Source organism: Sphingomonas cynarae (genome assembly GCF_039537815.1).
Classification (GTDB): domain Bacteria; phylum Pseudomonadota; class Alphaproteobacteria; order Sphingomonadales; family Sphingomonadaceae; genus Sphingomonas; species Sphingomonas cynarae.
Genome location: NZ_BAABBF010000003.1, coordinates 227,341 through 282,749 on the forward strand (window position 1 = coordinate 227,341; position 55,409 = coordinate 282,749).

General features: G+C 67.0%; 57 protein-coding genes and 1 tRNA gene (2 of these 58 only partly in view). 29 read left to right on the forward strand and 29 right to left on the reverse strand.

What is annotated here, in order from left to right; genetic code table 11:
- The 5 genes in view from ABD719_RS07690 to ABD719_RS07710 are tightly spaced (at most 40 nt apart) and all read left to right on the forward strand, a layout consistent with a single transcriptional unit that may run on beyond the window.
- Positions 1-288: the 3' end of an alpha/beta hydrolase gene (locus ABD719_RS07690; protein ID WP_344692775.1), read on the forward strand. Its footprint begins 447 nt before the window's first position; only the last 288 of its 735 coding nucleotides appear in the window; the start codon falls outside the window, past its left edge; it ends in the stop codon at positions 286-288.
- A 28-nt stretch (positions 289-316) separates the two neighbouring features.
- Positions 317-751, forward strand: coding sequence for a VOC family protein (locus tag ABD719_RS07695; protein ID WP_344692776.1), 435 nt, complete (start codon positions 317-319; stop codon positions 749-751).
- 1 nt (position 752) lies between these two features.
- A complete protein-coding gene (gloB, locus tag ABD719_RS07700; protein ID WP_344692777.1) occupies positions 753-1,496 on the forward strand; it encodes a hydroxyacylglutathione hydrolase in 744 nt (247 codons plus the stop codon).
- Positions 1,497-1,536: 40 nt separating this feature from the next.
- Entirely contained in the window at positions 1,537-1,944 is a 408-nt protein-coding gene (locus ABD719_RS07705; protein WP_344692778.1) for a hypothetical protein, read from the forward strand.
- The gene (locus ABD719_RS07710; protein ID WP_344692779.1) at positions 1,944-2,330 is read left to right on the forward strand and encodes a hypothetical protein; all 387 of its coding nucleotides are present in this window, start codon (positions 1,944-1,946) and stop codon (positions 2,328-2,330) included. The genes ABD719_RS07705 and ABD719_RS07710 overlap by 1 nt, the downstream gene beginning before the upstream one ends.
- A gap of 80 nt (positions 2,331-2,410) precedes the next feature.
- On the opposite strand, the gene hslU is transcribed toward ABD719_RS07710, so the two are convergent.
- The 3 genes from hslU to phaR form a co-directional block, all read right to left on the reverse strand.
- Entirely contained in the window at positions 2,411-3,709 is a 1,299-nt protein-coding gene (gene hslU / locus ABD719_RS07715; RefSeq protein ID WP_344692780.1) for an ATP-dependent protease ATPase subunit HslU, read from the reverse strand.
- Between the two features lie 67 nt (positions 3,710-3,776).
- Positions 3,777-4,322, reverse strand: a complete 546-nt coding sequence (gene hslV, locus ABD719_RS07720) for an ATP-dependent protease subunit HslV (RefSeq protein WP_344692781.1) — start codon at positions 4,320-4,322, stop codon at positions 3,777-3,779.
- An 89-nt stretch (positions 4,323-4,411) separates the two neighbouring features.
- On the reverse strand, positions 4,412-4,981 hold the full coding sequence (gene phaR, locus ABD719_RS07725; protein WP_344692782.1) for a polyhydroxyalkanoate synthesis repressor PhaR: 570 nt from the start codon (positions 4,979-4,981) through the stop codon (positions 4,412-4,414).
- A gap of 14 nt (positions 4,982-4,995) precedes the next feature.
- On the opposite strand from phaR, the gene ABD719_RS07730 reads away from it, so the two are divergent.
- The 3 genes from ABD719_RS07730 to ABD719_RS07740 all read left to right on the forward strand — a co-directional run bounded on the left by ABD719_RS07730 (position 4,996) and on the right by ABD719_RS07740 (position 10,725).
- Positions 4,996-6,069: an alpha/beta hydrolase gene (locus ABD719_RS07730; protein ID WP_344692783.1), complete on the forward strand. Its 1,074-nt coding sequence runs from the start codon at positions 4,996-4,998 to the stop codon at positions 6,067-6,069.
- A gap of 38 nt (positions 6,070-6,107) precedes the next feature.
- Complete coding sequence (locus ABD719_RS07735; RefSeq protein WP_344692784.1) at positions 6,108-7,292, forward strand: acetyl-CoA C-acetyltransferase; 1,185 nt, start codon at positions 6,108-6,110, stop codon at positions 7,290-7,292.
- 163 nt (positions 7,293-7,455) lie between these two features.
- The gene (locus ABD719_RS07740; protein WP_344692786.1) at positions 7,456-10,725 is read left to right on the forward strand and encodes a TonB-dependent receptor domain-containing protein; all 3,270 of its coding nucleotides are present in this window, start codon (positions 7,456-7,458) and stop codon (positions 10,723-10,725) included.
- Positions 10,726-10,806: 81 nt separating this feature from the next.
- On the opposite strand, the gene ABD719_RS07745 is transcribed toward ABD719_RS07740, so the two are convergent.
- The 4 genes from ABD719_RS07745 to ABD719_RS07760 all read right to left on the reverse strand — a co-directional run bounded on the left by ABD719_RS07745 (position 10,807) and on the right by ABD719_RS07760 (position 13,554).
- Positions 10,807-11,835 carry an alanine racemase gene (locus tag ABD719_RS07745; RefSeq protein ID WP_344693080.1) on the reverse strand — a complete coding sequence of 343 codons (1,029 nt, stop codon included), beginning with the start codon at positions 11,833-11,835 and terminating at the stop codon, positions 10,807-10,809.
- Between the two features lie 63 nt (positions 11,836-11,898).
- Positions 11,899-12,402: a pantetheine-phosphate adenylyltransferase gene (gene coaD / locus ABD719_RS07750; protein ID WP_192124039.1), complete on the reverse strand. Its 504-nt coding sequence runs from the start codon at positions 12,400-12,402 to the stop codon at positions 11,899-11,901.
- Entirely contained in the window at positions 12,399-13,298 is a 900-nt protein-coding gene (locus tag ABD719_RS07755) for a polyprenyl synthetase family protein (protein WP_344692787.1), read from the reverse strand. Before ABD719_RS07755 ends, coaD begins: the two co-directional genes overlap by 4 nt.
- Positions 13,299-13,302: 4 nt before the next feature.
- Positions 13,303-13,554, reverse strand: a complete 252-nt coding sequence (locus ABD719_RS07760; RefSeq protein WP_192124042.1) for an exodeoxyribonuclease VII small subunit — start codon at positions 13,552-13,554, stop codon at positions 13,303-13,305.
- Positions 13,555-13,875: 321 nt separating this feature from the next.
- Here ABD719_RS07760 and mqo point away from each other — a divergent pair, with 321 nt between their 5' ends.
- Positions 13,876-15,591, forward strand: a complete 1,716-nt coding sequence (gene mqo / locus ABD719_RS07765; RefSeq protein ID WP_344692788.1) for a malate dehydrogenase (quinone) — start codon at positions 13,876-13,878, stop codon at positions 15,589-15,591.
- A gap of 178 nt (positions 15,592-15,769) precedes the next feature.
- Here the strand turns inward: mqo and ABD719_RS07770 are convergent, their stop codons facing one another.
- The 3 genes from ABD719_RS07770 to ABD719_RS07780 form a co-directional block, all read right to left on the reverse strand.
- Positions 15,770-17,059, reverse strand: a complete 1,290-nt coding sequence (locus ABD719_RS07770; RefSeq protein WP_344692789.1) for an adenylosuccinate synthase — start codon at positions 17,057-17,059, stop codon at positions 15,770-15,772.
- Between the two features lie 146 nt (positions 17,060-17,205).
- Complete coding sequence (locus ABD719_RS07775) at positions 17,206-18,363, reverse strand: ATP phosphoribosyltransferase regulatory subunit (RefSeq protein WP_344692790.1); 1,158 nt, start codon at positions 18,361-18,363, stop codon at positions 17,206-17,208.
- Positions 18,364-18,598: 235 nt separating this feature from the next.
- Entirely contained in the window at positions 18,599-19,903 is a 1,305-nt protein-coding gene (locus ABD719_RS07780; RefSeq protein WP_344692791.1) for a hemolysin family protein, read from the reverse strand.
- Positions 19,904-20,062: 159 nt separating this feature from the next.
- Here ABD719_RS07780 and ABD719_RS07785 point away from each other — a divergent pair, with 159 nt between their 5' ends.
- Positions 20,063-20,737 (forward strand): YiaD family glycine zipper/OmpA-like lipoprotein, encoded by a 675-nt coding sequence (locus ABD719_RS07785; RefSeq protein ID WP_344692792.1) that lies wholly within the window; start codon positions 20,063-20,065, stop codon positions 20,735-20,737.
- Positions 20,738-20,780: 43 nt separating this feature from the next.
- Here ABD719_RS07785 and ABD719_RS07790 read toward each other — a convergent pair whose 3' ends face one another.
- Both ABD719_RS07790 and ABD719_RS07795 read right to left on the reverse strand, forming a co-directional pair.
- Positions 20,781-21,209 (reverse strand): nucleoside deaminase, encoded by a 429-nt coding sequence (locus ABD719_RS07790; RefSeq protein ID WP_344693081.1) that lies wholly within the window; start codon positions 21,207-21,209, stop codon positions 20,781-20,783.
- Positions 21,210-21,269: 60 nt separating this feature from the next.
- A complete protein-coding gene (locus ABD719_RS07795) occupies positions 21,270-21,488 on the reverse strand; it encodes a hypothetical protein (RefSeq protein WP_192124053.1) in 219 nt (72 codons plus the stop codon).
- A 152-nt stretch (positions 21,489-21,640) separates the two neighbouring features.
- Between ABD719_RS07795 and rpmB the strand changes: the two genes are divergently transcribed.
- Complete coding sequence (gene rpmB, locus ABD719_RS07800; protein ID WP_192124348.1) at positions 21,641-21,940, forward strand: 50S ribosomal protein L28; 300 nt, start codon at positions 21,641-21,643, stop codon at positions 21,938-21,940.
- 65 nt (positions 21,941-22,005) lie between these two features.
- Here rpmB and ABD719_RS07805 read toward each other — a convergent pair whose 3' ends face one another.
- On the reverse strand, positions 22,006-22,989 hold the full coding sequence (locus ABD719_RS07805) for an esterase-like activity of phytase family protein (protein WP_344692793.1): 984 nt from the start codon (positions 22,987-22,989) through the stop codon (positions 22,006-22,008).
- A gap of 149 nt (positions 22,990-23,138) precedes the next feature.
- Between ABD719_RS07805 and ABD719_RS07810 the strand changes: the two genes are divergently transcribed.
- Entirely contained in the window at positions 23,139-23,471 is a 333-nt protein-coding gene (locus tag ABD719_RS07810) for a glycine zipper 2TM domain-containing protein (protein ID WP_344692794.1), read from the forward strand.
- 228 nt (positions 23,472-23,699) lie between these two features.
- Positions 23,700-24,173 carry a hypothetical protein gene (locus ABD719_RS07815; protein WP_344692795.1) on the forward strand — a complete coding sequence of 158 codons (474 nt, stop codon included), beginning with the start codon at positions 23,700-23,702 and terminating at the stop codon, positions 24,171-24,173.
- A 27-nt stretch (positions 24,174-24,200) separates the two neighbouring features.
- Here ABD719_RS07815 and phbB read toward each other — a convergent pair whose 3' ends face one another.
- From phbB to ABD719_RS07835, 4 genes are read right to left on the reverse strand one after another with little or no spacing between them, the layout of a single operon-like run.
- On the reverse strand, positions 24,201-24,923 hold the full coding sequence (phbB, locus tag ABD719_RS07820; protein ID WP_192124060.1) for an acetoacetyl-CoA reductase: 723 nt from the start codon (positions 24,921-24,923) through the stop codon (positions 24,201-24,203).
- 31 nt (positions 24,924-24,954) lie between these two features.
- A complete protein-coding gene (hemH, locus tag ABD719_RS07825; protein WP_344692796.1) occupies positions 24,955-25,977 on the reverse strand; it encodes a ferrochelatase in 1,023 nt (340 codons plus the stop codon).
- Complete coding sequence (locus ABD719_RS07830) at positions 25,974-28,181, reverse strand: xanthine dehydrogenase family protein molybdopterin-binding subunit (protein WP_344692797.1); 2,208 nt, start codon at positions 28,179-28,181, stop codon at positions 25,974-25,976. Before ABD719_RS07830 ends, hemH begins: the two co-directional genes overlap by 4 nt.
- Positions 28,182-28,213: 32 nt before the next feature.
- Complete coding sequence (locus tag ABD719_RS07835; RefSeq protein ID WP_344692798.1) at positions 28,214-29,917, reverse strand: class I adenylate-forming enzyme family protein; 1,704 nt, start codon at positions 29,915-29,917, stop codon at positions 28,214-28,216.
- Positions 29,918-29,982: 65 nt separating this feature from the next.
- Between ABD719_RS07835 and lgt the strand changes: the two genes are divergently transcribed.
- From lgt to ABD719_RS07870, 7 genes are read left to right on the forward strand one after another with little or no spacing between them, the layout of a single operon-like run.
- Positions 29,983-30,861, forward strand: a complete 879-nt coding sequence (gene lgt / locus ABD719_RS07840; protein WP_344692799.1) for a prolipoprotein diacylglyceryl transferase — start codon at positions 29,983-29,985, stop codon at positions 30,859-30,861.
- Entirely contained in the window at positions 30,762-31,919 is a 1,158-nt protein-coding gene (locus ABD719_RS07845; protein ID WP_425567129.1) for a class I SAM-dependent methyltransferase, read from the forward strand. The genes lgt and ABD719_RS07845 overlap by 100 nt, the downstream gene beginning before the upstream one ends.
- Positions 31,916-32,422: a GNAT family N-acetyltransferase gene (locus ABD719_RS07850; RefSeq protein WP_344692800.1), complete on the forward strand. Its 507-nt coding sequence runs from the start codon at positions 31,916-31,918 to the stop codon at positions 32,420-32,422. Before ABD719_RS07845 ends, ABD719_RS07850 begins: the two co-directional genes overlap by 4 nt.
- On the forward strand, positions 32,419-33,192 hold the full coding sequence (gene pgeF / locus ABD719_RS07855; protein WP_344692801.1) for a peptidoglycan editing factor PgeF: 774 nt from the start codon (positions 32,419-32,421) through the stop codon (positions 33,190-33,192). Before ABD719_RS07850 ends, pgeF begins: the two co-directional genes overlap by 4 nt.
- Positions 33,193-33,217: 25 nt before the next feature.
- Positions 33,218-34,540: a cystathionine gamma-synthase family protein gene (locus ABD719_RS07860; protein ID WP_344692802.1), complete on the forward strand. Its 1,323-nt coding sequence runs from the start codon at positions 33,218-33,220 to the stop codon at positions 34,538-34,540.
- Positions 34,540-35,055 carry a phosphoribosyltransferase gene (locus ABD719_RS07865; protein WP_344692803.1) on the forward strand — a complete coding sequence of 172 codons (516 nt, stop codon included), beginning with the start codon at positions 34,540-34,542 and terminating at the stop codon, positions 35,053-35,055. Before ABD719_RS07860 ends, ABD719_RS07865 begins: the two co-directional genes overlap by 1 nt.
- On the forward strand, positions 35,052-35,585 hold the full coding sequence (locus tag ABD719_RS07870) for a hypothetical protein (RefSeq protein WP_344692804.1): 534 nt from the start codon (positions 35,052-35,054) through the stop codon (positions 35,583-35,585). The genes ABD719_RS07865 and ABD719_RS07870 overlap by 4 nt, the downstream gene beginning before the upstream one ends.
- Before the next feature lie 5 nt (positions 35,586-35,590).
- Here the strand turns inward: ABD719_RS07870 and ABD719_RS07875 are convergent, their stop codons facing one another.
- Complete coding sequence (locus ABD719_RS07875) at positions 35,591-37,327, reverse strand: bifunctional metallophosphatase/5'-nucleotidase (protein ID WP_344692805.1); 1,737 nt, start codon at positions 37,325-37,327, stop codon at positions 35,591-35,593.
- Positions 37,327-38,610: a UDP-N-acetylglucosamine 1-carboxyvinyltransferase gene (gene murA / locus ABD719_RS07880; protein ID WP_344692806.1), complete on the reverse strand. Its 1,284-nt coding sequence runs from the start codon at positions 38,608-38,610 to the stop codon at positions 37,327-37,329. Before murA ends, ABD719_RS07875 begins: the two co-directional genes overlap by 1 nt.
- Before the next feature lie 184 nt (positions 38,611-38,794).
- Between murA and ABD719_RS07885 the strand changes: the two genes are divergently transcribed.
- On the forward strand, positions 38,795-39,493 hold the full coding sequence (locus ABD719_RS07885; protein WP_344693083.1) for a Crp/Fnr family transcriptional regulator: 699 nt from the start codon (positions 38,795-38,797) through the stop codon (positions 39,491-39,493).
- Between the two features lie 9 nt (positions 39,494-39,502).
- On the opposite strand, the gene ABD719_RS07890 is transcribed toward ABD719_RS07885, so the two are convergent.
- Both ABD719_RS07890 and dapF read right to left on the reverse strand, forming a co-directional pair.
- On the reverse strand, positions 39,503-40,315 hold the full coding sequence (locus ABD719_RS07890) for an oxygenase MpaB family protein (protein ID WP_344692807.1): 813 nt from the start codon (positions 40,313-40,315) through the stop codon (positions 39,503-39,505).
- 32 nt (positions 40,316-40,347) lie between these two features.
- Positions 40,348-41,295: a diaminopimelate epimerase gene (dapF, locus tag ABD719_RS07895; RefSeq protein WP_344692808.1), complete on the reverse strand. Its 948-nt coding sequence runs from the start codon at positions 41,293-41,295 to the stop codon at positions 40,348-40,350.
- Positions 41,296-41,455: 160 nt separating this feature from the next.
- On the opposite strand from dapF, the gene ABD719_RS07900 reads away from it, so the two are divergent.
- Positions 41,456-42,013 (forward strand): helix-turn-helix domain-containing protein, encoded by a 558-nt coding sequence (locus ABD719_RS07900; protein ID WP_344692809.1) that lies wholly within the window; start codon positions 41,456-41,458, stop codon positions 42,011-42,013.
- Positions 42,014-42,023: 10 nt separating this feature from the next.
- Here ABD719_RS07900 and ABD719_RS07905 read toward each other — a convergent pair.
- The 6 genes from ABD719_RS07905 to ABD719_RS07930 all read right to left on the reverse strand — a co-directional run bounded on the left by ABD719_RS07905 (position 42,024) and on the right by ABD719_RS07930 (position 46,220).
- Positions 42,024-42,098 (reverse strand) — tRNA-Val (locus tag ABD719_RS07905).
- A gap of 54 nt (positions 42,099-42,152) precedes the next feature.
- Positions 42,153-43,061, reverse strand: coding sequence for a winged helix DNA-binding protein (locus ABD719_RS07910; protein ID WP_344692810.1), 909 nt, complete (start codon positions 43,059-43,061; stop codon positions 42,153-42,155).
- A 47-nt stretch (positions 43,062-43,108) separates the two neighbouring features.
- A complete protein-coding gene (locus ABD719_RS07915; RefSeq protein WP_344692811.1) occupies positions 43,109-44,563 on the reverse strand; it encodes an NAD(P)(+) transhydrogenase (Re/Si-specific) subunit beta in 1,455 nt (484 codons plus the stop codon).
- Positions 44,564-44,590: 27 nt separating this feature from the next.
- A complete protein-coding gene (locus tag ABD719_RS07920) occupies positions 44,591-44,881 on the reverse strand; it encodes an NAD(P) transhydrogenase subunit alpha part 2 (RefSeq protein WP_344692813.1) in 291 nt (96 codons plus the stop codon).
- 76 nt (positions 44,882-44,957) lie between these two features.
- Positions 44,958-46,079, reverse strand: a complete 1,122-nt coding sequence (locus tag ABD719_RS07925) for an NAD(P) transhydrogenase subunit alpha (protein ID WP_344692814.1) — start codon at positions 46,077-46,079, stop codon at positions 44,958-44,960.
- A gap of 6 nt (positions 46,080-46,085) precedes the next feature.
- Positions 46,086-46,220 (reverse strand): aa3-type cytochrome c oxidase subunit IV, encoded by a 135-nt coding sequence (locus ABD719_RS07930; RefSeq protein ID WP_344692815.1) that lies wholly within the window; start codon positions 46,218-46,220, stop codon positions 46,086-46,088.
- A 143-nt stretch (positions 46,221-46,363) separates the two neighbouring features.
- Between ABD719_RS07930 and ABD719_RS07935 the strand changes: the two genes are divergently transcribed.
- The 5 genes from ABD719_RS07935 to msrA all read left to right on the forward strand — a co-directional run bounded on the left by ABD719_RS07935 (position 46,364) and on the right by msrA (position 51,969).
- Positions 46,364-47,770, forward strand: coding sequence for a sigma-54-dependent transcriptional regulator (locus ABD719_RS07935; RefSeq protein WP_344692816.1), 1,407 nt, complete (start codon positions 46,364-46,366; stop codon positions 47,768-47,770).
- A 214-nt stretch (positions 47,771-47,984) separates the two neighbouring features.
- The gene (gene pabB, locus ABD719_RS07940) at positions 47,985-49,739 is read left to right on the forward strand and encodes an aminodeoxychorismate synthase component I (RefSeq protein ID WP_344692817.1); all 1,755 of its coding nucleotides are present in this window, start codon (positions 47,985-47,987) and stop codon (positions 49,737-49,739) included.
- A gap of 37 nt (positions 49,740-49,776) precedes the next feature.
- Positions 49,777-50,976 carry a pyridoxal phosphate-dependent aminotransferase gene (locus ABD719_RS07945; RefSeq protein WP_344692818.1) on the forward strand — a complete coding sequence of 400 codons (1,200 nt, stop codon included), beginning with the start codon at positions 49,777-49,779 and terminating at the stop codon, positions 50,974-50,976.
- A gap of 191 nt (positions 50,977-51,167) precedes the next feature.
- Positions 51,168-51,311, forward strand: a complete 144-nt coding sequence (locus tag ABD719_RS07950) for a hypothetical protein (protein ID WP_344692819.1) — start codon at positions 51,168-51,170, stop codon at positions 51,309-51,311.
- A 1-nt stretch (position 51,312) separates the two neighbouring features.
- Positions 51,313-51,969, forward strand: coding sequence for a peptide-methionine (S)-S-oxide reductase MsrA (gene msrA, locus ABD719_RS07955; protein WP_425567130.1), 657 nt, complete (start codon positions 51,313-51,315; stop codon positions 51,967-51,969).
- Between the two features lie 15 nt (positions 51,970-51,984).
- Here msrA and ABD719_RS07960 read toward each other — a convergent pair whose 3' ends face one another.
- Complete coding sequence (locus tag ABD719_RS07960; protein ID WP_344692820.1) at positions 51,985-52,374, reverse strand: response regulator; 390 nt, start codon at positions 52,372-52,374, stop codon at positions 51,985-51,987.
- On the reverse strand, positions 52,371-53,918 hold the full coding sequence (locus ABD719_RS07965) for a sensor histidine kinase (RefSeq protein WP_344692821.1): 1,548 nt from the start codon (positions 53,916-53,918) through the stop codon (positions 52,371-52,373). The genes ABD719_RS07960 and ABD719_RS07965 overlap by 4 nt, the downstream gene beginning before the upstream one ends.
- Positions 53,919-54,207: 289 nt before the next feature.
- Between ABD719_RS07965 and crtY the strand changes: the two genes are divergently transcribed.
- Positions 54,208-55,368: a lycopene beta-cyclase CrtY gene (gene crtY / locus ABD719_RS07970; RefSeq protein WP_344692822.1), complete on the forward strand. Its 1,161-nt coding sequence runs from the start codon at positions 54,208-54,210 to the stop codon at positions 55,366-55,368.
- Positions 55,365-55,409 carry the 5' portion of a phytoene desaturase gene (locus ABD719_RS07975; protein WP_344692823.1) on the forward strand. The gene runs 1,431 nt beyond the window's last position, so 45 of the gene's 1,476 nt are visible here — the first part of the coding sequence; it begins with the start codon at positions 55,365-55,367; the stop codon falls past the right edge of the window. The genes crtY and ABD719_RS07975 overlap by 4 nt, the downstream gene beginning before the upstream one ends.

Here is a 55,409-nt window from a genome sequence, read left to right on the forward strand (position 1 = left end):
CCCGAACCCACCATCTACACCCGCCCCTTCTGGGCATCGGGTGAGGCGAGCCGGCTGATGTTCGGCACGATCGCCTTCGACGGTCCGGTGCGGCTGTTGCAGGGGCAGGCGGACCCGGACGTGCCGTGGAACCGCACCGTCCACCTCGCGGGGCTGTTCGGGTCGGCGGATGTCCGCACCATATTGATCAAGGACGGCGACCACCGCCTGTCGCGTGACGCCGATCTGGCGCTGCTGATCGCGACGGTGGCCGAAGTGACGGATACGTCGGGGCGGTCGGAGGGTTGATGCGGCAAGACCGATAGACGGAGCCTCCATGCATTACCTGCACACCATGATTCGCGTCACCGATCCCGATGCGACGATCGCCTTCTTCGAACTCCTCGGGCTGAAGGAAGTCCGCCGACTGGAGAACGAGGCGGGGCGGTTCACGCTGATCTTCCTTGCTTGCCCCGACGACATGAATGCGCCGGGCGAGCGTGCGAAGGCCGAAGTCGAATTGACGTACAACTGGGACCCGCAGGAGTATGACGGCGGCCGCAATTTCGGCCACCTCGCCTACCGCGTCGACGATATCTATGCGACGTGCCAGCGTATTCTCGACGCCGGCCACATCGTCCACCGCCCCCCGCGCGACGGACACATGGCGTTCGTGAAGACGCCGGACGGCATCTCGATCGAACTATTGCAGGACGGCACGCTGGAGCCGGCTGAACCTTGGGCATCGATGCCCAACACCGGCAGCTGGTAGGATGGCGACGCCCGCCCCGCCGCTGGAGATCGTCGCGGTCCCGGTGCTTGCCGACAATTATGCGTGGCTGATCTTCGACCCGAAGACGGCCGATGCCGCAGTGGTCGACCCGGGCGAAGCGGCCCCGGTGCTGGCCGCTGCCAAAGAGCGCGGCTGGCACATCTCGCAGGTGTGGACCACGCACTGGCATCCCGACCATACCGGCGGCAATGCCGACATGAAGGCGGCGGGCGCGACGATCACCGGCCCGACGGCGGAACGGGACCGCATCCCCACGCTCGACACGTTCGTAGGGGCAGGCGACGTGGTGCGGTTGGGCAGCCATACCGCGCAGGTGCTGTCGGTGCCCGGCCATACCGCCGGCCATGTCGCGTTCCATTTCGCCGACGATGCGCTGGTCTTCACCGGCGACACGCTGTTCGCGATGGGGTGCGGCAGACTGTTCGAGGGTACGCCGGCGCAGATGTGGGCGAACATGCAGACCTATGTCGCGATGCCGGACGAGACGAAGGTATATGGCGGGCACGAATACACCCAGTCGAACGCCCGTTTCGCCGCGCATGTCGAACCGGACAATGCGCTGATCGCCGACCGCCGCATGGTGATCGACCGGTTACGCGCGCTGGGCCAGCCGACGCTGCCGACCACGATCGCACAGGAACGCGAGACCAACCCCTTCATGCGTGCCGGTTCCGCCGAACGGCTGGGCGAGTTGCGGGCGCAGAAGGACAATTTTCGCAGCTGACCCCAAGCCGTCGACAGGAGACCGACCGATGCGTTGCCTCATGATCCTGGCTCTCGCCGCAACTACCGCCGGGTGCGCCGCGACCGGTAGCGGCCCGGCCGATCCACCGGCGGGCGAGCGGACCTCCTATAATAACGGCCGCTCGCTCGACCAGGCACTGGCGGGATATGTTGCGGGCGACAAGGTGAGTTGCCTGCCACAAACCCGCACGCCGCAAAGCGACAGCTATGGCCAGACGGTGGTGTATCGGGTCGGCCGCAACCTGCTCTACCGGAACGACATGGGGCCTGGGTGCGAGGGACTGGGGCGTGGCGACATCATGATCGCCAGCACGCCGATCGGCCGGTTCTGCCGGGGCGACATCGTGCAACTGATCGACCGGACATCGCGCTTCCCGACCGGCAGTTGCGCATTCGGTGACTTCATCCCCTATCGAAAGGCGAAATGATGCGCGCGTTACTCCCTCTCGCCTTGCTGGCGATCGCGATCCCCGCCGTGGCGGCGGCACCGCCAGCCAAAGAGAAAGAACGCGACTTCCTCGCCGGACGCGTGGCGGGCAAACCGGTGCGCTGCATCGACCCGCGTTCCAATCAGGGGCCGACCGTCATCGATGAGAAGACGATCCTCTACAACGTCACCGGTCGCCGCGTGTACCGCACCGGTCCGGTCGGCGCCTGCCCGTCGCTGCGCCCGCTGACGACGCTGATCGTGGAGATCCGGTCGGGGCAATTGTGCCAGAACGATATGTTCCGGGTGCTGCAGCCCGGCACCACGATCGCATCCGCTTATTGCCGGTTCCAGCCGTTCGTGCCGTACGACCGGCCTAAAAGGTAGCCACTCGCAGTAGAACTTCCCCCCTTACTTCTCCGGCCTTCCGGGAAAGTAAGGGCAGGCAAAGCGGGGGTATGTCCCCCTTACAGCACGAACCTACTGAGATCGGTGTTACGGGCGATGCTGGCGAGCTGGCGGTCGACATAGGCGGCGTCGATCGTCAGGGTTTCACCCTGGCGGTGTTCGGCATCGAAGCTGACTTCCTCCAGCAGCTTCTCCATCACCGTCTGCAAACGACGTGCGCCGATATTCTCGATCTCGCCGTTCACCTCCGCCGCGATCCGCGCGACGGCGGCGATGCCGTCGTCGGTGAAATCGATCGTGACGCCTTCGGTCGCCAGCAGCGCACGATATTGCGCGGGCAGCGACGCCTTGGTGTCGGACAGGATCGCGACGAAATCCGCCTCGGTCAGGCCTTTCAGCTCGACCCGGATCGGCAGGCGGCCCTGCAGCTCCGGCAACAGGTCCGACGGCTTGGCGACGTGGAACGCACCCGATGCGATGAACAGGATATGGTCAGTCTTCATCGGCCCGTATTTGGTCGCGACGGTGGTGCCCTCGATTAGCGGCAAGAGGTCGCGCTGCACGCCTTCGCGGCTGACCGAGCCGCCGCCCCGATGTTCGGACATCGCGATCTTGTCGATCTCGTCGAGGAAGACGATGCCGTTCGCCTCCGCATCGGCCAGCGCGGCACGGCTGACCTCGTCCTGATCGAGGCGCTTGTCCGCCTCCTCCTCGACCAGCTTCTCCCACGCCGCCGGGACCAGCAGCTTGCGGCGCTTGAGTTGCTGCCCGCCGCCGAACGACTTCATCATCTCCGACAGGTTGATCATCTGCGGGCCGGCACCCGGCACCTCGAACGGCGTTGCGGGCGCCTGTTCCAATTCGATCTCGATTTCGGTCTGGTTGAGATGGCCGTCGCGGAACCGCTGGCGGAAACTCTCCCGCGTCGCCGCGCTCGAATCCTTGCCGACCAGCGCGTCGAGCAGGCGACCCATCGCCGCCTCCTCCGCCTTGTCCTTCACCGCGAGACGGCGGCGTTCCTTCTCCAGCCGGATCGCCTCCTCGACCAGATCGCGGGCGATCTGCTCGACGTCGCGGCCGACATAGCCAACCTCGGTGAACTTGGTCGCCTCCACCTTCACGAAGGGGGCGTCGGCGAGCTTCGCCAGCCGGCGGCTGATCTCGGTCTTGCCGCAGCCAGTGGGCCCGATCATCAGGATGTTCTTGGGCGTCACCTCGTCCCGCAGATCGGCGGACAGTTGCTGGCGACGCCAGCGGTTGCGCAGGGCGACAGCGACCGCGCGCTTGGCGTCGGCCTGACCGATGATGTGCGCGTCGAGCGCGGCGACGATCGCCTTGGGGGTAAGGGACTGGGTCATGATATGATCTCTCTCCCCTTCGATATGCCGGAGGGGTCGGGGGAAAAGTCGAAGGCGGCGCGGTGGCCTAGGCGGCGCTGTCGAGCGTCTCGATCGTCAGCCGGTCGTTGGTGTAGACGCATAGGTCCGCAGCGATGGCCATCGCCTTGCGACACAGCGTCTCGGCATCCGTTTCATAATCGACCAGCGCGCGGGCGGCGGCGAGCGCGTAATTGCCACCCGATCCGATCGCGGCCACACCGTTCTCCGGCTCCAGCACGTCGCCATTGCCGGTCAGTATCAACGTCACGTCCTTGTCGGCGACGATCATCATCGCTTCCAGATTGCGGAGATACTTGTCGGTGCGCCAGTCCTTGGCCAGTTCGACCGCCGCACGGAGCAACTGGCCCTGATGCTGCTCGAGCTTGCGCTCCAGCCGTTCGAACAGGGTGAAGGCATCGGCAGTAGCGCCGGCGAAACCGCCGATCACCTTTCCCTCCGCCCCCAGCCGGCGCACCTTGCGCGCATTGGGCTTCATCACCGTCTGGCCCATCGAGACCTGGCCATCACCGATCACGACAACCTTGCCGCCGCGTCGGACCGAAAGGATCGTCGTGCCATGCCAAGCCGGCATGGAGTTATTGTCGCTGCTCATGGCCGCGCATATGGGGGCCCGGCGGGCGGCGTCAACGAGGGGACGAGGCCTCCGCCGATGCCGCGCGGTCAGCCCAGCCGGTCGACCTTCGACTGCAGCTGCGCCAGTTCCGCCTTCAGCGCGGCGATCTCGTCATCCTTGCTGGCCGTCGTGGTGGCCGGTGCCGCGGGTGCGAACGGATTGGGGACGGCGCCACCGACCGGCGGAAACGCGCTGGCCGCCGCGCCCAGCATCTCCAGATTGCGCTTCGCCATCTCCGCGAACGGGGTCTGGGCGAAGGCGCCCGCGACCGCCGAGCGGAACTCCTCCTGATTGCGGCGGAAGCTGTTCATCGAATCCTCGAGATAGCCCGGCACCATCGCCTGCATCGAATCGCCGTACATCGAGATCAGCTGGCGCAGGAAACTGACCGGCAGCATCGCCTGACCCCGGCTTTCCTCGTCCATGATGATCTGGGTCAGGACGCTATGGGTGATGTCCTCGTCGGTCTTGGCGTCGACCACCTTGAAGTCGCGTCCCTCCCGCGTCATCGCCGCCAGATGGTCCAGCGTGATGTAGGACGATGTTTCGGTATTATAGAGCCGGCGGTTCGCGTACTTCTTGATGATGACGCTGCCCGTGGTGTTCTGCTTCTTCATGGCTCTCCCCTTCCATGTCCTTTGAACAGCCTACACCCCGTGATGATGCGCCGCAACACGCACCGCGGCCCCTGCCGCTGTTCCTGTCTATGCTGCGCAGCGAAACCGCAGCATCGCCGGACAGACAGGCAGCGGCGCTGGCGGGACTGGCTCGGTATCAGGCGGCGACGCGGCCACCCCCGCCCCCGCCGTTGCCGCACGAGCGCCGGCATGGGCGCGCCCGCCTGACCGGTACCGGTGGCGGCGGAAGCGGAGACCGGCGTCCGATGGTGCTGATCCCCTCGCTCATCAATCCGCCGACCATCCTCGACCTGTCGGCGGAGGCGTCGCTGCTGCGCTGGCTGGGCGCGCAGGGTCATGCCGCCTGGCTGTTCGACTGGGGCACGCCGGATGCGGGCGACCGCGCGATGGACATCGCCGACCATGTCGAATGGCTGCTGCTGCCGCTGCTCCGCACGCTGGACGCGCCGCCGGTACTGGTCGGCTACTGTCTGGGCGGCACGATCGCTGCCGCGGCGGCAACGCTGATGCCGGTCGCCGGGCTGGCGACGATCGCCGCGCCGTGGAACTTCGCCGGCTATGGCGAGGCGAGGGCCGACATCGCGAGACACTGGGCAGGTGCGAAGGCAGGATGCGAGGCGATGGGGCTGGTGCCGATGGAATTGCTCCAGACGGGGTTCTGGATGCTCGATCCCGCCCGCACCGTCGCCAAGTACGAAGCCTTCGCGACGATGGCGGATGCGGCGGTGCCAGCCTTCCTCCAAATGGAAGACTGGGCCAATGCCGGGCCGCCGCTGACGCTGGCCGCCGGGCGCGACCTGTTCGAGACGATGATCGCCGCCGACCGCCCCGGGCGCGGGGAATGGCGGGTGGCCGGCCGCACCATCGACCTGCACCGCCTAGCCTGCCCCATGGTCGAGTTCGTCTCGCTCACCGACCGCATCGTCCCCGCCGCCACCGCCGCCGGCCTGCCCGACCGGCGCGACGTGGCGGCGGGCCATGTCGGCATGATCGTCGGCAGCAAGGCGAAAGCCGGATTGTGGACACCGCTTGCCGACTGGATTGCGCGGCTGCCCCGCTCTACATAACCCGAAACGCCCCGAGCAACCGTCTGAGAGGATCGTCCATGAACGCCCATCCCACCGACATCGTCATCGTCGCCGCCAAGCGCACCCCCGTCGGCAGTTTCCTCGGCGCCTTCGCCGCGACGCCCGCGCACGAACTGGGCCGGATCGCGATCGCCGCGGCGCTGGAGCAGGCGAACATCCCCGCCGCCGACGTGTCGGAGGTCATCATGGGCCAGGTGCTGACCGCGGCGCAGGGGCAGAACCCCGCGCGTCAGGCGTCGATGGCGGCCGGCGTGCCCAAGGAAGTGCCGGCATGGGGCGTCAACCAGGTGTGCGGCTCGGGCCTGCGCGCAGTGGCGCTGGCGGCGCAGGCCGTGGCGACGGGCGATGCCACCATCGTCGTTGCGGGCGGGCAGGAATCGATGTCGCTGTCCGCACACGCGCAGAACATGCGCGGGGGCACCAAGATGGGTGCGGTCAGCCTGATCGATACGATGGTGCATGACGGGCTGACCGACGTGTTCAACGGTTATCACATGGGCATCACCGCCGAGAATCTGGCCGAGCAATATCAGGTGACCCGCGCCGAGCAGGACGCCTTCTCGGTCGGCTCGCAGAACAAGGCGGAGGCTGCACGCGGATCGGGCCGGTTCAGGGACGAGATCGCGCCGGTGACCATCAAGGGCCGCAAGGGCGACACCGTGGTCGCCGATGACGAATATATCCGTGCCGGCGCGACCATCGACGGCGTGTCGGGCGTGCGCCCCGCCTTCAAGAAGGACGGTACCGTCACCGCCGCCAACGCATCGGGTCTGAACGACGGCGCCGCCGCGATCGTCGTGACCAGCCGTACCGAGGCGGAGAAGCGCGGCCTGCCCGTGCTCGCCACGATCCGCAGCTGGGCCTCCGCCGGGGTCGACCCGTCGGTGATGGGCATCGGCCCCGTCCCCGCCACCCGCCGTGCCTTGGAAAAGGCGGGCTGGACGATCGCCGACCTCGACCTGATCGAGGCCAACGAAGCCTTTGCCGCGCAGGCGCTGTCGGTCGGCAAGGAACTGGGCTGGGATGCCGACAAGGTGAACGTCAACGGCGGCGCGATCGCCATCGGCCACCCGATCGGCGCCAGCGGCGCCCGCGTGCTGACCACGCTGATCTACGAAATGGGCAAGCGCGACGCCAAGAAGGGGCTGGCGACGCTGTGCATCGGCGGCGGCATGGGGATCGCGATGTGCCTGGAGCGGTGACGCAGCCAAAATATGACATATTTACTTACTATTTGTTACAAGATGGCAACACTCGTTAGGAAAACATTTGTAGTCATTGATTGAAATCAAACTCTGATTGCGCGGGAACTTCAGAACCTTTCTCATTCATGAATGACGTTTGTGTCATTCATCGGGGGTTCAGATGAAGGCTTACCTATTTTTGAGTGCAACCGCGTTGGTAGGGTCGGGGATCGGCGTTGCACCTGTATACGGCCAGACGGCAACGCCGACCCAAGCAGCGGCATCGCAAATAGAATCGCCCATCTCCCCGGCCGCTGCTATTGATGAGCCAGATGCTGCCGACGATCAGGAAATAACCGTTACCGGCAGTCGTATTCGCGTCCGGAATACCATTGATGCCGCCATTCCGATTGCGACCGTTACCGCGACCGAGTTGCTGGGTGCCCGTGGCGACATATCCTTGGGAGACGCGATAAATCAGCTTCCTCAGCTCCGATCCACTTTCAGTCAGGCAAATTCCACCGCATTTATCGGTACAGCTGGAATCAACCAGCTTGACCTTCGCGGATTGGGAACAGCTCGCACGCTGACGTTGCTCAATGGGCGTCGGATCGTCAGCGCTTCGCCGGGAAGCTATGCTCCCGATATCAATACGCTGCCCTTTGCCCTGATCCAGCAGGTCGACTTGATCACTGGCGGTCAATCCGCGATCTACGGATCGGATGCGATCGCAGGCGTCGTGAACTTCATCACCCGGCGGGATTACGAAGGCACATCGCTGCGTATGCAGGGTGGCGTCTCGAAATATGGCGATCGTGGCAACCAGCTTGTCAGCGGCCTGACCGGCGCGAACTTCTTCGAAGGACGCATGAATCTTACGGTGGCGGCGGAATACAGCCATGCCGATCCATTCTATTTTGCGGACCGGGATTACCTCGGTACTTATGGTGGCAATGCCGGGTTCATCACGTCGCAGATCACGACAGCACCCAATCGCAATTTCGATGGTATTCCCAATGCGGTTTTTGTGCCTCGCGGCATCGTGTTCGGCAACAGGTCACTCGGTGGTACAGTCGTAACGTCATGCCCGACCGCCACCACCGCTGCGAACGCAGCGCAGCGCGCGGCGATCTGCACGGGTCAGAATACGCCTACGGGTGGCGCCCTGGCCTACAACTTCCTGTTCCAGAATGATGGATCCCTTTTACGCGATTCGCCCACAACGACGGGATTGACCGACAATCGGGCAATTGGCGGCGGCGTATTGTTCGGCGGTACCGCAACCGGCCGTGAAGGCGCACAATTGTCTCCCGAACTCGATCGGTTCAACGCCAATATCCTGTTGAGCGGAACCATCTCTTCGGCATTCAAGCCTTTTGCCGAGTTTGGGTTTACCCAGGTCAAGGCATATCAGCAATCGACCCAGCCAAGCTTTACCGGTGGTACACTGTCCGGAACGGCAAGCGTCAACAATCCGTTCCTGACCCCGGCGGCACGTGTAACACTATCGACGATACTGCCAGTGAATGCGACCACGTTTACGTTCAATCGGTTCAACAACGATCTCGGGACGCGTGCGGAAGCCCATACCCGCCGTACGTATCGTGGAGTCATCGGTATCGGTGGTGATATTTGGGATACGGCAAATTTGCGGTACGAAATCGCAGGCAATTACGGCCGGACGGAGAACCATTATCGTACGGGCGGCAACGTGCTGGTCGCCAATTATAATCGCGCATTTAACGCCGTCGTCGCGCCGGCAAGCTTTACTGGTTCGAACTTCGTGCTCAATTCGCAGAATCAGCGCGTGGTGTGCGCCGTCAACGCGAATACCAGCGCAACCGATGACGATGCCAACTGCGTCCCGCTCAATCTGTTCGGTGAGAACAGGGCGGACCCGCGGGCGATCCGTTACTCGCTTTATACCTCGACGCGTGACCAATGGGCCGAGCAGATCAACGCCACGGCGTTCGTGTCGGGTGACACGTCCGGACTGTTCAAACTGCCTGGTGGACCGATCGGGTTCTCGTTGGGTGGCGAATATCGGCGTGAAGACGCCTTTTCCGGACAAGATCCGGTAACGGCGTCCGGTGCGACCTTTCTTAACGCTGCGGCAATCTTCAGTCCGCCCGCCATTGAAATCAAGGAAGCTTACGGCGAAATTCGCCTTCCACTCTTGGCAAATCTGCCCCTCATCCACGAGTTGACGGTCGAAGGCGCCGGGCGTGTTTCCGACTATGGCGGTACAACCGGCTCGGTATGGGCGTGGAATGCCAGTGGCATCTGGGCGCCAGCACCTGATATCCGATTTCGGGCGAACTATTCGCGGTCGGTTCGCGCGCCCAACCTCGGTGATCAATTCGCGACGGCAGGGGTGACTTTCGTAAACGGCCTGTCCGATCCGTGCGATCAGCCTGGCGGCACCAATTCGGGCAATAACGTCACCACCAATCCGAACCGGGCTCGCAATTGCGCTGCGGCAGGCATTCCAACGACGATTACATTTACCGATCCTGCATCCGGTGCGTCACTCACCCGTCCATGGACGAACCAGCCGACCTCGGGAGTTGCCGGCGTCAACCGGGGCAACCCGGATCTTGTTCCTGAAATCGGTAACAGCTTCACAGTGGGAACGATATTCACGCCACGTATAATACCCGGCTTCCAACTAAAAGTAGATTACTACAATATTCGTGTAAAGCGGGTGATCTCTGGCCTTAATGGTCAGACAATCATCAATCGTTGCTATGATGATCCAGTCGGAATTGACAATAATTTTTGTTCAGCAGTGTTTCGTAGAACGAGCAGCAACGCCGTTGAGAACCTGACTTTCAATGGTCAGAGCAACCGACAGATCGATCAATCGCAATTCGCCATCCCACTCGCGGGAGATTCGGTATCATTCATCAATCAGCCGTTTAACTTTGCCAAGCTGTCTACCCGTGGCATTGACGTCGACACAAACTATACCAAAAAGTTTGGTGATGGTTTAAGCATCAATGCTCACCTGATAGTTAGCTATGTCAAGGAACGCCTTAGCTATAGTTTCATAACCGACCCCAGTCGTTATGACCGGCTCGATCAGCAGTTAGGCGACCCCCGCTGGCAGGGACAATTTTCCCTCAGTGGAACCGCCGGGGTCCTCGACGTAAATTACAATGCACGTTACGTGGGCAAGCAGATCGTGTCCGGCCTGAGTTACGACACCTTCTTTAGTGTCCAAGGCCGCCCTGCGACCAATCCCGACGCTCGTCCCTTTGTTTTTTATGATCCCGTCGTCTATCATAATTTTCGGATCGGGATCAACGCGACGAAGGACCACCGATTCTACTTTGGCGTCGACAATGTCGGCAATGAGTTGCCACCTCTTGACTTAACCGGGGTAGGCTCTGACGCGATATATCCAAATATTGGCAGGTTCTTCTACGCAGGTGTAGAAGCAAAGTTTTAAACTATATCGTTATATGAGGTCACTTCGGTGACCTCATATAACTATCGACGTATGTTCATCTGACATAATAATCATCGATACTTAACACCAGAGGCGTTGGCATCGCTGACCAAGACCGGTGATTAATTCATATTGTGAGATAGACGTGGCCGCCGCTACTGTCGGCAAATAGTAGTCGATGCTAATCCAGTGATCGGCATGCAGTTCGGCCTCAGCCTCCATGGCGAACGCCAGAAGGTCCATTGACACCCGCCCTAGCAGGGGTAGCCGCCAGTGGCCGAAGCTCGCCGAACCGATCCCCGAAAAAGCCCGCCGATACCCATCCGCATACCCAAGATTGACGATCGCCACCTCGGTGTCCTCAGTCGCCACCCATGTCGCGTTGTACCCGACGCTCTCTCCCGCCCGCACCGTCCGCCGTTGCAGGACCTGCGCCTCGGGGAATACCACCTGCCGGATCGCCCCCGCCATGTCGTCCCGCGGCACGCCCCCGTACAGCGCCAGGCCCGGCCGGGTCAGGTCGAAGGCATAGTCCTCCCTCAATCCGATGCCGGCCGAGTTGGCGAGGCTCATCCGCCGTGCCGCCGTCCTGCCCGTCAGCGCGGCGAAGCGGGTGCGCTGCATCTCGTTCATCGGGCTGTCCTTGTCCGCGCAGGCGAGGTGGCTCATCAGCGTATCGATGGCCAGACCATCGATCAGGCCAGCGGCGATGTCGTCGGCCGAGATGCCGAGCCGGTTCATGCCGGTGTCGACCATCACGTCGCACATGCCGCCGCCCGCCTCCCGCCAGCGCGCGATCTGTGCGGGCGTGTTGAGGACCGGGCGCGCGAAGCCGGCAAGCGCGGCGGGCATGTCTTCGGCGCGGACGCCGTGCAGCACCGATACCGACAGGCCAAGGGCGGCGAGTGCCTGCGCCTCCGCCCAGGTGGCGACGAAGAAGTCGCGGCAGCCGGCCGTCGCCAGCCGCGTCGCCACGCCCGTCGCGCCGAGGCCGTAGCCATCCGCCTTCACCGCCGCGCCGCACGCGGCGCGACCGCTCATCCGGTTCAGGGTCTGCCAGTTGGCGACGAGGGCCGCGCCGTCGAGGCGCAGGCGGCAGGGGGCGGGAATGTCGATCACCGGCCGCGCCTTAGGCGCACCGGCCCCGCCCGTCGAGAGAGGGGGGCCGGCGGATCAGCTACCCTTGCGACCGATCATGGCCACCCGCGCGACCAGATCGGCGCACACCGCCGGCGTGACGAATTTCGAGACGTCGCCGCCGTACAGGGCGATTTCCTTCACCAGGCGCGAGGCGATCGGCTGCAACGCGACGTCGGCCATCAGGAACACCGTCTCGACGCTGCGGTTGATCTGCTGGTTCATCCCCGCCATCTGATATTCATATTCGAAATCGGCGACCGCGCGCAGGCCGCGGACGATCACCTTCGCGCCTTCACGCACCGCGAAATCCATCAGCAGCGAATCGAACGCGACGACGGTGATGTCGCCGGGCACACCCGCCACCTCGCGCCGCACCGTCTCCATCCGCTCGTCGAGGGTGAACATCGGCGATTTGGACGGATTGGTGGTGACCCCGATCACCAGCCGGTCGACCAGCGTCGCGCCGCGCCGGATGATGTCCATATGCCCCAGCGTGACGGGATCGAACGTGCCGGGATAAACGCCGATCCGGCTCACCGGTCACGCTCCACGACATAGGTGGCGACCGCGCGCAGCAGGTCCGCCTCCGCCCCGAACCCGTGCAGATGCCGTACCGCCTGATCGACCAGCATCGTGCATTGTGCCCGGGCGCGGTCGACGCCCATCAGCGTGAGGAAGGTCTCCTTGCCCGCGCCCTCATCCTTGCGCAGCCGCTTGCCGGCGACCGCCTCGTCCCCCTCGGCATCGAGCAGGTCGTCGGCGATCTGGAACGCCAGCCCCAGATCATGCGCATAGCCGCGCAGCCCGGTACGCCCCTCCGGGGGCAGGCGACCGAGGATCGCCCCCGCCTCCACCGCGGCGCAGATCAGCGCCCCGGTCTTCATCTGTTGCAGCCGGGTGACCGTCGCCAGATCGAACCGTGCGTCCTCGGCGGCCAGATCCATCATCTGCCCGCCCGCCATGCCCGAAGGGCCGGACGCGCGGGCGAGGTCGAGCACCAGTTCGGCGCGGACGAACGGATCGGGATGCGTCGCGGGATCGGCCAGCACCTCGAACGCCAGCGCATGGAGGCAGTCGCCCGCCAGGATCGCGGTCGCTTCGCCATACACCTTGTGTGCGGTCGGCTTGCCCCGGCGCAGATCGTCATCGTCCATCGCGGGCAGATCGTCATGGATCAGCGAATAGACGTGGATCGCCTCGATCGCGGTGCCGACCAGCGCGGCGCAATCGCGGTCCACCCCCAGCAGCCCGGCGGTCGCCATGGTGAGCAGCGGGCGCAGGCGCTTGCCGCCACCGATCGCGGCATGGCGCATACAGGCGTACAGATCGGCGCGGGGATCGTCCGGCACCGCCAGCAGCGTGTCGAACCGGCGATCGACCTCGATCGCGACCTCGGCGATCGCCTCGGCCAAGGTGGGGGGCAGGATCGTCATCGATTCAGCCGGCGGCAAAGGGGCGGGTGCCCTGCGGCTTGCCCTCGGCATCCAGCCGGATCGCCTCGATCCGGGCCTGTGCCGCGTCAAGCCGTTCGGCGCAGCGGGCGCGCAGCCGGTCGCCGCGTTCGTACAGGCGGATCGATTCGTCGAGCGTCGCATCGCCGCTTTCCAGCCGGCCGACGATCCGTTCCAGTTCCTTCAGCGCATCCTCGAATGAGAGATCCGCGACGGCGGTTTCGGTGGGCGTATCCATCCCGCCGCTATGCGACACGGGCGATGGGGTGGCAAGGATCGGTACGCGACCTTGAACGGCCTTGATAAAGACCATATGTTGGGAACCAATGATGGACAGGCCCGGATCGGGCCATGGTCCCAATATCGCGTCATGACCGCGACAATATCATCGGAGTTTCTGGGTGAGGGTTTCGGGCAGCGATTGCGCCCGACCGGCAGCCATGTCGGCCGGTGCATTTCGTTTTGCTGGCCGAAGCGGTTATCCAGCAATGTCCCCTCCGTGCCCCGATCGACCGGCGGGACAGCTTACGGATCGGGCCACGACGAAAAGGGCATATCGGTGCAGAACCAGACCAACGATCATGACGATCACTCCATCGCAGACGGGGCGGCTCCGGCCGACCATGGCGTCACCCGTCGCGGCGTGATCGGCGCGGCGATCGCGGCGGGCGGCACGGCGATGCTGCCGGGTTCGGCGGACGGCCAGGCGACCGAGCGGTCGGTCGACGTGCTGCTGATCGGTGGCGGCATCATGAGCGCGACGCTGGCGGTGCTGCTGCGCGAGCTGGAGCCGAACTGGACGATCGAGATGGTCGAGCGGCTGGACAAGGTGGCGGACGAAAGCTCCAACGGCTGGAACAATGCCGGCACCGGCCATTCCGCGCTGTGCGAACTGAATTACACGCCGGTCAACATCGCGGACGGCAAGGTCGAGATCAAGAAGGCGATCGAGATCAACGAGCAGTTCCAGGTCACCCGCCAGTTCCTGAGCCATCAGGTCAACGCCGGCATCCTGGCCAATCCCCGGTCCTTCATCAATTCCACCCCGCACATGAACTTGGTCTGGGGCGATGAGAATGTCGCCTTCCTGCGCAAGCGGTTCGAGGCGCTGGGCGCCAGCCCGCTGTTTTCCGGCATGGAATTTTCCACCGACCCCGCGCAGATCGCCCGCTGGGTGCCGCTGATGATGGAAGGGCGCGATCCGAAGATGAAGGTGGCGGCGACGCGTTCGCCGCTGGGCACCGATTGCGAATGGGGTGAGGTGACGCGACAGTATATCGCGTCGCTGACCAAGCGGCCCGGCTTCACGCTCAACACCGGGCACGAGGTTCGCTCGCTGGAGCGGGACGGCGGCGGCTGGCGGGTCACCGCACGCGACATGAAGACCGACGACAAGCAGGTTATCAGGGCGCGTTTTGTTTTCGCGGGCGCCGGCGGCGGCGCGCTGCCGATTCTGCAGAAATCGGGCATTCCGGAAGCGGCGGATTATGCCGGCTTCCCGGTCGGCGGGTCGTTCCTCGTCGCGGAAAAGCCCGCGATCACCCACCGGCATCTCGCCAAGGTATATGGCAAGGCGGCGACCGGATCGCCGCCGATGTCCGTGCCGCATCTCGATACGCGCTATCTGGATGGCAAGCAGATGCTGCTGTTCGGCCCGTTCGCAACTTTTTCGACCAAGTTCCTGAAGGAAGGGTCGTATTTCGATCTGCCCAAGTCAGTCACGCTCGACAATTTCCGGCCGATGATCGCAGTCGGCTGGGACGATTTCGATCTGGTCGAATATCTCGCCGGCCAGCTCATCATGTCGCAGGACGACCGGATCGAGGCGTTGCAGGAATATTTCCCCGGTGCGCAGGGCAGCGACTGGCGTCTGTGGCAGGCGGGCCAGCGGGTGCAGATCATCAAGCGCGATCCCGACAAGGGCGGGGTGCTGAAACTGGGAACGGAGATCGTCGCCTCCAAGGATGGCTCGATCGCCGCGTTGCTGGGGGCGTCGCCGGGCGCGTCGACCGCGCCATCGATCATGCTCGACCTGCTGAAGAAGGTGTTCGGCAACCGGCTGGCGACGCCGCAATGGCAGTCGCGCATCCGGGAAATCGTACCCAGCTATGGCGTGGCGCTGAACGATCATCCCGAGCGGCTGGCCCATCACTGGGCCTCTACCGCGGAAACGCTGGAACTGACCGTGCCGTCACCCGCCGTCCATGTTTCCACCACGCCCCGGCCCGCAGCTACCCGTGTGAAGGTGGATCGCAGCCCCGATCTGGCGCTGTAGAACGGGCTGACCTCGACCTGACCCATCCCGTCATTGCGGGCGTAGCGAAGCAATCCCGGGCGTCGCGCACCGGTCCCGGAATTGTTTTGCTACACTCCGCACGGCGGATGGGTGGGTTTCCCGCCATCGTTCGACGAATATGGCTGTCGCCCCCTCTGCCGCGAGGGGGCGAACAGGATCAGTCCGAAAAGGGATCGCGGACCAGGATCGTGTCGGCGCGTTCCGGGCTGGTCGACACCAGCGCGACGGGGCAGCGGATCAGTTCCTCGATGCGGCGGATGTACTTGATCGCCTGTGCGGGCAAATCTGCCCAACTGCGGGCGCCGGCAGTTGTGCCGTGCCAGCCCTCCATCGTCTCGTACACCGGCTCGACCCCCGCCTGATCGGCGGCGTGGGCGGGGAAGTAATCCAGCGTTTCGCCGCGCAGGCGATAGCCTGTGCAGATCTTCACCTCGTCCATCCCGTCGAGCACATCGATCTTGGTCAGCGCGATACCGGTGATGCCGCCGACCGCCGCCGACTGGCGCACCAGCACCGCATCGAACCAGCCACAGCGACGCTTGCGGCCCGTGACGGTGCCGAATTCATGGCCGCGCACGCCCAGTTGCTCGCCGGTTTCGTCTTCGAGTTCGGTCGGAAACGGGCCGGAGCCGACGCGAGTGGTGTACGCCTTGGCGATGCCGAGCACGAAGCCCACACCCGATGGCCCGAGGCCGGAACCGCCCGCCGCCGCGCCCGCGATGGTGTTCGACGAGGTGACGAAGGGATAGGTGCCGTGATCGACATCGAGCAGCACGCCCTGCGCGCCTTCGAACAGGATGCGCTTGCCGGCGCTGCGCGCCTCGTTCAGGTCGCGCCAGACGGGTTTGGCGAAGGGCAGGACGAAGCCGGCGATCTCGCGCAGTTCGGCCAGCAACCGCTCGCGGTCGATCGGCGGTTCGCCGAAACCGGCGCGCAGCGCATCATGGTGCGCGGTCAACCGGTCGAGTTGCGGCCCCAGATCGTCCAGATGGGCAAGGTCGCACACCCGGATCGCGCGGCGGCCGACCTTGTCCTCGTAAGCCGGGCCGATGCCGCGGCGGGTGGTGCCGATCTTGCCCGCGCCCGACGCATCCTCGCGCAGGCCGTCGAGATCGCGGTGGAAGGGAAGGATCAGCGCACAATTGTCGGCGATGCGCAGCGTATCGGGGGTGGCGTGGACACCCTGTTCGCCGAGCCGCGCGATCTCCGCCTTGAGCGCCCAGGGATCGAGGACCACGCCGTTGCCGATTACCGAGGGGGTGCCGCGCACGATCCCGGAGGGCAGCAGCGACAATTTATAGACCTTGTCGCCCACCACCAGCGTGTGGCCGGCATTGTGCCCGCCCTGGAAGCGCACGACCATGTCGGCACGCTCCGCCAGCCAGTCGACGATCTTGCCCTTGCCCTCGTCGCCCCATTGCGCGCCGATGACCGCTACGTTCGCCATGTACAGGTTTCCCCCTGCCGGGGTCGATCCGTGCGCCCTTCGACAGGACTCGGCACACGAATGGTTCAGAGATGCGAGGGCGCGCCTAAAGCGCCATGCTGCCGGGGTCAACCGCCAAGCGGCAGCACGCCACCATGGCCGGGCGATCAGCCAGAGGCGGTCACCACCTGCGCCTCGCCCGCCACCCAACGATGCGTGCAAAGCTGCGCCTCGGGCGTGTCGCCCGGCTCCAGCGCGGCCACCGTCACCCATCCGTCCGCCCGCATCGCCGCACCGTCCGCCGGCGGGGTGCCATAGGGGAGGAACAGCCGCCGCCGGTCATGCCGAACCCCTGCCCCACCCAGCGCATCGGCATAGAGCGAGAAACCGGTGGCCGGCTCCTCGGTGCCGTCGGGATGGACGATGACATAGGTGCCGCCACGCCCCAGTTCGCGCGCCGCGCCGCCCGCGAACAGCGAAAAGCCCAGCCACGACTGATATTCGAAACCATGCCGTTCGGTCGGGTCCAGCGTCATCGCCACCCGGCCCGCCAGCGACGCGGCGATCGCGGCCAGCCCGTCGAGGCGGGTTGCCAGCACACCGTCACGGTCGAAGGCACGCAGCCGCGTCATCGCGGTGTCGAACGGCCCTGCCGCCTCGACCAGCGGCAGATAGGCAGAGGCGATCGCCGCGACGCCGCCGGCATCCTTGGCATCCAGCCGGTCCCGCAAGGCACCGATCGCGTCGGCGGCGACCGGCAACGGCCCGGCCGCCAGCGTATCGACCAGATCGGGCAGCGTGAAATCGATCGACGCGTCGGTGATCCCGGCCGCCGCCAGCGCATCGACCGCGACGCCCACGACTTCGCGCGCGGCGGCGATCGAATCGAGACCGACCAGTTCCGCGCCCAGCTGCCGCCGTTCGCGCGCGGGCGCGAGTTGCGAGGCACGCAACGTCAGCACCGATCCGGCATAGGACAGCCGCACCGGGCGCGGATGGTGCCCCATACGCGTCGCCGCGATCCGGGCGACCTGCGCGGTAAGATCGGGCCGAATCGCCAGCGTCGCCTGCCCGACCGGGTCGACGAAACGGACCGCGCCGGTCAGCGCGCCGGCGCCTTCGTCCGGCCACCCCTGCCGACCGCTCAAGACAGGTTTGAGCCGGGCCGCCAGTTCGTCGGCAAACTCGGCCAGCGGCGGATCGACACGTTCGTACCCGTGCAGCCGTGCCGCCTCCAGCACCCGTGCCTCGATACCGGCGGCGGCATCGGCGTGGGGCGGCAGGCGATCGTGAAATCCTTCGGGGAGCAGGCCGGGCTTCGTCATCCGCGCGCTGTTAGCGGGTGCAGGCGGGGCCGGCCACCGGCAAATCCGTGGACGACGCGATAGCAAGGGAAACGCGAATGTCCGCGTGCTCGCACACAGGATGCGGGAGGGGTCGCGAACGGTAAAGTCACACTAAGGTCGCATCCTACAGGGGTAGTGTGTGACGTTGGGACGAACATCCTGGCCATGGGCCGATCGATAGCCCGGCGGGGCCATGTAGGACAGCGGCGGGCGATCAGACCGCGCTGACCAGCAGCTTGTCGATCCGGCGGCCGTCGAGGTCGACCACCTCGAACCGCCAGCCCTGTTCGATGAAGCTTTCGCCCTCGGCGGGCAGATGGCGGAACGCGGCGAGGGCGAGGCCGGCGACGGTGGCGTAGTCGCGATCCTCGGGCAGATCGATTCCGATCCGTTCGGCCAGCCCGTCCGCCGGGGCGGTGCCGGCGACCAGCAGCGATCCGTCGTCACGCTCGACGATATCGGGCGCCTCGTCGGGATCGGCATCGGAGAAGAACGCGCCGCCGATCGCGGCGAGCAGGTCGGCGGGGGTCACGATTCCCTCGAAATGACCGTATTCGTCATGGATCAGCGCCATCGGCACTTCGGCCTGCCGCAGTGCGAGCAGCGCATCGGGGGCGTCGATCCGGTCGATCACCACCGGCACCTTGCGCATCAGCGCATTGAGGTCGATCGCTTCGCCGCGCAGCAGGGCGGCGACGATGTCGCGCGCCTGCACCACGCCCGCGACGGTATCGATCGAACCGTCGCCCACCGGCAGACGGGTATGCTGGGTGGTGATGAGCTTTTCACGGATCGTCGCTTCGTCCGCGCGGCAGTCCAGCCAGTCCACCTCGGTCCGCGGCGTCATGATCTCGCGCACCGGCCGGTCGGCGAGGCGGACGACGCCGGAGATGATCGAGCGTTCATGTTCCTCGATCACGCCGGATTTCGATGCCTCGGCGACGATCAGGTGAAGTTCCTCGGCGGTCACCTGCTCCTCGTTGTTGCGGTCGAGCCGCAGCAGGCGGAAGATCAGCGCACTGGTCGAATCGAGCAGCCACACTAGCGGGGCGGTGATCCACGCCAGCCAGCGCATCGGAATCGCGACCAGCGCCGCCACCGTTTCGGGCGCACGCAGCGCGAACTGCTTGGGCACCAGTTCGCCGATGATGAGCGAGGCATAGGTGGTGAGCGTGATGACCAGCACGAAGCCGAGCGTCGCCGCCGTATCCGCCGGCACGCCCAGCGCCTGCAACCGTGCCGCCGTGGGTGTGCCGAGGCTGGCGCCCGAATAGGCACCCGCGAGAATACCGATCAGGGTGATCCCGATCTGCACGCAGGACAGGAACTTGCCGGGGTCCGCGGCCAGCAGCAGCGCGGCACGCGCGCCGGACCGGCCGCTGCGCGCCATCGCCTCCAGCCGCGCCTTGCGCGACGATACGACCGCAAGCTCACTCATCGCGAAGACGCCATTCAACGCGACGAGCGCCAGAATGATGACGACGTCGAGCCAGGGAAAGGGGGGGAGCGGTGGTGCCATCGCCGGTGGGAACGCTCTTCGCCGATAAATGCTCATCGCACAACCGATGATCGTACGAACCCCGGTGTCGAGTCCTGCGTCAGCCGCCGTTCAGTGCGCAACCGGAACAATGGCCGTATCGTCCGGGTTCAACCCGGCATCATCGCAGGGGATGCCATCATGAAGACCAATCCGTTCCTTCTCGCCGGCCTTGCCGCCTCGCTCGCGATCGGCGGTTGCACCACCGACCCCGATACCGGCGAGCGCCGCATCTCGAAGGCCGCGATCGGCGGCATCGGCGGGGCGCTGGGCGGTTATCTGCTCGGCGATCTCGTCGGCGGGCGGCGCGACCGGACCGAAAAGCTGCTGGGCGCAGGAATCGGCGGCCTCGCCGGGGCAGGCATCGGCGTCTACATGGACAAGCAGGAGCGCGAGTTGCGTGCCCGCACCGCCGGCACCGACGTGCAGGTGATCCGCCGTGGTGACGATCTGGTGCTCAACATTCCGTCGGGCATCACCTTCGCCTATGATTCGGCGTCGGTGCAGCCGCAGTTCCAGCGGACGCTGGATCAGGTCGCGCAGACGCTGGCAGAATATAACCAGACCTATATCGACGTGTACGGGCATACCGACGCCACGGGCAGCGACGCCTATAACCAGGGCCTGTCGGAACGCCGCGCGACGGCGGTGGCGGATTATCTGGCGGGTCGCGGCGTGCAGACCGCCCGCATCGGTACCCGCGGCTATGGCAAGACGCAGCCGATCGCCTCCAACGACACCGATGCCGGCCGCGCCGCGAATCGGCGAGTGGAAATCAAGATCGTACCGATCTCGCAGAACGACCTGCGGGGGTAATCGACCCCCGAACGTCCGGCCCCTCCCCGATCAGGAGGGGCCGTCAGCGCCGGGCGGCGAAGAAATCGCGCAACAGCGCCGCCGCCTCACGCTCGCCGATCCCGGCATAGACTTCCGGGCGGTGATGGCAGGTCGGTTGGCCGAACAGGCGGGGGCCGTGATCGACTGCCCCGCCCTTCGCATCGGGCGCGCCGTAATAGAGGCGGGCGACTCGGGCGTGGGCGATCGCCCCGGCGCACATCGCGCACGGCTCCAGCGTGACCCACAGGTCGCAATCTTCCAGTCGTTCGCGACCCAGCAACGCTGCCGCCATCCGGATGGCCAGCATCTCGGCATGGGCAGTGGGATCACGCAGACTGCGCGGGGCATTGCCCGCCGCGGCGATCACGCGGCCGTCATGGACGATTACCGCCCCGACCGGCACTTCCCCCGCTCCTGCCGCCTCGGCGGCGACAGTCAGGGCACGGCGCATGGGTTCGGGCAGGGGAATCACCCTCCTGCCCTGCCTCGCACCCTTGCCGGGGTAAAGGGATCAGTTCGCGCTTTGTGCGTTGGCCGGCCGTTCCACCTCGATCGTCGGCACCGCCACCGTCTTGTTCTCCGTACCGACCGACACGCGCGCGACATCCGCCTCGAACTTGGGCGCCTGGACCATACCAGGACGGGTCTGGTCGATCGACACGATTCCGAAATACATCAATCCGGCCAGCACCAGCACGGCGATGGCAAGCAGGACCAAAAGCGTACGCATCCATCGTCTCCTAACGGTTCGTTGCCGTAACAACGCCGCCCGCGCAGAGGCGTTGCATCGTCGCCGATCCAGCCATGAAGGTTGACGCCCCCGCCATGCTCGGCTACGGCCGCGACCTTTCCGGGAAGCCCCCGAAACCAGGATATTCGATCATGTCGCGCATTTGCGAGCTGACCGGCAAGGGCCGGCAGGTGGGTAACAATGTCTCCCACGCCAACAACAAGACCAAGCGTACCTTTCTGCCGAATCTGCAGAACGTAACGTTGCTGTCCGACTCGCTGGAAACGGGTGTTCGTCTGCGCGTCTCGACGCACGGTCTGCGCTCGGTCGAGCATAACGGCGGCCTCGACAACTGGCTGGTGAAGACCAGCGACGACAAGCTGTCGCTGCGTTGCCGCCGCCTGAAGCGTGACATCGTCAAGAAGCGCGCCGCCGCCACCGTCGCGGCGTAACGACGGACTTTTCCTGACGGGATCAACGGGCGCGCCAGTCACCTCGACCGGCGTGCCCCTTGTCGTCAGTCGATCAGATCGAAGTTCAGCAGCAGCGTGCGCTGCATCGGCAGGCGGTTGTCGTCGGACACCAGCCACAGGGTGATCCCGTTGCCCTGTCGCGTCACGGCCACGCCCTCGATATTGTCGTGGATCACCGGTGCCTCCAGCCGGGCGATCTCGCGACCCTGCACCACGTTTCCGGCCTTGAGGGCGGCATGGTCGATCACGACCAGCCGGTTCGACCAGCGGAACGGCAGGGTGAAGCGGCGTTCCAGCACCAGCAGCCGCCGATCGGGCAGTTCGACCATATCGACCGGCCGAAACCCCGATGTCGGTCGATAGGCGAAACGGAAGGCAGGCGCGGGCGCCGCAACCGGATCGCCGGACCAGACCAGTCCTTCCTGCATCGATTCGCCATAGGGAATCGATTCGCTGATCGCGACGAAGCGGCCATCCGTCAGCCGCGCCATCGCCTCGATCCCGCCATTGCTGCGCCAGCGCGCCATGGCGCCGGGCGCCACACCCGCCTCCGCACGCGCCAGTCCCGGTGCATAGCGCCAGATCTGATTGAATTGTTCGAACCCCACCCAGACGGTCCCGGTCGCAGGATCGATCGCCATCGATTCCGAATCGCGTTCGCGCTTGGTCCAGCCGGTATCCGGCCCGGCGGGTAGCTGACCGAATCGCACGTCGTGGATGGTCCAGTCCTGCGCCATCGTGAAGCGCAGGATATTGGCATCGTCGCTTAGCAGCATGAAACGCCGCCCCCGCACCACCAGCGCCGAATAGCCGCCGAACGCGGGATCGCACCCGATCAGTTCGACACCGCCGCGATAGACCAGCGCTCCCAGATGCCGGCGCGCCGGGTCATGCGGATCGAGTGCCACCGGCCGCACCGTCACCCACGTGTCCTGCCCCAGCAATGCGACGCGGGCTTCCCGCGACCAGCCCGTGCCGAGCAACAGGGGGAACGCGATGACGGCGAGCAGCGAATGGAGACGGGGCATCCTTCTCCTTACGGCCGTGACGCCGCCGGAAAAGGCTGAACGGCCGATAACATCCGTATTCAGGGTTGGCTCAACGCGAATCGACGAAAAGCATCGCCATGGACGACGGACAGACTGTCCCGCCGGACACCAGATACGGGAGAAAGACGATGTTCAGGAACTTCTCGCTTGCCGCCGCCGCCCTCGCGATGGGTGCTTCGACGCTGGTGCCGATCAGCACCGTCGAGGCCCAGCGCGGCTATAACCGCGGCGACCGTTATTCGCAGGGCTATTATCGTGGCCGTGACGATTACCGTGCCCGCCAGCGGTGCAAGGACGGCGGCACCGGCACGATCGTCGGCGCGATCGCCGGTGGCCTGCTCGGCCGGACCGTCGATACCCGTGGCGACCGCACGATGGGCACCTTGCTCGGTGCCGGTGCAGGCGCGCTGGCCGGGCGCGCGATCGATCGGTCCGATCGTCCCAACTATTGCCGACGGTAAGGGCCGCCGGGCCATTCGGCCCGCGCCATCCGTCCATGAGTTCCCTCGCGTAGCGTAACGAGGGCGGGGGGTCGGTGCCGAAAGGTGCCGGCCCCCTTGTTCGTGCGCGACGATCCGCTCGCCCCGATCCGGTTCGATGGCGCCGCATCGACGGCCGGAACGGTTGCATAGGATATCGTTAAGTCTTTCCCGGCTTTTGATTGTCGTGCGAACACAGGTTCCGGGGGGATGGATATGCTGACGCAGCGGCTTTTGGACATATTCGATGGCCATCATCGCCGCGCCACCGCCATCATGACCGCGCAGCGGGCGCTGCTGGTGCCCGGATCGGCGCCTGATCCGGCTGCACAGGCCCGGCATCGTTGGGAATTGCTGCGCGTGCTGGTGGAGTTCCAGATCTTCAAGCACCGCGACATCTTCGACCCCATCATCAAGCAGGGTGATCCGCGGATGGCCCCGCGGGCGCGGGTGCTGAAGGCGGAATGTGCCGAGCTGGGGGCGGAGGTCCGCGCCTTCGTCGCCGGGTGGAGCGACGGCAGTGTCGATCGCGACTGGGACCGGTTCCGGACGGCAACGCTGGCACTGATCGCCAAGGTGGAACGCGGCCTGGCCGGGCAGCGGCAGGCACTGGCGACGATGGTCGCGCCACCGGTGCGATCCCCGGTGGCGAACGGTCCGGTGGCGAACGGCCCGATCCGTTAGGATCGATGCCGTCTGCCACCGAAACGATCAATACATGTGCTGGCCGCCGTTGATGCTGAGCGTCGATCCCGTCACGAAGCCGCCGTCTTCCGAACACAGGAATGCGACGCCGCGCGCAATCTCGTGCGCCTGACCGAGGCGGCCGACCGGAATCTTGGCGACGATCTTTTCCAGCACTTCCGGCGGCACCGCCGCGACCATGTCGGTATCGATATAGCCGGGCGCGATCGCGTTGACGGTCACGCCGGCACGCGCGCCTTCCTGCGCCAGCGCCTTGGTGAAGCCGTGGATGCCAGACTTGGCGGCGGCGTAATTGACCTGACCGTACTGGCCGGCCTGCCCGTTGATCGAGCCGATGTTGACGATCCGACCCCATTTGCGGTCGCGCATCCCCGCAAAGGTCGCTTTCGCCATGTTGAAGCAACCGCCCAGATTGGTGTCGATCACCTCTTTCCATGCCTGATACGACATTTTCAGGATCGTGCCGTCACGCGTGATGCCGGCATTGTTGACGACGATGTCGATCGGCCCCAGTTCTTCGGCCACCTGCGCACATCCCGTCTGGCAGGCATCGTAATCCGACACGTCCCATTTGTACGCCTTGATCCCGGTGCGCTCCGTAAAGGCGGCGGCTCGTTCGTCGTTTCCGGCATAATTCGCAGCGACGGTGAACCCCGCCTCCTTCAAGGCAAGGCTGATCGCCTCGCCGATCCCACGGGTTCCGCCCGTGACGATCGCCACTCGTGCCATGCAACCTCTCCTTTTCCCGGTTTAGTTAACGCTACGGCAGGCGGACCCAGCCTTCAAGTTCGCGCGTCAATATTTGCCGCAGCATCGCGATGCCGCCATCCTCGTCGTTCAGGCAAGGCAGGTAGGCGAAGTCGGTGCCCCCCGCATCGACGAATGATTCGCGGCCCCGGATCGCCAGTTCCTCCAGCGTTTCCAGACAGTCCGCGGAAAAACCGGGGGCAAGGATCGCGACCTTGCGCGTGCCCGCCTTCGCCATCGCCACCAGCGTTTCGTCGGTCGCCGGCCCCAGCCATTTCGCCGGACCGAAGCGCGACTGGAACGCGATCGTCAGCGGCCGGCCCAGCGCCTCCTGCAACAGCCGCGCGGTCTTCTGGCAATGGCAGTGATAAGGGTCGCCCAGTTGCAGCGTCCGCTTCGGCATCCCGTGGAAGCTGGCGATGATCGCCTCGGGCTCGAACGGCAATTGCGCGAGCGAGGTTTCGACCGACTCCTTCAGCGCGCCGATGTAGAGCGGGTCGTCGTGATAGGGCGGCAAGGTGCGGATCGCGGGCTGCCAGCGCATCGTGGCCAGATGCGCGAACGCCTTGTCGTTGGCGGTGGCGGTCGTCGCGGCGCAATATTGCGGATAGAGCGGGGCAAGCAGGATACGCTCGCAGCCGGCATCCTTCATCGCCTGCACCCGGTCGGCAATAGCGGGGCGGCCATAGCGCATCGCCCAGTCGACCAGGACGCCCGGCCCGAACGCATCCTTCAACCGCGCCGCCTGCGCCTTCGTGATCGCGGCGAGGGGGGAACCATCCTCGCGCCAGACCTGACTATAGGCATGGGCGGATTTCTTCGGCCGGGTGTTCAGGATGATGCCGCGCAGGATCGGTTGCCACGCGATCGCGGGCAGTTCGACGACGCGGCGGTCGGACAGGAATTCGCCGAGATAACGTTTCACCGAGCGCGCATCGGGCGCATCGGGGGTGCCGAGGTTCATCAGCAGCACGCCGATTTTCGGCGCGGGAACAGCAGGATGGTCGGCAGGTAGTTTTACGGGGGCAAGCGTCATGGGACCATCCTTAGCGGCAGCGTGCGGATGCGATAGCCCGTCGCGGCACGCACCGCGTTGGCGATCGCGGGCGCGACCGGCGGCACCGCCAGTTCGGCGACCCCACCCGGCGCCTCGTCCGACCGGATCAGTTCGACGGTGATGTCGGGCGTATCCGCCAGCCGCGGCAGCCACAGCGTATCGAACCCGCGCGTCATCGACAGCCCGCGCGCGAAGCCGGTGGCGGCGCCCAGCGCATGGGCCAGGCCGAAGATCAGCCCGCCCTCCACCTGCTGCCGGATGAGATCCGGGTTGACGACGCGGCCGACATCGACCGCCGCGACCAGCCGATCGACGACGATGCGCCCGCTCTCGCCATGCGCCTCCGCCATCACCGCGATATGGCTGCCGCGGAAGCTATGGGCGGCGATCCCCTGCCCACTGCCGGCCACCCCGCCCTCCCAGCCGCCGAGCGAGGCGACGGTGGACAGACAGCGTGCCAGCCGGGGTTCGCCGCCCAGCATCCCGATCCGGAACGACACCGGCTCCGCGCCCGCCGCCAGCGCCAGTTCGTCGAGGAAGGATTCGCCGAAGAAACATGCATAACCATGCGCGCCGCCGCGCAGATGCCCGGTGGGCACGACGATGTCGGCCGGATGGTGGGTGACCGCGAACGCCGGGATGCGATAGGGCGGGGTCAGCCCGAAAGCGGCATAACGGTCGGCCGCGTGGAGGCGCAGCGCCATGGCTGCAGGGGCAGGCAGCAGCCGTCGCGCCAGCGGCACGCCGACCGGCGGCGTCGCCAGCTTCGCCTGCCAGCCCAGGATCGCCCCGCCCGGCCCCAGCCGCGCTGCCAGCCGCGCCAGCGCGGGCGGGCGATAGCGATCATGGCGCAGCGCCTCGCCCCGCGACCAGACGAGACAGACCGGCCGTTTGAGTTCGATCGCGATCACCGCCGCCTGGGCCGCGACGGTCGCATCAAGCGCCGCGCCGAACGAGCCACCGATCTGCATCGGATGGATCGTCACCGCGTCCGCATCGATCCCTGCCGCCGCCGCGATTTCGACGCGGTGGATACCCGGGGCCTCGGTCTGCATCCATACAGTCAGGCGGTCGTCGGTCCAGACGGCGGTCGCGGACGGCGTCTCGATCGCGGCATGGACGGCGGCGGCGGCGCGGTATTCGGCGCGGATCACGCCGGCTCCCGTCACCAGGCCGTCGACGTCGCCTTGCGCGGCGATCGTGTCGCCATCCGTCGCCAGTGCGCTGACCAGCGAGGCCTCGATTGCGGCATCGTCCAGCACCGGTCCCCCGGTGGCGAAACGCGGGCTGAGTGCATCGAGCGCATGCTGCGCCGACCAGCCGGTGGCGGCGGCGGTCGCGACCCAGCCGGGCCGTTCGACGATGCCGACCAGCCCCGGCACCTTCTGCGCCGCCGCCCGATCGATCCGCAGCAAGCGCGAATCACCGGGCGGCCCCTGCCGGATCGCGGCATGGACCATGTCGGGTAGACGGATGTCGCCGGCATGGTCGACCGACCCGTCGACCTTGGCCGGCGCATCGAGGCGCGGCAGCGGCCGACCGATCAACGCCCCCGCCCCCGCCACCCCGACCGGCGGCGGATCGGGCGGTGACAGCGCAGCGGCCGCAGCGGCGAGGTCACCGAAACGGAGGCGACGATTGCCGGTGACGACGAACCCCGCCTCGGTGCGGCACGCCGTCCATGCCACGCCCCAGCGATCGGCGGCGGCCATGCACAGCACCGCGCGGGCGGCGGCGGCGGCGGCACGCACCGGTTCCTCGAACATCCGGATCGTGCTGGACGCGGCGGTCAGCATCGGCGCGGGCCATGCCCCGCCGCCGCTGCGCCAGCGCGGGGGTATCCCCGCCGGCATCCCTTCGAGCAGATCGGCCAGCCCCAGCGGGTTGGCGTAGCGCGGGTTGAGCGGCGCGGGTTCGACCGCCACCGTCTGCCAGTCCGCCCCCAGTTCGTCGGCGGCGATCTGGGCGAGGCCGGTCCAGCTGCCCTGCCCCGATTCGGTCTGCGGCACCGCGACGACGATGCGGCCGTCCTCCGCGATCTTCAGCCACGCGCCGACCGGATGCTCACCCGGCCCCGCCACCAGCGTCGCCGGATAGTCGCGCGGCCACAGCCCCCAGGCGGCGACCAGCCCGATGCCGGCCCCGCCGCCGATCAGCACGCCGCGTCTGGTGATCCCTGCCATGGCGTGCCCTTACCGGCGGCGGCCGGGTAAAGTCACGCGCAGGCGGTCATCGCCGCCGCGCGCACCGCATCGCCATAGGTCGCGCGCAGGCCGACCTTGTCGATCTTCTCGGTCCCCAGCCGGGGCAGCGGTGCAGGCGCGAACCAGATGCGGGCGGGGATTTTGAACGCGGCGATATGCTCGGCAAGGAACAACGCCAGCGCTTCCTCGCCTACGCCCCCGTCGCTGTGGACGACGGCGACCGGCACCTCGCCGAACTTTTCGTCGGCCAGCCCGAACACCGCCGCCTCCAGCACGGCGGGGTGGGCGTAGAGTGCGGCCTCGACCTCCTGACAGCTGATGTTCTCGCCGCCGCGGATGATAATGTCCTTCTTGCGATCGACGATGAACAGGTAATTGTCCTCGTCGAGATAGCCGATATCGCCGGTGCGGAAATAACCGTCGGCGGTGAAGGCGGCGGCGGTGGCGGCCGGGTTGTTCCAGTATTCACGGAAGTTGCAGATCGAGCGGATCGCCACCTCGCCCCGCTCGCCCTGCGGCAGGTGGCGGCCGGCATCGTCGACGATCGCCAGCTGGACCAGCGGCACCGAGGGGCGGCCGGCGGAATCGGGCTTGGCGAGGTAATTGCTGCGCCAGTTGCCGGTGCCGACCGCGTTCGTCTCGGTCAGGCCATAGCCGATCAGGGGAAACGATCCGCCCATCTCCGCCTCGATCCGGCGGACATGCTCGACCGGGCGGGGCGCGCCGCCGGCGGCGAAATCGGTGACGGAGGACAGGTCGTAGCGGTCGCGATCGGGATGGTTGAGAATCTCGAAGCTCATCAGCGGCACGCCGACGAAATAGCTGACCCGTTCCGCCTCGATCAGCCGCATCGCCTCGGCCGCGTCCCATTTGGACATCAGCACGATCCGCCGGCCGAGCGCGAAGCTTTGCAACAATACGGTGATCTCCGCTGTCACGTGGAACAGCGGGATGGTCAGCATCGTCACCGGCTGCCCCTGCGGCGCATTGCCGTCCTGCGTCGCGATGCCGAGCATCATCACCGCCTGCGACAGGAAATTGAGCGTGCCGCCCAGCACCGCGCGATGATCGGACAGCGCGCCCTTCGACTTGCCGGTGGAGCCGGAGGTGAACAGGATCGTCGCCGGATCGTCCGGCCCCAGCGCGGGCAGGTCACGCGCGGCAGCCCCCGCGACCAGCGGGGCGATCGCCTGCGCCAGCGGCAGCGTGTCGTCGATCTCGATCACGGTGGCGGCCAGACCGTCGATCCGGGCGAGCCGGCGGGCCCGGGGACCATCGGCGACGATCAGCGAGCAATCGACATCGGCGATCGCGGCGGCCAGTTCCTCCGGCTGCCACCAGCCGTTCAGCAGCGTCGCGATCCCGCCTGCCATCACGATGCCCATATAGGCGACGACCCATGACGGCGAGTTGCGACCGGCGATCCCGATCCGGTCACCCGGCACCACCCCGCGGGCGAGCAGGGCGTGCGCAACGCGTTCGGCGGCCTCCCACGTCTGCGCGAAGCTGAGCCGCTCGTCACCGGCGACCAGAAAGGTCAGATCGCCATGCTGCGTACAATAATGCTGGAAATACTGCGTGAGCGAAGGCGGCGCGACCGTGATCGTCGGCAGGCTGGCGCCCCATCGCTCGATCGACCCCACCGGTAACAGCCCGCCCGGCGCCGTTACCGCCGCCATCGTCTCGTCCATACGCCGGTCGAGCTCGCTCCGCATTGTTCTCTCCGCTTGGTCTTGTTGTTTGACGCCACTATGGAGGCGGGACTGCCGAGGGGAAAGCCTTGATCTATCTTACTGCGGCCACGGCCGGCCATGTGAATTTCACCGATCTGGGGCTGCACCCGGACGTGTTCTCGATCGGCTTCTTCACGCTGCGCTGGTACAGCCTCGCCTATATCTCGGGCATCCTGATCGGCTGGTGGTACCTGCTGAAGCTGCTGGCACAGCCGGGCGCACCCATGGCGAAGCGGCATGGCGACGATCTCGTCTTCTACGCCACGCTGGGCATCATCCTGGGCGGGCGGATCGGGTACGTCCTGTTCTACGCGCCGGAAATGCTGCTGCATCCGCTGATGATCCTGCGGCTGTGGGATGGTGGTATGTCGTTCCACGGCGGGGTGATCGGCACTTCGCTCGGCATCATCCTGTTCGCGCGCAAGCACGGCCTCCACTGGCTGCGCATCCACGATTATGTCGCGTGCTGCGTGCCGTTCGGGCTGTTCTTCGGCCGGCTCGCCAATTTCGTGAACGGCGAACTCTGGGGCAAGCCCAGCGACGTGCCCTGGGCGATCGTGTTCCCGCGCACCGTCGCCTTTCCGCTGGCCGATCCCGCCCGCCATCCCAGCCAGCTCTACGAGGCGGGGCTGGAGGGACTGTTGCTGTTCGCGATCCTGTGGTTCGCCTTCTGGCGGACCAAGGCCCGCTATTACCCCGGCCGGCTGGTCGGGCTGTTCCTGGTCGGATACGGCCTCGCCCGCTTCACCGTGGAATTCTTCCGTGAACCCGACAGCCAGTTGCGCGCCTTCGCGGAGGCGACCGGGCTGCACATGGGCCAGTGGCTGTGCGTGCCGATGATCGCGGGCGGCGCGTATCTGATCGCTTCGTCTGCCGGCCGCCGCCAGCGGATCGAGTCGATCTCGGGCATGGAGAGTGTCGCCTGACCGAGCATCCCGCCCCCGACCCGGCCGAGCCAGTTCTCGCCGAACGGCTGGCCCGCGCCATCGCGCTGGCGGGGCCGATCCCGGTGTCGCAGTATATGGCGGCCGCCAACGCGCATTATTACGCGACGCGCGATCCACTGGGCGCGGCCGGCGACTTCACCACCGCGCCAGAGATCAGCCAGATGTTCGGCGAACTGGTCGGCCTCGCCTGTGCCGACCTGTGGGACCGTGCCGGGCGACCGGCGGCGCATTGGGTGGAACTGGGGCCGGGGCGCGGCACGCTGGCGGTGGATGCGCTGCGGGCGATGGACAAGGCGGGGTTCGCGCCGCCGGTCCATTTCGTCGAAACCAGTCCGGTACTACGCGCGGCGCAGTCGGCGCGAGTACCGGCTGCGCAATTCCATGATTCAGTCGAGACCCTGCCCGGCGACGCGCCGCTGATCGTCGTCGCGAACGAGTTCTTCGATGCCTTGCCGATCCGCCAGTTGGTGCGCGGCGGCGAGTGGCGGGAACGGCTGATCGCGTGTCAGGACACGCTGTTCCTGCCGATCGCGGGCAAGCCGGTGCCGGACGAGGTGATCCCCGCCCCCTTGCGCGATGCGCCGCCGGGATCGGTGCTGGAGGTGGCGCCCGCGACGGTATCGGTCATCCGGACGCTCGCCGCGCGAATCGCGGCGCAGGGCGGCGCGCTGATCGCGATCGATTACGGTTACGAGGGGCCGGCGACGGGCGATACGTTGCAGGCGGTGAAGGCCCATGCCTATGCCAATCCGTTCGAGGCGCCGGGCGAGCACGACCTGACCGCGCATGTCGACTTCACCACGCTGGCCGCCGCCGCGCAGTCGACGGGGGCGGTGGCATGGGGACCGGTCGAGCAGGGCGAGTGGCTGGCGAAGCTGGGCATCGACGCGCGCGCCGCCGCCCTCGCCCGCGCCACGCCCGACCGGGCCGAGGCGATCGTCGCCGAACGGTCGCGGCTGGTGCGGGAGATGGGGGCGCTGTTCAAGGTGATGGCGGTCACCGCCCCCGGCTGGCCGACGCCGGCGGGGTTCGCATGATCGCGTACCGGATGGCGGGGCCGGACGATGCGGCGTTGCTGGCGGCACTGAGTAGCCGCGCCTTCATCGAGACGTTCGGGCATCTTTACTACGCCGCCGACCTAGCCGCCTTTCTGGTGACGCTAGGCGAGGCGACATGGGCGGCGCAACTGGCCGACCCGACGCTGGCGATCCGCCTTGCCGAGGATGACGGTGCCCCTGCCGGCTTCGCCAAGCTGGGCCCGCCCGCCGCGCCGTTCACGCCGCGCGGCGCATCGGCGGAACTGCGGCAACTCTATGTGCTGGCGCCGTGGCACGGCACCGGCCTTGCCGATACGCTGATGGCATGGACGATCGATGCAGCGCGCGAACGCGGAGCGACCGACCTGTATCTGTCGGTCTTCATCGACAATCCCCGCGCGCGCCGTTTCTACGAACGCCACGGATTCGAGCGGGTCGGCAGCTACACCTTCATGGTCGGCGAACAGGCGGACGAGGACGACGTGATGAGGCTGGTCCTGTGACCGTCGAGGTGATCCGCGCCACCGCGCTGGGCGGGATCCCGCACGGCTTTCTAGGCCGGCGCGGCGGTGTGTCGACGGGCATCCATGCCGGGCTGAACGTCGGGATCGGTTCGGACGACGAGGCGCAGGCAGTGGTGGAAAATCGCCACCGCGCACTTGCGGCCGTGCTGCCCGGCGGTGACCTCGCCACCCTTTACCAGGTTCATTCCGCCACCGTCGTCACGCTGGATGGGGTGCCGGAGGAACGGCCACAGGCGGATGCGCTGGTCACGAACCGCCCCGGCCTCGCGCTCGGTATCCTGACTGCGGACTGCGCGCCGGTGCTGCTGGTCGATGCCGCCGCCGGCGTGATCGGTGCGGCCCATGCCGGTTGGAAGGGCGCGGTGGCGGGCATCGCGGAGGCGACGGTCGCCGCGATGACGGCCATCGGCGCGAGGACCGATCGCATCGCCGCCGCGATCGGTCCGTGCATCGCCCGCGCCAGTTACGAGGTGGATGACGGTTTCCGCGACCGCGTCGCCGCGATCGATCCCGCCAACGAGCGCTTCTTCGCGGACGGGCGGCAGGGCCATCACCGCTTCGATCTGGAAGCCTTCGTCGCCGCCCGGCTCGCCGCCGCCGGGGTCGGCCGGATCGAGGCGCTGGGCCTCGACACCTATGCCGACGAGGACCGCTTCTTCAGCTATCGCCGCTCCATCCACCGCGGCGAGCCGTCCTATGGCCGGCAGATCGCGATCATCGGGCTCCCCAATCCCGCGTCGGTCGTTTAGTCTCCATCGTCAGGAGACAACGATCATGGCCGACAAGACCGAAGCCGACATCACCGGCGTTCCCGCCACCCCTTCGCCCAAGGCGTCGGTGGACCGGATCGGTGGGCGCAAGCTGAAACCCGCGACGATGATGATGGGCCATGGTTTCGACCCCGCTTTGTCCGAGGGATCGCTGAAGCCGCCGATCTTCCTGACCTCCACCTTCGTCTTCCCCAGCGCCGCGGCGGGCAAGCGCCATTTCGAAGGCGTGACCGGCAAACGGCCGGGCGGTAGCGACGGCCTGGTCTATTCCCGCTTCAACGGCCCCAATCAGGAAATTCTGGAAGACCGGCTGGCGGTATGGGAGGAAGCGGAGGATGCGCTCGCCTTTTCCAGCGGCATGTCGGCGATCGCGACCTTGTTCCTGTCGATGGTGAAGCCGGGCGACACGATCGTCCATTCCGGCCCGCTCTATGCCGCGACCGAAACGCTGATCGCGCGCGTGCTGGGCAAGTTCGGCGTGACGTGGCTCGACTTTCCCGCGGGGGCGACCCGGGAGGAGATCGACGCGGTGCTGACCAGGGCCGCCACCGGTCGCGTCGCGCTGATCTATCTGGAAAGCCCCGCCAACCCCACCAACGCGCTGGTCGATATCGAAGCGGTCGCCGCCAGCCGCGACGCGATCTTCGCCGACGCGGACGAAAAGCCGCCGATCGCGATCGACAACACGTTCCTGGGGCCGCTGTGGCACCAGCCATTGCGGCATGGCGCCGATCTGGTCGTCTATTCGCTGACCAAATATGCCGGTGGCCATTCCGATCTGGTTGCCGGTGGTCTGCTGGGGACGAAGGCGCACATCAACGTCATCCGTTCGATGCGCAACACGATCGGCACGATCTGCGATCCGCATACCGCGTGGATGCTGCTCCGCTCGCTGGAGACGCTGGAATTGCGGATGAGCCGGGCGGGCGAGAATGCGGCGAAGGTCTGCGCCTATCTGAAGGATCATCCCAAGGTCGAGCATGTCGGCTACCTCGGCTTTCTGGAAGGCGCGGCGGGCAAGGAACGGCAGGCCGATATCTATCGGCGGCATTGCTCCGGTGCCGGCTCCACCTTCTCGCTCTATCTGAAGGGTGGTGAGGCGGAGGCGTTTGCGTTCCTCGACGGCTTGCGTATCGCCAAGTTGGCGGTTTCGCTGGGCGGCACCGAGACGCTGGCGAGCCACCCGGCCGGGATGACGCACCTGTCGGTCGCCGACGATCGCAAGGCGGCGCTGGGGATCACCGACAATCTGGTCCGCATCTCGATCGGGGTCGAGGACGCCGACGACCTGATCGCCGATTTCACCCAGGCGCTGGACGCGATCTGATGCCGGTCTTCACCGATATCCCGCAGGCCGATTTCGTCGCGGCGATCCGGGCGCTGGCGGCGCAACTGGCCGCCGACGACTGGGCACCGGACTTCATCATCGGTGTCGGGCGCGGCGGGCTGGTGCCGGCGGTGTTCCTCAGCCACGCCAGCGGGCTGCCAATGCTGTCGGTGGATTTTTCCAGCCAGGTCGAGGATTTCTCCGACGAACCGCTGGTCAAGCTGGCGATGCGGACGCGTGGCGGCGAACGGCTGCTGTTCCTCGACGACATCAACGATTCGGGGCGGACGATCGCGCATCTGCGCCGTGCGCTCGCCGCCGCCGGGGCGGTGCCGGGCTCGGTCCGGTTCGCGACGCTGATCGACAATGTCAGTTCGGCGGAGCGGGTGGATTATCGTCACCGCACGATCGACCGTCGCGAGACGAAGGACTGGTTCGTCTTCCCGTGGGAGGCGGTCGCCCCCGCCGCCGCGATCGCCGGCGATGCCGCCGAAGTACCGGAACGGATCGCATGATCCTGCTCGCGCTGGCCGCGTTCACCGCGGCGCCCCATCACCTGACGATCGATCGGCCGCCCGGTGCCACGGTTTCGCGCAGCCTGACGGGACGGTCGCTGATGGCATCGGGCTGGCGGCTGATGTGGGACGGCAAGAACGCCGGGCCGGGTGACGATGTCGTCCGCTTCACGATCCGCACCCGCCCGGCGGACCGGGTCGGCGTGGTCGACGAGATGGTGCAGGTCGGCGTCGGTCGTGCCGGCAGCGCGCGCGATTGCCTGACGCGGGAATTGCGCGGCGGCGGCGGGCGGGCGTTGCCCGACCGGATCATCGGCGGGCGGCGCTGGACGGTGTGGAGCAACAGCGACGCCGGGATGAGCCAGCAGGTGCAGGCGACGGACCTGCGTGCCGTCCATCGTGGTCGCTGCTATGCGGTCGCCCGGATCACCTATGCGGTGAAGGCGATGGCAACGCCGCAAGGCCTGCCGCCGCAAGCCCGCGGCGCGGCGGCGATGGATCGGGCGCTGGCAAGCCTCCGGCTACGCTAAGGCGATCAGCGGGCAGGCGTGCGATCGACGGTGCGGCCGATCGCGGGCGGGGCGACGGGGCGATCGGTGGTCAGATAGGCGGCCAAGGCATCGACGTCGCTGGGCCCGCCGGCCACGTCGCGTCCGGCGGTCAATGTGGTGAAGCCATCGCCGCCAAAGGCGAGGAAGTTGTTCATCGCTAGCCGATAGGTAGCCGCATCGTTCAGCGGCACGCCACCGACGCGGGGGTGCAGGATTCGCGACCCCGCCGGGCGGGAGCGATCATATTCATAGGTGAGGCCGGCCGCCGCCAGCACGATCTTGCGATCCAGCTGCTGCTCCAGCACCGCGCGCAACTGCACGCCCGTATAGTCCCTCACCATCAATGTGTTGCCGAACGGCTGTACCGCATAGAGATCGGCATAGGTCACGCGACCGTCGGCATCGGGGTTCAGGCTGGTACGGATGCCGAACGGGTTCATCAGGGCGATCTGCGCACCGCTGGCCCGTGTAGCGGCCAGTTGCGAATCGGCGATCAGGTTGCCGAGCGGGGTTTCGGTCATCCCCGCGCCTTCCTTCGCCTTGGCAAGCGGGCCGGTCAGCCGGCCGACCGGACGCGAGGCGAGCGGCGCGACGGCGGCGACGTAACGCGCCACCAGCGCGCCGACCTTTGGTTCGGGTGCGTAGCGCGGAGCGGCATCGGACGGGGCGACGCGACGCCCGTCCGCCCCGACATAGCCGTCGTTCTGCACGACGATATTGTGCGCGCGCTTCGCCACCACATGGTGGGTCGCCGGATCGATCGATAGCACCGCATCGGTCACCAGCGTGCCATAGCGGCCGGCGCTGGTCAGCAGGAACGGCCGCGCCGGATCATAGGCGGCGTAATCGCAGATATACGCGCGATGCGTGTGCCCCGACACGACCAGATCGACTCTGGTATCCAGCCGGTCGAGGATCGGACGGATCGCGCCGGACAGGGCGGTGCAGTCGTTCGGTCCGCCCTCCGCCGCGCCGCCTTCGTGGATCAGCAGCACGATCGCGTCGGCCCCCGCCGCACGCAGGCCTGTGATCTGCGCATTGGCGGTATCCGCCTCGTCGGCGAAGCGGATTCCGGGGATACCGGCAGGACTGACATAGGTCTGCGTCGCGCGCGTGGTCAGGCCGATGAAACCGATTTTTACCGCTCGCGCGCCATCGCGGAATTCGCGGATCGCGGTGGCGGGAAAGGCGCTGCGTCCCGATGCGTCGATCGTGTTGCCGGTCAGATAGGTAAAACCGGCGCCGGCGAACCGGTCGAGACGGCATGGCTGGCCGCTACCGGTCTTCGCACAGCCACCATGCTGCAAACGGCGCAGTTCGGCGATGCCGCGATCGAATTCGTGATTGCCCGCCGCGTTCAGGTCGACGCCGATCAGGTTCATCGCCGCCACGGTCGGCTCGTCGAGGAACAGCGACGATTCGATCGGGCTCGCCCCCGTCATGTCGCCGGCCGAGACGATGATCGAGCGCGGCGCCTTCGCGCGAAGATCGGCGATCGCGGCGGCCAGATAGGCCACGCCGCCCGCCGGCGCGGCGACCATCCGGCCATCAGCGCCGGGCACGTCGACCGACAGGCCGGGCGGCTCCAGATTACCGTGGAAATCGTTGAACGCGATGACGTGAACGTCGATCGGCCCCGGCGCGACGCCGGCGGGCGCAGGCATCCGCCCCGCGCAGCCCGCCAGCACCAGCGCCGCCGCCAGCGCCGCGGTCCCGCGCATCAGCCGTCTCCGACCCGCTCGATATCCGCGCCCACCGCGGACAATTTCTCTTCCAGCCGCTCATACCCCCGATCGAGGTGATAGATGCGGCTGACCTGCGTCTCGCCTTCCGCCGCCAGCCCGGCCAGGATCAGGCTCATCGAAGCGCGCAGATCGGTCGCCATCACCGGCGCGCCGACCATCCGGTCGACGCCCTTCACCACCGCGGTTCGACCCGACACGGTCACGTCCGCGCCCATCCGCGCCAGTTCGGGCACGTGCATGTAGCGATTCTCGAAGATCGTCTCGGTCAGCACGCTCGTGCCTTCCGCCTTGCACAGCATCGCCATGAACTGCGCCTGCATGTCGGTGGCGAAGCCGGGGAACGGCGCGGTCGTCAGCGTCAGCGGCTTCAGCGGCCCGTCGGCACTGATCCGAACGGTATCGCCGCCCGGCTCCACCGTCACGCCCGCCTCGACCAGTGCGGCCAGCGTCGCGCCCATATCGTCCGCCGACACGCCGGTCAGTTCCAGCGACCCGCCGGTGATCGCAGCGGCGCAGGCATAGCTGCCCGCCTCGATCCGGTCGGGCATCACCGCATAGGTCGCGCCGTGCAGCCGGGAGACGCCCTCGATCTCCAGCGTCTCGGTGCCGATGCCCTCGATCTTCGCACCCATCGCGACGAGGCAGCGGCACAGGTCGACGATCTCGGGCTCACGCGCGGCATTCTCGATCCGGCTGCGGCCGGTGGCGAGCACCGCCGCCATCACGACGTTCTCCGTCGCACCGACCGACACGACCGGAAAGCGATAACGCCCGCCGGTCAGCTTGCCGCCCGGCGCGGTGGCGCGGACATAGCCCGCCGCCATTTCCAGCTCCGCGCCGATAGCTTCCAGCGCCTTCAGATGCAGATCGATCGGTCGATTGCCGATCGCGCAGCCGCCGGGCAGCGACACCCGCGCCTCCCCCGCTCGCGCCAGCACGGGGCCAAGCACCAGGATCGACGCACGCATCTTGCGCACGATGTCGTACGGTGCCTCAGTGGAGGTCAGCGTGCCCGCGCGGATCGTCATCACCCGGCCGAAATCCTCGGGCCGCGTGCCCTGAATCGCGGTCGACGCGCCGAGCTGGTTGAGCAGGTGGCCGAACCCGTCGACATCGGCGAGGCGCGGCAGGTTGCGCAGCGTCAGCGGTTCATCGGTCAGCAGCGCGCAGGGCATCAGCGTGAGTGCAGCGTTCTTGGCGCCGGAGATGGGCAGCCGCCCGTTCAGGCGGTTGCCGCCGCGGATGATGATGCGATCCATGTCGCCCCTCCTATCGCCCGCACGGCCACGCGCAAGCGCTGCCGGAAATTACGGTTGCCGTAACGGTGGAAGTCATTGGTTGATCGACGTTAATGCGTGATCTCGCACTCGCGGCATAACGGCATTTCATCGGGGGATCTTCATCTACGTGCCGGATACCAGTTTCGCTGCCCGTATCAGCGATATGATCGTGTTGACGCCGGATGAGCAGGACGCGCTTGCCAGATTGGGCGAACGCCAGCGTCGCTTGCGCCGCAACGCCGTCTTGCTCAGCGAAAACGATCGGTTGAGCGAGTTGTTCGTGCTGAAGGAAGGCATGATGATGAGCTATGTGCTGCTCGACGACGGTCGGCGGCAGATATTGCGCTTCATCTTTCCCGGCGATGTGCTGGCGACCCCGGCGCTCGCCTATACCAGATCGCCCGAAACCTTGATGGCGCTGACCGATATCGTGGTGTGTCCGTTCGACCGCAGCGTGATGGCTACGATGTTCGCCACCACGCCGCGACTAGCGGCGGCGATCATGGCGCTGGATCAGGCGGAGCGGGTGGCGATGACCGACCGGCTGGCCGCGATCGGCCGAACCTCCGCCAAGGCACGGGTCGCGGCGCTGTTGCTGGAGATTCGCGACCGGCTGCGCACCGGCGACCGGCGGATCGGCAACTGCTTCGTCCTGGGCATCACGCAAGAAGAGATCGGCGACGCCACCGGGCTGACCGCGGTCCATGTCAACCGGATGCTTCGCCAGTTGGAGGAGGAAGGCATGATCGGGCGGGGGGGTGGTCGCGTTACCCTGCTTAACGAGGCGCGACTGGTCCGCACCGCCAATTATATCGATCGCCATGCCGCGATCGATCTGGGGTGGTTGCCAGCGCTGGCCTGACCCCGGTCGTTACCGCAATGCCCAGCGCATCAGCCGGCCGACGCCCAATGCGCCGAGCCGTATCGCCGGTCGCCCCGCCGCCGGCACACCGAAGCCGTGCATGTCCGTGGCCCAGCGGGGCATCAACTCGATCCCCGCCTGCATCATCACCGCGTTGACCGGCGCGTTGAGCAGGCTGGGCGAGGGTTGCCGGATCAGCCGCCCCGCCACCGCGCGTGTCCGATCGTCCGCGCGCAGCGCCGGCCGCATCGCGGTGATGTACGCGGTCAGTGCGGCACGGGTGCGAGGCACGTCGGGTGCACCCAGCCGTTCCGCGATCGTCGCCATCTCCGCGACATAGGCATCCTGCCGCGCCACCGGCATGGCGGAATCACGGTATCGAAGATGTGCGCGCAGGAAACTGTCGATTTCGGCGGCGTGGACCCAAGCGAGCAGCGTCGGATCGCCGGCGGTATAGGGTGTGCCGTCGGGCAGCGTCCCCGTCACCCGGTCATGGATCGACCGCACCCGGGCGATGATCCGCTCCGCCGCCTCGGTCGAGCCATAGGTGGTGACGGAGATGAACTGTGCCGTGCGTTTCAGCCGCCCGGTCACGTCGCGGCGGAAGTCGCTGTGATCCCACACCCCCGCCAGCGCGGCGGGGTGCAGCATCTGTACCATCAGCGAACAGACGCCGCCGATCATCATGCTGGTGAAATCGCCGTGCACCGCCCAGGTCGCCGATCCCGGCCCGAACAGGCCGGGGTCGCCCACCGGCCGCGTCAGATCCAGTTCGCCCGAACCCACCAGTCCGCGGACGCGTCCGCCGATCGCCTGTCGCATATCCATGGATCGAAGATGGGGAGTACCGATGCTCAGCGAAAGGCGGCGGCCTGCGTGACGACCCCGGCCCATGCCGCCACCTCGTCGTCGAACCGGGCGGTGACGACCAGATCGCCTGCGGTGTCCGTCGCGGAATCGACCGTCACCTCGCCCTGCCATTCGAACGTCGCATTGCCGGACAGCGTCACCATCGCATCGGCGGTGGCGGCCGCGCGGACCAGCCCGCCCCGGTTCAGTACGGTCACCGGCCGGTCATAGGCCCAGCGTCCGGTCAGGCAGGCGGCATAGGTGGATGCCGCCATCGCGCTGCCGCAACTGTTGGTCAGCCCGACGCCGCGTTCGAACGTGCGGACGAACAGCGAGTCCGGTCGCACTACGACGAAGCTGACGTTCGCACGGTTCGGCAACCAGTCCGGCGCTGCCTCACACAGACGGCCGATCCGCACCAGTTCGTCCTCGTCGACCGCATCGGTGAAATGGACGAGATGCGGATTGGGAATGGCGAGTGCGGTGAACAGCCGGTCGCCGAGCGGCGGCACCACCGCCTCGATGATCCGCTCCGCCCCGATATCCAGCGGCCAGCGGGCGACATCCAGCGTCACCGGCCCCGCCGTCTCCCGCACCGTATAGACACCGGATGCCAGCGGCGTGTCGCGGGCAGCATCGGCCAGCGATCCGGCCAGCCGCACGCCCGCCGCCTCTACGCCCAGCGCCGCGAACCCGGCCCGCGCCACGCAGCGTACACCGTTCAGGCACGTCTCCGCCTCCGAACCATCGGGATTGAACATGCGGAACCCGATCGGATGGGTCGCATCGCCGTTCAGGAACAGCAGCAGCCCATCGCCGCCCACGGGACCCGCCCGATCGGCCAGCGCCCGTGCCACGCCGGCCCATGCCGCATCGGACAGTGTCAGTTCGCGGGCATCGATCAACGGGAAGTCGTTTCCCGATCCGTGGCATTTGATGATCGACAGGCGCATGGGCGATGGTTCCGGCAAGAGACGTCAGTCCCCCATCATGGTCATGCGCAGCACCGGGCGCCAGTTCGATGACCCGGGTCGTGCCGCAAATAGCGGCGACTTGTCAGTATGGAACGTTTCGCCGATAGCAACGAACCGCTCCGGTTACGATGAGGTCGCCATGATTACCGCCATCCGCGAAGTCCGCCGGGCAAAGGGGCTGACGCTCGATCAGGTAGCGCAGGCCTGCGTCCCGCCCACCACCGCACAGACAATCGGTCGACTGGAAACGGGTACGCGTACCGTTTCGGTCGACTGGCTCAACCGCATCGCCGCCGCGCTGGGGGTGACCGCCGCCGATCTCGTCCGCCTGCCCGACCGGCACGACCTGCCCGTCGCCGCGCTGCTGGACGGCGATGGCGCGCACGCACCGCGTCATCCGACCATGGTGGTGCCCCCCACCCCCGCGCCCGGCATGATCGCGGTCAGCGTGATCGGCACGATCGGCGACTATCGGGCCGGCGACATTTTGTGGTGCGCGATGCTCGCCCCGGCCGATTTCGCCACCGCACTCGACCGCGATATATTGGTGCCGATCCCCGCAGGACGCTTCGGCTTCGGCCGCTGCGTCGCGGTCGACGCAAGCGGGGTCCAGTTGCATCCGTCAGGTGCGGCGCGTCTGACCATTGCGGCACCGGCCTGGCTGGCGATGACGACCACGCTGGTGCGCGATTTATAGTGGGGAAAGATGGTGGGTGCTGACGGGATCGAACCGCCGACCGACTCGGTGTAAACGAGTAGCTCTACCGCTGAGCTAAGCACCCATGTTGCCTCCCCTTAACGCCGTGGCCCCGCTGCTGGCAACCGGGAAGCGTGGATCAGGCGATCGACAGACCGGCGCGTCGCACCGCCGCCATATAGGCATCCATTCCAGCCAGTCCGCGGGATGACAGCGCCATGAAGGCCCGGCGGCGATCGGTAGCATCGGGCTGGCGCCGGAACAGCCCCGCCTCGGTCAACCGCGCGATCCAGCGCAGCGCGGTGGTCGGCGCCACCGCGGCGGCAATGCACAGGCTGGACACCGACACGCGCTGCCCCTCCAGTTGTGCGGCATACAGATCGAGCAGCATGTCCCAGGCCGGGTCCTCGAACAGGCCATCACCGAGGAAACTGTCGCGCAACCGGCGAGCGCGAATCGCCTGACGGACCAGTTGCGGATCGATCGGGGCGGCAGGCGGCTCGAAGCCGAAGCTCATCCGCCGGTCGCCAACATTGCCCTCGTCACCCCCGGGGCGGGGCTCCCCGCGCTCGGCCAGCCGCACCAGCAGCTCGGCGATACGGCCGATCTCATCCTTCAGGCGGCGCAGTTCATCTTCACCGGCCTCACCGACGCGGTCGTGCAGCCCGGCGGGCGCCACGAGCCCGGCCACCGCCAGCGCGGCGACCAGCCGCGCGGTACCCTCGTCGCACAGCAGATGCACGGTCGGTCCCAGCAGGGCGGCAGCGACCGGATCGATCTGGCGATGGTGAAGCGTCACGACGATTTGCGGTGCCGACCGGGCCGCGACGTCGGCGATCAACGACAATCCCGCCTCGATCACATCGTCCCGCACGCCTTCCGCCTGTACCGCCAGCACCGGCGTGATGCCCAGCCGGTCATCCAGCATCGCCAGTTCATCCCAGCCGAGCCGATCGACGATCCGCCCCCCGGCCAGCGTGATCGCTTCTTCCATCGCGGCCCGGCCGCCGGGATCGGCGACCAGCACCGTATCGAACGTCTCTCGCAATCCCCGGCTCCCACCCGTCGCTCACCGACCGGCACGATGCCCCGTCATCACAGCGATTTGACGATTTCCTCCACCATCTTCTTGGCGTCGGCAAGCAGCATCATCGTGTTGTCGCGATAGAACAGCTCGTTATCCACCCCGGCATAACCGACCCCGCCCATCGACCGCTTGATGAACAGCACCGTTCCCGCCTTCTCCACATCCAGCACCGGCATACCGTAGATCGGCGAAGTCTTATCGGTTTTCGCCGCCGGGTTGGTCACGTCGTTGGCGCCGATCACGAACGCGACGTCGGTCTGCGCAAATTCCGAATTGATGTCCTCCAGTTCGAACACGTCGTCATAGGGCACGTTCGCCTCAGCGAGCAGCACGTTCATGTGCCCCGGCATCCGCCCGGCGACGGGGTGAATCGCATATTTCACGCGCACCCCCTCCTCCTTCAGCTTGTCCGCCATCTCCCGCAGGGCGTGCTGCGCCTGCGCCACCGCCATGCCGTAACCGGGGACGATGATGACCTGGCTCGCCTGCCCCATCAGGAACGCCGCGTCCTCCGCGCTGCCGCGCTTCCATGGCCGGTCGCTCGCCGTCGCGGGGCCGCTGCCGCCGTCGGTGGTGCCGAACCCGCCTGCGATCACGCTGATGAAGCTGCGGTTCATCGCCCGGCACATGATGTAGCTGAGGATCGCGCCCGACGATCCGACCAGCGCGCCGGTGATGATCATCGCGGTGTTGCCGAGCGTGAAGCCCATCGCCGCCGCCGCCCAGCCCGAATAGCTGTTCAGCATCGACACCACGACCGGCATGTCGGCGCCGCCGATCGGCACGATCAACAGGAACCCGATCGCGAACGACAGGGTGGTGATCGCCCAGAAGATGTGCGGGCTTTGATCCTGCGTGAACCACGCGACCAGCACGACGATCGCGGCCAGGATCGCGAGGTTGATGACGTGGCGGCCCGGCAGCAGGATCGGCTTGCCGCCCATGTTGCCGTTCAGCTTCAGGAACGCGATGATCGATCCGGAAAAGGTGATCGCGCCGATCGCCACGCCCAGCCCCAGCTCGATCCGGCTGGCGGGGTGGATGATCGCGACCGGATCGCCGATCATCGGGATCATCAGCGTCGCGATGCCGAAGGCCTGCGGATTGAGATAGGCGGCGATGCCGACCATCACCGCCGCCAGTCCGACCAGCGAATGGAAGGCGGCGACCAGTTGCGGCATCGCCGTCATCGCGATGCGCCGGGCGATGACGAAGCCGATCGCACCGCCGACCGCGATCGCCGCCACGATCTCCGGCAGGCTCGCGATCTCGTGCGTCACCAATGTGGTGGCGATCGCGATCGCCATGCCCGCCATGCCGAACCGGTTGCCGCGCTGGCTGGTCGCGGGACTGGACAGGCCGCGCAGCGCCAGGATGAAGCAGACCCCCGCGATCAGATAGGCCAGCGCCACCCACGGGTTCGCCGCCACCTGGTGAGCGACCGCCGGTCCGTTCTCAAGCATCCTGCGCTCCCCCTGGCCGGTACCCGGTCATGCGACCGGCCGATCCTTCTTCTTGTACATCGCCAGCATCCGTGCGGTGACCGCGAAGCCGCCGAAGATGTTGATGCTCGCCAGCACCACCGCGCCCAGCCCCAGCCATTTGGCCACCGGCGATCCCGCCGCCGCCGACGCCACCAGCGCGCCGACGATGATGACCGAGGATATGGCGTTGGTCACCGCCATCAGCGGCGTGTGCAGCGCCGGCGTTACCGACCAGACGACGTAATAGCCGACGAAACAGGCCATGACGAAGATCGACAGGATCGCGATGAAGCTCATGGGTCGATCGTCTCCGGTATGGCGATGCCGCGAATGGCATCGGCGACAAGGTGCGGGCTGGCGACCGCTGGCCCGTTCACGCCGACAGTCTCGGGTTCACGACCTGTCCGCCCCTGGTCAGCCGGATCGCGTCGCCGATCTCGTCGCCATCGGGCAACAGCGGGCGTCCCGCCTCCTTGTCCCAGAAGGCGCTGAGGAAGTTGTACAGGTTGCGTGAGAACAGCGCGGAGGCGTCGGTGGCAAGACGGCTGGGGACGTTGCGGTGGCCGACGATGCGGACGCCGTGGCGCACCACCACCTCGCCCGCGACCGCGCCCTCGACATTGCCGCCCTGCTCCACCGCGAGGTCGACGATCACCGATCCCGGCTTCATGCTGGCGACCTGCGCATCGCTGACAAGGCGCGGCGCGGCACGACCGGGGATCAGCGCGGTGGTGATCACGATGTCCTGTTTGGCGATATGGCCGGAGACGAGTTCGGCCTGCGCAGCCTTGTACGCGTCGCTGGTTTCGCCGGCATAGCCGCCGGTCCCCTCGCCCTCGATCCCCGCCACGTTTTCGACGAACACCGGCTTGGCGCCCAGCGACTGGATCTGTTCGCGCGTCGCGGACCGTACATCGGTGGCGGACACCTGCGCGCCCAGCCGCCGCGCGGTGGCGATCGCCTGCAACCCCGCCACGCCGACGCCCATCACGAACACCCGCGCCGCCGCCACCGTGCCGGCCGCGGTCATCATCATCGGAAAGGCCCGGTCATACTCGGCCGCCGCGTCGAGCACCGCCTTGTACCCGGCAAGGTTCGACTGCGACGACAGGATGTCCATCGACTGCGCGCGGGTGATGCGCGGCATCCATTCCATCGCCAGCGCCTCGACCCCGGCAGCGGCATAACCCTCCGCCCGTGTCCGCGTCGGCTGGAGCGCGGCGACCACCCAGGCCCCGGGCTCCACCCTCGCCAGCCCGGCCGGGTCGGGACCCTGCACGCCCAGGATTACCGCCGCGCCTGCCAGCACGGCCGTGCGATCGGCGATCGTCGCCCCCGCATCGGCATAGGCGTCGTCGGCATGACCCGCCGCGGCGCCCGCGCCTGCTTCCACCGCCAGCGTCGCGCCCAGCGCGACGAACTTGCGGACGGTTTCAGGGGTAGCCGCGACCCGCCGCTCCCCTTCCGCCTGCTCGCGAAGGACGGCGATCCGCATTCCGGATCAGCCCGCGATCAGCCAGATCACCATGGCGGTGACAAAAGCCACGGCGATCGCACCGTATTTCATCAGTCCGATCATGCGATCATAGGTTCCGACATGCGCCTTGATGTCGCCATTGCCTGCCATCTGGTGCATCCTCCGTCCGTTATGGACCGATCCTAGACAGCGATGCCCTCAGCCTCAACCCCCGTCGGCGGTGCGAATCGGATCGCGCTTAAACTCGCCTTTACTTCGGCATGGCTATCGAACGTGCCGAACTGGGACGGAATCGACAGATCATGACGCGTAACGGCCAGCGGCTTCTCCTCCTGATTGACGACGAGCCTGCACAGCGACGGCTGGTGGCGGCCCTGGCGGCGCGGGGCGGCTGGCGATCGATCTTCGCCAGCGGCACCGAGCAGGCGATCGCCACGCTCGGCACGCAGGACGGCATGCAGCTGGATGCGATCCTGATCGATCACTGGGCGGCGGATGCCGATGCCACCAGCCTGATCGCGGAATTGCGGGTACGCCGCCCCGCCCTGCCGATCCTGATGCTGACCGCCAATGGTTCCGCCGATCAGGCGGTGGCCGCGATGCGCAGCGGCGCCAGCGACTTCCTGGTCAAGCCGCTGGCGCCCGAACGGCTGCTCGCCGCACTGGAGGCGGCGGCGGCGGGTAGCAATACCGGAGAACTGCGCCCGCTGACGGAGAAAATCCCGGCGCTGCTCGCCTTCGACGAGATCGTCGGCTCCGCGCCCGAATTCCGCACCGCGCTGGCGATCGCGGCGAAGGCGGCGCGGGCGCGCGTGCCGGTGCTGCTGGAGGGCGAAAGCGGCGTCGGCAAGGAAGTGGTGGCCCGGGCCATCCACGCTGCCTCGCCCCGCGCCCGTCGCCCGATCGTGTCGGTGAATTGCGGCGCGATCCCCGCCAATCTGGTCGACAGCGAATTGTTCGGACACGAAAAGGGCGCGTTCACCGGCGCGTTCGAGCGCAAGATCGGCCGGGTGCGCGAGGCGGAAGGCGGCACGTTGTTCCTCGACGAGATCGGCGAGATGCCGCTCGATGCGCAGGTGAAGCTGCTGCGCCTGCTCCAGACCGGGGACATGCATCCGCTGGGCGCCCGCCACCCGCAGCAGGTCGACGTGCGTGTGATCGCCGCCAGCAACCGCCGCCTGTCCGAGGATGTGGAGGCGGCCCGGTTCCGCGAGGATCTGCTCTACCGGTTGGCCGGCGTACAGGTCACGATCCCCCCGCTGCGCGAGCGGATCGGCGATATCCCCGCCTTGTCTCGCCATCTGCTTGCCCGAATCGCGCGGCAGCCGGGGCTGCGACCGTTGGGCATCACCGACGACGCGCTCGACCTGCTGGCGGGCTATGAATGGCCGGGCAATGTCCGCCAGCTCCAGAACGCGTTGTTCCGTGCGGCGGTGCTGTGCGAGGGTGACGCGCTGACCCGCTGCGATTTCCCGCAGATCGCGGCGATGGGCCATCGTCGCGGCGGCGGCCCGGTCGAGGGGGGCGGCGTCACCCTGTTCTATCCGGACGGCAATATGCGCCCGCTTGAGGATATCGAGGCGGATGTGATCCGACTCGCGATCGGCCATTATCGCGGACGGATGACGGAGGTCGCACGCCGGCTCGGCATTGGCCGGTCGACCCTCTATCGCAAACTGGGCGAATTGGGGATCGACAGCGCGGCGTGACGTCTTCTGCGACCGTGCGATAAAATTTGTCTGCCCCAATGCGAGACAATCCTCGATCACGCGCCTAGGCTGATCGTCATGTCACTGACAGGTCGCACCGTTCCGGCCATCGATGCCACGCTTTTGCGCCATTCCGACGTCATCGTCGCGACGGGCTGGTATCGACACAGATGATAGCGAACGGATGCCCCGTGAACGATGGCGGCCATACGCCATGATGCCGTCGCCGCCTTTCGTATTGCTCGACGATGCACGGCCGGGGGGCGGGATGCGGCTGTACCGCGACGCGGTGGAGGTGGTGACCGCCACCGATCCCGCCACGGTTCCCGCCGCGCTCGACCGGGTCCGCGCCGCCGGGGCCCGCGGGCTGCATGCGGCGGGGTTCCTCACCTATGAGGCGGGGTCGGCCCTCACGTCGCTGCCGGCCGATGCGTCACCGGCCGGTCCCGCCGGGCAGCCGATCCTGTGGTTCGGGCTTTTCGAGCGATGGGAGGCGGTCGATCCGGCGGTGTTTCTCCCCGACCCGGCCGGTGCTTGGATCGGTGCGCCGGTACCGCAGATCGGGCAGGCGGCGTATGAGGAGCGGGTCCGCGCCGTACTGGCGCTGATCGCGGCGGGCGATCTGTATCAGGCCAATCTCAGTTTCCAGGCCAATGTCGCGGTTGCCGGCGATCCGCTGGCGATCCATGCCCGGTTGCGCACCCGTGCCGGCGCGGGGCACGGCGCGGTAGTCGCGATGGGCGACACCACGATCGTCAGCCTGTCGCCGGAGATGTTCTTCGAACTGACCGGCGACCGGCTGACCTGCCGTCCGATGAAGGGCACCGCCCCGCGCGGCGGCACCGCGGTGGTCGACGGCTATTTCGCCACCGCGCTCGCCACCGATGCCAAGCAGCGGGCCGAGAATCTGATGATCGTCGACCTGATGCGCAACGACCTGTCGCGGGTCGCGGTGCCGGGCAGCGTGGCAGTGCCGGCGCTGTTCGCGGTCGAGACCTATCCGACCGTCCATCAACTGACCTCCACCGTTACCGCGACGCTGGCCCCCGGCAGCGATGCGATCGACGTGCTGACGGCCGCGTTTCCCTGCGGATCGATCACCGGCGCGCCGAAGCGACGGGCGATGCAGGCGATCGCCGCGATCGAGGCGCAGCCGCGCGGCATCTACACCGGCTCGATCGGCCATATCGATGCGAATGGGGATGCCGCGTTCAACGTCGCGATCCGCACGCTGGCGATCCGGGGTGATATGGCGACTCTGGGCCTCGGCGCCGGCATCGTCGCCGATTCCGATCCCGCCGCCGAATGGGCCGAATGTCTCGCCAAGGCGCGTTTCATCGGCGAGGGCGAACAGGGATTCGCCCTGATCGAGACGATGACGTTCGATCCCGAAGAGGGCATCATCCTGCTCGACCGCCACGTCGCCCGGATGCAGGAAAGTGCCGCCCGCCTCGGCTTCGCGTTCGACCGGCATGGCGCGCGCAACGAGTTGCAGGCCGCCACCTTCCGCCTGCGCAAGGCACGGCGGGTGCGTCTGCTGCTGTCCCCGTCCGGCATGTTGGCGGTGGAGACGTCGCCGCTGCCGGTGCCATTCGCCGGCCCGGCAAGCGTCGCGATCGTCCCCCTGCCCGTATCGCCCCGCGATATACGCCTGTGCCACAAGACCAGCGCCCGTGGTTTCTACGACCAGGCCCGCCATGCGGCGGCGACGGACGAGGTGCTGTTCGAACATGACGGGCTGTTGACGGAAGGCAGCTTCACCTCGCTGTTCGTCGCGCGGGACGACGGGATGCTCGTGACGCCGCCGTTGCGGCATGGATTGCTGCCGGGGGTGCTGCGCGGCGAGTTGATCGCCACCGGCCGTGCCGTGGAGGGGCCGGTACGCCGAGCCGATCTGGCAGGCGGCTTCCTCATCGGCAATGCGGTGCGCGGCCTGTGCCCCGCCACTCTTGTTGCGCCAGCGAAATAGGCTATAGCGCCGCCGGCCTCCGCTGAAAGACCCATCCATGCACACTTCCGCCGCGCTCGATCGTATCAGCCCGTCGCCGACGCTCGGCGTCACCGCACGGGTGATGGAACTGAAGCGGGCCGGCATCGACGTGATCGGACTGGGCGCGGGCGAGCCGGACTTTGACACACCCGAATTCATCAAGGACGCCGCGATCAAGGCGATCCGCGACGGCAAGACCAAATACACCGTGGTCGACGGCACTGCCGAGCTGAAGGAGGCGATCGCCGCCAAGTTCGCGCGCGACAATCACCTGACCTATGCGCCCGACCAGATCACCGTGAATGTCGGCGGCAAGCACACGCTGTTCAACGCGATGGTCGCGACGGTCGAGGCGGGCGACGAGGTGGTGATTCCCGCACCTTACTGGGTCAGCTATCCCGATGTCGTCCAGTTCGCGGGCGGCACCCCCGTGATCGCGCCGGCCGGCCCGGACCAGAACTACAAGCTGTCGCCCGAGGCGCTGGAGGCGGCGATCACCCCGCGCACCAAGTGGGTGATCCTGAACTCGCCCTCCAACCCGACCGGCGCGGCCTATAGCGCCGACGAACTGAAGGCGCTGGGCGAGGTGTTCCTGCGCCATCCCCATGTCTGGATCTTCGCGGACGATATGTACGAGCATATCGTTTATGACGGCTTTCGCTTCGCCACGATCGCCGAGGTGGTGCCCGAACTGTACGAGCGCACGCTGACGGTGAACGGCTGCTCCAAGGCCTATTCGATGACCGGCTGGCGGATCGGCTATGCCGGCGGCGCCCGCTGGCTCATCAAGGCGATCGCCAAGCTCCAGTCGCAATCGACCTCCAACCCCTGTTCGGTGGCGCAGGCGGCGGCCGTGGCCGCGCTGACGGGCGACCAGTCGTTCCTGGCGGGCCGCAACGATGCGTTCAAGGTACGCCGCGATCTGGTGGTGAACGCGCTGAACGCGATCCCGGGCATGACCTGTCCGACGCCGGAGGGCGCGTTCTACGTCTATCCGGCGTTCGCGCTGCTGATCGGGCGGTCCACGCCCAAGGGTGTGACGATCACCGACGACACTGCCTTCGTCACCTATCTGCTCGACGAGGCGCGCGTCGCCGCGGTGCAGGGCGCGGCCTTTGGTCTCTCCCCGGCGATGCGGATCAGCTATGCCACCTCGGACGCGCTGCTGACCGAGGCATGCGCGCGCATCGCGGAGGCATGCGCCGCGCTGCGCTGACGATCACCCGCAATGGCGGGGACCAATAACTGACATCTTGATGAACACGCCGCCCAGCAGCGGTTCATTTCCGTCATCTATATGTTTCAGGACAGTCACCTTGTCGTGACGTGGAGCATCCACGACATGACGGGCAACGTAATTCCATCGCGCATCGATCGCATCGATGGACGAACAACAGGTACAGGATCATGACCAGCTTCCTCAAATCCAGCTTCGTGTGGCAGTTCGCGGGCGGCTTCGTGCTCGGTGCGATCGGGCTGGTCGCATTGCAGCCGGCCGAAGCGACGCATGAACTCGTCAGCCGCTTCGCCCCCACGCAGCAGGCGCGCTGACATGAACGGGGCGGGTCTGGCGCTTGCCGCCGCCGGGCTGGTCGCCACCGCGCTGATGGTTGGTCGCGCCGATGCCGAGCGCGCGGTCCCGATCCCGGCGGCGCGGATGGACGTTCCCGCCGCCCCCGGCCTTCAGACGGCGGTCTTCGCCGGCGGCTGCTTCTGGGGAATGGAAGCGGTATTCGAGCATGTGAAGGGCGTGCGCGCCGTGACCGCAGGCTATGCGGGTGGCACCGCCGCCACCGCGACTTACGATCAGGTATCGACCGAGACGACCGGCCATGCCGAGGCGATCCGCGTCCGCTACGATCCGCGACAGGTCAGCTATGCGACGCTGCTGCGGGTCTATTTCTCGGTCGCGCATGATCCGACGCAGGTGAACCGGCAAGGTCCTGACAGCGGCCCCAGCTATCGATCGGCGATCTTTCCGCAGACGCCGGCCCAGGCGACGGTGGCACGTGCCTATATCGCGCAGCTGGCGTCCGCCCGTGCCTGGGCCCGCCCGATCGCGACGCGAGTGGAGCAAGGACGTTTCTTTCCAGCCGAAGCCCATCATCAGGACTTTTTCGACCGAAATCCGTCCCACCCGTATATCGTCGCATGGGACAAGCCCAAGGTGGCGGCATTCCGGACCGGTTTTCCGTCGCTGGTACAATAACCTCGCTACGCCGGGTCAGCCGTCGCCCGGCACCACCATTATCGCAATCAACGCCGCGACCAGCGATTTCATCGTCAGCGGCTTGACGAGATGGCGGATCGCCGCGAACCGCGCGTCGCCCTCGTCCGCGTCGTAACCGCTGGCGAACAGAAACGGCACGCCCCGGCCCAGCAAGGCATCGGCGACCGGATAGACCTTTTCACCAGCGAGATTGACGTCGAGGATCGCGACATCGATCTCCCCCTGCCCTGCATCGATCATCGCCAGCGCCCTGGCGACATCGGGTACCGGGCCAAGCACGACCGCTCCCTCCTGCGTCAATGCCCGCACCAACTGGCGTGCGAGGATATATTCATCCTCCACCACCAGAATGCGCCGATCAGTCAGCGACCCCGATACCATCATGACCCGGTCGCCAGGCTCGTGACCTGCGACACAGGCAGATCGATAGTGCAGTGAACCCCTTCGCCGGTCAGTGCGAAGGTGGTGCGGGCGTCCAACTGATAGGGCAGCGCATGTTCGATCAGTTCGCGTCCCTGCCCGATCCGTTCCGATGCGGCGGCGTGCATCGTCACCCCCGTCTCCCGCCAATCGATATGGAGGCGGGCGCGATCGTCCCCCGTCGGGGGCGTCACCCACCAGCCGATATGCAGCCGGGCGTTGGGCTGGCTGAGGGCGCCGTATTTCAGCGAATTCGTCATCAGTTCGTGGATCGCAAGCGCCAGCGTCTGGATACCGCCGGATCGCAGCGGCACCCGTTCCGGCCCGTCCAGCGTGACGCGGGGATCGTCTTCCGGCCGGGCACCGATCGTACTCAATTCGCAGCGCAGCAGTTCGTCGAACGAGATGCGCTCCAGTCCGTCGAGGCGTGACAGCAGGTTCTGTACGCGGGCCAGCGTCGCCATCCGCGCGCCGAACGTGTCGGCGAAATCGTCCAGCCCGGTACTGGCCGCCAGCGTCGTCTCGACCATCGCCTGCACCACGCCCATCACGTTGCGGGAGCGGTGCTGCAATTCGCCGATCAGCACCGTCAGCCGCTGGGCCGCAGCACGTTCGTCGGTCACATCCTGCACGATGCCACCGATCCGGCGGACCACACCTTGGTCGTCGCGCAGCGGAAAGGCGGTATTGCGCAGCCAGCGGATCTTGCCGCTGCCCGGAATCAGGACCCGGTAGTCGTGAACGACTGACCGACCTTCACGCACCTGCGACATCGCGGTCGCTGCCGTCTCGCGATCCTCGGGGACGACCGCTTTCAGCCATTCATAGGCCCCGTTCACGTCGCCGGAGGCCCCGCCGAACAGCCTGGCGACCGCGGGACTCAGAAACTCGAATTCGGACGTGGCAGTGTTGCGGATCCACAGGATATCGGACGACGCCGCCGCGAACTGGCGGAACAGCGCCTCGCTTGCGCGCAGCGCCTCCTCCACGCGGCGGCCTTCGGTCACGTCCGCCACCACGCCGCCGATGCCGACGATATCGGCATCGGCCCGGATCGGAAAGAACTGTTCGATCCAGACCCGCTCATCGTCGGGTGCCGCCGGCGTGCGCCCGCGCACTTCGACATCGAGCAATGGCTCCCCCGTCGCCAGCATGTGGCTCCAGCGCTCCAGCACCTGATCCAGACCTTCGATATCGGGCAGGATGTCCACAGGATGCCGCCCGGCATGCGCTTCCTCCGTGAGGCCATTCATCGCCGCCAGCGTGGCGTTGACGCGAACGAAGCGCATGTCGCGGTCCCACACCCCGATACCCAGCGGCGCGGCACCGAACAATGCATCAAGGATCACCGACGGCGTCAGGGGATCGGCGCTGTCCTGATTACCCGAGGCCGACGACGGCATGGGCGGCCGGCCCAGCGCCGTCGCGACCGCCGAACGCAATTCATCCGACCATCGTTCGGCCGGTCCCAGCGGCGTGGCCGACCAGTCGAATCTGCCGGATGACATGCCGTCGGGCTCGGACTCACTGTCGGGAAGTAACGATCGGGGATTCATGGATATCTACGCACCGATAGACATGGGGCGCGATGGCCCGGGGCGGCACCACAAAGGAAGACATTTACCCAAACCTTGCAAGGCCGGGCTTCGGATAAACTGACACATTTTGGGACAATGCTACCCTGATATATTCTTCCCTCCGGTCCGGACCGCCTGTCGACACCGAACGACGATGATCCATGACACCGCGACCGGCGAAAGATTTCCGCTGGCCTTCGAACTGCGCTAGGCGACCGTCATGGCGACCACGATCCCCTGCGACGTCGCGATCATCGGTGCCGGCCTGGCGGGCGGGCTGATCGCGCTGGCCCTGCGCGCGCGACATCCGGGCCTGACGATCCGGCTGGTCGATGCCGGGGCGGTGGTGGGCGGCCATCATCGCTGGTCGTTCTTCGGCAGCGACATCGCCCCCGACGATCTCTGGCTGCTCAAGCCGCTGGTGACGCAAAGCTGGCCCAACCACGGGGTCCGCTTTCCTGGCCATGCCCGCACGATTCCCGAACCCTATTATTCGATCGAGAGCGAGCGTCTGGATGCGGTGGTACGCGCCGCCCTGCCTGCCGATGCGCTGATCCTGGGGCGGCACGTCACCGCCGTGTCCGCCACCGCCGTCGAACTGGCGGACGGCGACCGGATCGAAGCGACCGGCGTGATCGATGCGCGCGGCCCGGGCGACCTGACCACGCTCGATCTGGGCTGGCAGAAGTTCGTCGGGCAGGAACTGCGCCTGTCCGTTCCCCATGAGGCGCCGGTGCCTGTGATCATGGACGCCACCGTCGCGCAGATCGACGGCTATCGCTTCGTCTATTGCCTGCCGCTGGGCGCCACGCGGATGTTCGTCGAGGACACTTATTACAGCGACACGCCCGATCTCGACCGCGACGTGCTGGCCGATCGCATCCATGCCTATGTCGCTGCCCGCGGCTGGCAGGTGGAGCAGACCGCCAGCGAGGAGCAGGGCGTGCTGCCGGTCGCGATGGGGGGCGATTTCGAGGCGTATTGGCGATCGACCGGCCCGGTGGCGAAGGCGGGAATGCGCGCCGGCCTGTTTCATCCCACCACCGGCTACTCATTGCCCGATGCGGTGCGCACCGCATCGGCGATCGCCGCCCGCCGCGATTTCAGCGGCAACGCGCTCCACGATGCGACCCATGCCGCAGCGAAGGCGACATGGAACGACCGTGGCTTCTACCGGATGCTCGACACAATGCTGTTCAAGGCGGCCGACCCGGCGGAACGCTACCGGGTGCTGGAACGCTTCTATCGCCTCTCCCCGCGGCTGATCGGCCGCTTCTATGCTGGACAATCGACGATGACCGACAAGGCGCGGGTGCTGATAGGCAGGCCGCCGGTTCCCTTTCTCCGCGCGGTGCGGGCACTGACAGGAGTTCAGGCATGAAGCGCGCGATCGTGATCGGCGCCGGGTTCGGCGGACTGGCG

Bases quoted from the DNA above. Each gene is read 5' to 3' on its own strand.
- ABD719_RS07695 (WP_344692776.1), top strand. From the start codon at position 317: ATGCATTACCTGCACACCATGATTCGCGTCACCGATCCCGATGCGACG.
- gloB (WP_344692777.1), top strand. From the start codon at position 753: ATGGCGACGCCCGCCCCGCCGCTGGAGATCGTCGCGGTCCCGGTGCTT.
- ABD719_RS07705 (WP_344692778.1), top strand. From the start codon at position 1,537: ATGATCCTGGCTCTCGCCGCAACTACCGCCGGGTGCGCCGCGACCGGT.
- ABD719_RS07710 (WP_344692779.1), top strand. From the start codon at position 1,944: ATGCGCGCGTTACTCCCTCTCGCCTTGCTGGCGATCGCGATCCCCGCC.
- hslU (WP_344692780.1), bottom strand. From the start codon at position 3,709: ATGACCCAGTCCCTTACCCCCAAGGCGATCGTCGCCGCGCTCGACGCG.
- hslV (WP_344692781.1), bottom strand. From the start codon at position 4,322: ATGCCGGCTTGGCATGGCACGACGATCCTTTCGGTCCGACGCGGCGGC.
- phaR (WP_344692782.1), bottom strand. From the start codon at position 4,981: ATGAAGAAGCAGAACACCACGGGCAGCGTCATCATCAAGAAGTACGCG.
- ABD719_RS07730 (WP_344692783.1), top strand. From the start codon at position 4,996: ATGTCCTTTGAACAGCCTACACCCCGTGATGATGCGCCGCAACACGCA.
- ABD719_RS07735 (WP_344692784.1), top strand. From the start codon at position 6,108: ATGAACGCCCATCCCACCGACATCGTCATCGTCGCCGCCAAGCGCACC.
- ABD719_RS07740 (WP_344692786.1), top strand. From the start codon at position 7,456: ATGAAGGCTTACCTATTTTTGAGTGCAACCGCGTTGGTAGGGTCGGGG.
- ABD719_RS07755 (WP_344692787.1), bottom strand. From the start codon at position 13,298: ATGACGATCCTGCCCCCCACCTTGGCCGAGGCGATCGCCGAGGTCGCG.
- ABD719_RS07760 (WP_192124042.1), bottom strand. From the start codon at position 13,554: ATGGATACGCCCACCGAAACCGCCGTCGCGGATCTCTCATTCGAGGAT.
- ABD719_RS07770 (WP_344692789.1), bottom strand. From the start codon at position 17,059: ATGGCGAACGTAGCGGTCATCGGCGCGCAATGGGGCGACGAGGGCAAG.
- ABD719_RS07775 (WP_344692790.1), bottom strand. From the start codon at position 18,363: ATGACGAAGCCCGGCCTGCTCCCCGAAGGATTTCACGATCGCCTGCCG.
- ABD719_RS07780 (WP_344692791.1), bottom strand. From the start codon at position 19,903: ATGGCACCACCGCTCCCCCCCTTTCCCTGGCTCGACGTCGTCATCATT.
- ABD719_RS07785 (WP_344692792.1), top strand. From the start codon at position 20,063: ATGAAGACCAATCCGTTCCTTCTCGCCGGCCTTGCCGCCTCGCTCGCG.
- ABD719_RS07790 (WP_344693081.1), bottom strand. From the start codon at position 21,209: ATGCGCCGTGCCCTGACTGTCGCCGCCGAGGCGGCAGGAGCGGGGGAA.
- ABD719_RS07795 (WP_192124053.1), bottom strand. From the start codon at position 21,488: ATGCGTACGCTTTTGGTCCTGCTTGCCATCGCCGTGCTGGTGCTGGCC.
- rpmB (WP_192124348.1), top strand. From the start codon at position 21,641: ATGTCGCGCATTTGCGAGCTGACCGGCAAGGGCCGGCAGGTGGGTAAC.
- ABD719_RS07805 (WP_344692793.1), bottom strand. From the start codon at position 22,989: ATGCCCCGTCTCCATTCGCTGCTCGCCGTCATCGCGTTCCCCCTGTTG.
- ABD719_RS07810 (WP_344692794.1), top strand. From the start codon at position 23,139: ATGTTCAGGAACTTCTCGCTTGCCGCCGCCGCCCTCGCGATGGGTGCT.
- ABD719_RS07815 (WP_344692795.1), top strand. From the start codon at position 23,700: ATGGATATGCTGACGCAGCGGCTTTTGGACATATTCGATGGCCATCAT.
- phbB (WP_192124060.1), bottom strand. From the start codon at position 24,923: ATGGCACGAGTGGCGATCGTCACGGGCGGAACCCGTGGGATCGGCGAG.
- hemH (WP_344692796.1), bottom strand. From the start codon at position 25,977: ATGACGCTTGCCCCCGTAAAACTACCTGCCGACCATCCTGCTGTTCCC.
- ABD719_RS07830 (WP_344692797.1), bottom strand. From the start codon at position 28,181: ATGGCAGGGATCACCAGACGCGGCGTGCTGATCGGCGGCGGGGCCGGC.
- ABD719_RS07835 (WP_344692798.1), bottom strand. From the start codon at position 29,917: ATGCGGAGCGAGCTCGACCGGCGTATGGACGAGACGATGGCGGCGGTA.
- ABD719_RS07850 (WP_344692800.1), top strand. From the start codon at position 31,916: ATGATCGCGTACCGGATGGCGGGGCCGGACGATGCGGCGTTGCTGGCG.
- ABD719_RS07860 (WP_344692802.1), top strand. From the start codon at position 33,218: ATGGCCGACAAGACCGAAGCCGACATCACCGGCGTTCCCGCCACCCCT.
- ABD719_RS07865 (WP_344692803.1), top strand. From the start codon at position 34,540: ATGCCGGTCTTCACCGATATCCCGCAGGCCGATTTCGTCGCGGCGATC.
- ABD719_RS07870 (WP_344692804.1), top strand. From the start codon at position 35,052: ATGATCCTGCTCGCGCTGGCCGCGTTCACCGCGGCGCCCCATCACCTG.
- ABD719_RS07875 (WP_344692805.1), bottom strand. From the start codon at position 37,327: ATGCGCGGGACCGCGGCGCTGGCGGCGGCGCTGGTGCTGGCGGGCTGC.
- murA (WP_344692806.1), bottom strand. From the start codon at position 38,610: ATGGATCGCATCATCATCCGCGGCGGCAACCGCCTGAACGGGCGGCTG.
- ABD719_RS07885 (WP_344693083.1), top strand. From the start codon at position 38,795: ATGATCGTGTTGACGCCGGATGAGCAGGACGCGCTTGCCAGATTGGGC.
- ABD719_RS07890 (WP_344692807.1), bottom strand. From the start codon at position 40,315: ATGCGACAGGCGATCGGCGGACGCGTCCGCGGACTGGTGGGTTCGGGC.
- dapF (WP_344692808.1), bottom strand. From the start codon at position 41,295: ATGCGCCTGTCGATCATCAAATGCCACGGATCGGGAAACGACTTCCCG.
- ABD719_RS07900 (WP_344692809.1), top strand. From the start codon at position 41,456: ATGATTACCGCCATCCGCGAAGTCCGCCGGGCAAAGGGGCTGACGCTC.
- ABD719_RS07915 (WP_344692811.1), bottom strand. From the start codon at position 44,563: ATGCTTGAGAACGGACCGGCGGTCGCTCACCAGGTGGCGGCGAACCCG.
- ABD719_RS07920 (WP_344692813.1), bottom strand. From the start codon at position 44,881: ATGAGCTTCATCGCGATCCTGTCGATCTTCGTCATGGCCTGTTTCGTC.
- ABD719_RS07925 (WP_344692814.1), bottom strand. From the start codon at position 46,079: ATGCGGATCGCCGTCCTTCGCGAGCAGGCGGAAGGGGAGCGGCGGGTC.
- ABD719_RS07930 (WP_344692815.1), bottom strand. From the start codon at position 46,220: ATGCACCAGATGGCAGGCAATGGCGACATCAAGGCGCATGTCGGAACC.
- ABD719_RS07935 (WP_344692816.1), top strand. From the start codon at position 46,364: ATGACGCGTAACGGCCAGCGGCTTCTCCTCCTGATTGACGACGAGCCT.
- pabB (WP_344692817.1), top strand. From the start codon at position 47,985: ATGATGCCGTCGCCGCCTTTCGTATTGCTCGACGATGCACGGCCGGGG.
- ABD719_RS07945 (WP_344692818.1), top strand. From the start codon at position 49,777: ATGCACACTTCCGCCGCGCTCGATCGTATCAGCCCGTCGCCGACGCTC.
- ABD719_RS07950 (WP_344692819.1), top strand. From the start codon at position 51,168: ATGACCAGCTTCCTCAAATCCAGCTTCGTGTGGCAGTTCGCGGGCGGC.
- msrA (WP_425567130.1), top strand. From the start codon at position 51,313: ATGAACGGGGCGGGTCTGGCGCTTGCCGCCGCCGGGCTGGTCGCCACC.
- ABD719_RS07960 (WP_344692820.1), bottom strand. From the start codon at position 52,374: ATGATGGTATCGGGGTCGCTGACTGATCGGCGCATTCTGGTGGTGGAG.
- ABD719_RS07965 (WP_344692821.1), bottom strand. From the start codon at position 53,918: ATGTCATCCGGCAGATTCGACTGGTCGGCCACGCCGCTGGGACCGGCC.
- crtY (WP_344692822.1), top strand. From the start codon at position 54,208: ATGGCGACCACGATCCCCTGCGACGTCGCGATCATCGGTGCCGGCCTG.